Source organism: Brevibacterium casei CIP 102111, assembly GCF_900169275.1.
Taxonomy (GTDB): domain Bacteria; phylum Actinomycetota; class Actinomycetes; order Actinomycetales; family Brevibacteriaceae; genus Brevibacterium; species Brevibacterium casei.
In genome coordinates this window covers 57,672-111,917 of record NZ_FXZC01000008.1, presented here as the reverse complement: position 1 = coordinate 111,917, position 54,246 = coordinate 57,672, and the positions used below count along the sequence as shown (strand labels likewise).

Sequence of the window (54,246 nt, the reverse complement as noted above, 5' to 3'; positions counted from 1 at the left end):
AGACCTCCGCGGCTGGATCAAAGCATGGAACGAGAACCCGAAACCCTTCATCTGGACCAAGACCGCCGACGAGATTCTCACCTCCATCGGACGACTTCTACAACGAATCAACGGCGCGGGACACTAGCGTTTCCGCTGGCAGAGCGGGCAAGAATAGCTCGACCCGTTCATCAACTTCTCCCGCACGATCGGCGTCCCGCAGCGCCTGCAGGGCCGGCCGGCACGACCGTAGGCGTTCAGGCTGCGGGCAAAATACCCGCTGCTGCCGGCCACGTCGACATAGTGAGAATCGAACGAGGTGCCGCCCTGGGCGAGTGCAGCCGTCATGACGTCTCGCGCAGCCTCGATTACCGCCGAGATCCTGGACCTGCTCAACGACGCTGCCGGTGTCTCCCCGTGCACCTTGGCAGCCCACAGCGCCTCGTCGGCATAGATGTTCCCGATGCCTGACACCACCGTCTGATCCAGCAGTACGCGCTTTATGCCCGTGCGCTTACTCTTGATCACCGCAACTACCCCCGGCTGGTCGAACAGCGGATCGAAGGGATCCCTCGCGATATGGGCGATCGGCGACGGGAGCACTGCTCCGCCCTCGTCGTACATCAGATGCCCGAACGTGCGCTGGTCATCGAACCGCAGATCGTGGCCGCCGTCGGTGAAGGTGAACCGCGCGCGCTCGTGCGCACCGACTGCAGCATCGGGGGACGTGATGAGCATCTGCCCGCTCATCCCCAGGTGCGCGAGCAGCGCGTCGTCGCCGTCCAAGATCAGCCACAGGTACTTGCCGCGGCGGGCGGTCCCCGTGATCGTCGCACCGACCAACCGCGCAGCCAGATCATTCGGGCCACCCACATGACGGCGCGCCGAACGAGGATGCCGGACAACAGCCGAGGCGATCGCCCGTCCGCGGACATGTTCGTCGAGTCCCCGGCGCACGACCTCGACCTCAGGAAGTTCAGGCACGGGTAGCACCTCGCATGATCCGGGACCCGGAGTTACGGCGGTGCGCTACTGAACAGGTAGGACCGTCGAATTGCTTGCCCCGTGCCTGGTCAGACTGCGGTATAGGTGGTCTACGCCCGACCGGTGCCCGGCACAGCCAATCGCGACCTTTGTGTCTGCGACTTGCTTCGACCCGCTCTACGTCAATGTCGAAGCGGCCGGACTCCCCGTTGACGTTGACATAGAGCGAGTCGAAGCTCGTCCCGCCCACGGCCAGGGCATCGCCCATGACGGTCGTCGCCGATTCGAGGACGGCGGCCAGGCGGGAGCGCCGGGTCCGCGCCGGCAGTGCGAGCGGGTGGACTCCGGCCCGGAAGAGCGCTTCGTCGGCGTAGATGTTGCCGATCCCGCTGACGAGCGTCTGGTCGAGCAGGGCCGCCTTGATCGGGGTGCGCTTGCGCGCGAGCGCATCGACCGTGGCCTCGACGTCGAAGGCGTCCTCGAGCGGGTCGGGCGCGATGTGGATCGCCGAGGCGGGCACGAGCCGACCGTGGGAGGCGACGAGGCCCTGCACGCTGAGATGGCCGAAGATCCGCTGGTCGACGAACCTCAGGTCATAGGGTTCCTCACCGCGTTCGAGGCGGAGCACGGCACGCGTGTGCCGGTGCGTCTCATCGGCGGCGAGGTGGACGCGCAGCTGACCGCTCATGCCGAGGTGGATGAGCAGCCCGGCATCCCCGTCGAGGGTGAGCCACATGAACTTCCCGCGTCGCTCTGCCCCGGTGATGGACGCCCCGGTCACGCGTTCGGCGAACGCGGCGGCGGTGGCCTCGTCGATGCGACGCGCCGAGGTGGTCCCGAGGATGCGGGGGTCGACCACCTCGGCGGCGGTGACCCGGGCACCCGCGGTCCATTCGTCGACGCCGCGGCGGACGCTTTCGACCTCGGGGAGTTCGGGCACGGTGCCGGGTCCGACCTGCGCGTCAGCGCTGGTAGTCGGGGTAGAGCGTCCGGATGGCCTTGACGGCGACCTCGGCGGCGGCCGCCTCGGCGGACTTCTTCGACGATCCGTCTCCCGAACCCCAGCCGTTGTCGCCGAGGCGGGCGGTGGCGGTGAAGATCATTGCGTGGTCGGGGCCGGTCGAGGTGATCTCGTAGCTCACGGGGCCGAGTCCGAGGTCGGCGGCGGCCTCCTGGAGCGTCGTCTTGTAGTCCATGCCCGCGCCGAGGTTGACGGCGTCGGCGAGCATCCCGTCGATGAGGCGGTGGACGAACGCGAACGCGACCTCGCGGCCGGAGGAGACGAAGGTGGCGCCGATGAGGGCTTCGACGGTGTCGGCGAGGATCGAGTCCTTGTTCCGACCTCCCGTGAGCTCCTCGCCTTTGCCGAGCAGGATGTGCTGGCCGATGTCGTGGCGGCGGGCGATCTGAGCCAGCGCCCTCGTGTTGACGACGGCGGAGCGCATCTTCGCCAGCTGGCCCTCAGGCAGGTCCGGGTTGTCGTAGTAGAGCGACTCGGTGGCGACGAGCCCGAGCACGGAGTCGCCGAGGAACTCGAGGCGCTCGTTCGTCGGGATGCCGCCGGCCTCGAAGGCGAAAGAGCGGTGGGTGAGCGCTAGACGAAGAGTCTCGGGATCGATGTCGATCCCGAGACTCTTCTGCAGTTCTGCTGTGGTGTCAGTTTCCACAGGTCAGGCGTCAGCGACCTTGCGTCCCTTGTACTCAAGGAACAGCGGAGTGCCGGCTGCGTCTTCGACGACCTTGGCCTGGTGGGGGCGCGAGTACACAACGCGACCGTTCTCCACAGTCTTGACCAGGTTCGGAGCCTGAGCCTTCCACTGCGAACGACGGTGGCGGGTGTTGCTGCGCGACATCTTACGCTTGGGAACAGCCACGTCTAGCTCTCTTTCTTCTCATCCAACAAGTTCTTCAGCTGCGAGAACGGCGAATCGGATTCGCTGTCGTCCTCCTCGATGTCCTCACCGAGGGTGTAGGAGAACTCCTCGCTTCCGTCCTGGGAAGGACTGAAGGGCAGAGCCATCACGACTGCGTCTCTGATCGCGGGTTCGAGGTCGAGCTGATCGCGATTGATGACGTAGGAGTCCTCGTCGCCATCGGCCTGCTCATAGACGTACATCTCGTTGATGTCGACATCTATGGGCAGCTCGATCTCGTCGAGAGTCCTTGCATCCTCGCCGCGGGCCACGGTCGAGACCGTACCCGTCACGTAGATCCCCTCGGAAACGCTCTCGAACATGAGCTCGAGATTCATGGGCGTTCCTTCGGCGACCCCGATCACTTCGATCTTGAGATCCGCCGGAGCCGGCACCGTGGCATTGACACGTTCCCACTCACCCGGATGACCGAGCAATCCCATGGATCGGAGATCGTAGACGAACTCTGACCGCTTCTTCATGCTCTCTCCTCCGTATGCGAATGAGATGCCGCTCCTGCGTTCACACGCGACTCACCATTCTAATCAACGCGGGCCACCATTGCCAATCGTCGCCTCATCCCCGCCGAGGTGTTCCTCGTCACCCCTGACCCTCACCACTTCTCGTGGCTGTTGCGCCAGGTCACCCCTCCGGCGAGGAGGAGCAGCGCCCCGGAGATCGTGAAGACGATGCCGGAGCCCGCGACGATCGTGAGCACCGAGGCGAGCGAGGGGATCGCGACCTGGCTCAGCCGGTTGCCGGCCAGCCGGATCGAGAGCACCGCCGCCCGGTTCGCCGGATCCGACAGCGTCGAGACCCACGTCATCGTCAGCGGCTGGGTGAGCCCGAAGCAGAAGCCCGCGATCGCCAGGAGGATCGCCAGCGTCCACGTCTGAGTGAGGATCGGGATGAGGATAACGCAGATGCCCGCCGTCGCCGAGGCGGTCCACAGCAGCGAGAGACTCCCCCACCGGTTCGCGAGCATCCCGATGATCATCCGCGAGATCACCGAGGCGAAGGTCCGCAGGGCGAGCAGCCACGTCACCGTGGTCACGCTCAGCCCGTTCTCCTGCCCGATGAGCGGCAGGTATGCGGTCATGAGGTCGACGGCGGCCAGGGTCGCCATCGACGCGAGGATCGCCGGCTTCATCCCCCGGATCCGCAGCAGCGCCCACGGGGTGCGGACGGTTTCGGCCGCCTCGGCGCGGGAGACGTGAGGGGTCCGCCCGCGGAGCATGACGATAACGGCGGCGATGAGGGTGAGCGCCGAGAAAGCCGTCATGAACCACAGGGCGCCGACGATGTGCGGGGAGCCCCCGGTGGCGTCGGCGATCATTCCGGCCAGGGGCAGGCCGATCGTCTGCCCGATCGAGACGCCCAGGGTGAGGTGGCCGAACTTCGCCGTCAGCCGGGAAGCCGGGAAGCTCTGCGGGATGAGCGCCTGGGAGGCGACGGTCGTGAGCAGCTGCCCGAAACCGAGACTCATCGTCGCGACGAGGAGCACGCCGAGGTTGGGAGCGACGGCGGCGAGCGCGACGGGCGCGATCGAAAGGACGGTGCCGACCCAGAGCACCGCGGTCGCGTATCCGCGGTCGACGAGGCGGCCGACGAAGAGCGCGGTGAGCAGCGGGACGAGCGAATAGCACGCGGTCATGAGACCGAGGACGACTCCGGTCCCGCCGAGTTCGAGGGTGCGGTAGGAGATGAGGACGCGCACACCGTTGTACGTCGCGTGCGCGAGGACGGTGTGGATGACGAGGCCCGTGAACCAGGCCCGAGATGAGGAAGGAGTCGCGGCCATGCCTTACGTGTCGGCGCTCAGCGCCGCGAGCACGGGTTCGGGGACGAGGCCCGTGATGTCGCCGCCGTGCCTGTGCACCTCTTTGATGAGGGAGGAGGAGACGTGTTCGAACTCGGGGTTGCCGGGGACGAAGATCGTCTCGAGGTCGGTGAGGTGCTTGTTCATCAGCGCCATCGGCAGTTCGTAGGCGAAGTCCGTGCCCGAGCGCAGCCCCTTGACGACGGCAGGGGCACCGATCCTGGCGCAGTAGTCGACGAGGAGGCCACCGGGGACCACGTCGATCGAGATGTTCTCGGCATCCCGGGTGCGTTCGTCGGCGGCGAGCGAGGCGCGGATGAGATCGGCCCGGGTCTCGGGGTCGAAGCGGCCGGACTTCGAGGGATTGTGGACGACGGCGACGACGACCTCGTCGAAGAGCTTCGCCGCGCGCGCGATGATGTCGAGATGACCCATGGTGATCGGGTCATAGGATCCGGGACTGACGACCTTCATGGCCTCATCGTATCCCGCGGGGTGCGCTCGGCCCGGTCGGTCCGCTTGCCGAGCACTCGGCTGAAGCTATGGTGCAGCCATGAGTTGTTTCGACACTGGCTCCCGAGTGATGGTCGGCGGACTCTCCCGGCAGCGACTGCTTGCCGCACTCGATTCTGCGGAGGTGCGCCTGAACGACCACGCACGCGTGCTCATCGCCGGACCGGCATTCGACCGCCGTGACCCGGAACCCATCAGAGTGATCACGCGCAGCCTCTCGACCCTCGGGCTTACTTCCGGAGGCACCCTGCGCCAGATCTTCTCAACCGCAGAAAGCCGAGGGCTTCACCCCTGCCCACCCGACAGCGGTCCGTACCTGAGAATTGCTTGGCTCTCCCAACCGCAGTCGCATGACTCGGTCCAGTCGACCGGGCGCGCGCCGGCCGGGGCCGTGACGATCGCCTCGGAGCCGATCGACGAGACGTTTGCAACGCCCAAGGGGTTCTATCTTCGCCTCGTCGATGGCCAAGCATGGCTGCGCGCTTATCGATGTGACGAGGCGTTCGAGTTCTCAGCCGATGACGTCTTCGCATTCCGAGCCGATTGATATCGGTGTCCAGCGGCGTTCGAATCGGTCAGGACCCGGTCGGTCCGCTTGCCGTTCAGTCCGGGTGGCCCCGCTGCTCCTTGAGCGCCGACCAGCCGTGCCAGGCAGCGGCGGCGACGACCATGGCCCCGAAGAGGATGAGCGAGCTGAAGCTCTGAACCATCATTGCGAGCCGCGCCGACTCCCGTCCCCCCGCGGCGGCGAAGACCATCATGCCGCCGATCGAGAGGACGGCGGCGACGAGGCCGACGAGGGCCACCCACGCCACCCGCCGCTCATGCGAATGCTCCCACCGCAAGCGGGCGGCGAGGAGGCCGAGACCGAGGGCAGAGGCTGCCGCGGCTACCGCGAAGATCACCCCGAACCACGTGAGCACTCCCCCGTAGACGTGGACGAAGAACTCGGTGAGGACGACGACGAGGACCATGGCCACGAACACGGTGACGACCGCTTCGCGCACGAGCGCCCAATAGCGCGCGGCGAACGAGCGCCCGAGAGGATCCATGCCCAGATCGTATCGCCGGGCCCGTCACGCGATCCCGGTCGGGTCAGGACCCGGTGAACTGAGCCTTGTGCGCGCGCCGGTCCCGCACTGTCAACCACGCATTCCAGGAGAGGCCGGCGACGAGGACGGAGCCGAAGAAGTACAGAGACTGCACCGCATACGAGGTGACGACCATGTCAGCGGGGGTGCCGCCGAGCGGGGAGAGCGCCCAGACAGAGATGACCACGAGCACCACGGCCCCGGCACCGGCGATGAGGATGCGGACGGCCGACCACAGCCTCGGTCGCGGGGATTCCCTCCTCAGCAACAGAGCGACAGCGGCCGCCGCGACGGCGAAGGCGATGAGGTAGATGAGACCGAACCACGCAAGGATCGACAGCGGGGAAACGAAGATCTCGGCGGCCATGAAGACGAGGAGAACCCCGACCGCGCCCACGCCCATCAGCTCTCTGACATCGGCCCAGAAACTGGAACGGCGTGGCATCTCACCCATACGCTCACTCTCGCAAGCTCGCCCACTGGTCGTCAACACCGGTCCCCCGCCCCTCACCGCGGACGACGACGGCGTCGGGCTCGGAGGCGGGATTGTGGAGGCGGGCGACCGCCTCGGCGGAGATCCGGCCGATGATCGCCACCGCCTCGGGCTCGTCTCCGGCGGCGATCACCTCGGCGAGGCGACGGTGGATGTCGATGAGGTCGCACCTGACTTCGTAGCCGGCCGGATCGGACAGCGACAGGAGTCGCGTGTGGACCATCGAGGCCTTCATCATGGCCCGCAGCCGCGGCGACCCGGAGCACGCGACGATCGCATGGTGGAAGTCGAGGTCGGCGTCGCCGATGGTGCGGGCGGTGTTGTCCTCGATCGCCTTCTCGAGCGCGCTGAGCGCCTCGTCGATGAGCACGGTCGACCGTCTGCCCCGGATGATCATGCGCGCCGCCTGAACCTCGATGGCCTCGCGCACGGCGTAGACGTCGTCGATGTCGTCAGGTCCCATGCGCTTGACCCATGCGCCCCGGCCTGGAGCATGGCTGATGCTGCCCTCGCTGACGAGCCGCTGCAGCGCCTCACGCAGCGAGGGCCGGGAGACCCCGAGGAGTTCGGCCGTGCGGACCTCGCTGATCGACTGCCCGGGAAGCAGACTGCCCCGGTAGATTGCGTTGCGGATCTCCTCGGCGACGAGGTCGATCGTCGACGAGCGCACGACTCTGCGGAGCACGGGAAGTTCCGAGGTGTGCGGATCGCTCATGTCACGAGCATATAACGTTGTCTGACAGTGTGACATCACGACTGTAAGAGGATTGAATGGGGCGATGAGACGCACGTCACCCAGTGCGCCGATGCTCACCGAAAGGACCCGCAATGAAATCCCTGAAAGGACTCGCAGCCGCGACCTCGATCCTCGCGCTCACCTTCACCCTCGGTGCCTGCAGCGGAGGGGGCTCAGACAAGAGCACCCTCCAGCAGGCCATCGACGACGGGAAGATCACGGTCGGCTTCGCCGGTGAGGCCCCGTACAGCTTCGAGGAGGGCGGGGAGCTCCAGGGCGCGAGCGTCGCGCTCGCCAAGGAGGTCTTCAAGAACCTCGGGGTCGACAACGTCGAAGGCGTCAACACGGAGTTCGGCTCCCTCATCCCCGGGCTCAACGCCGAGCGCTTCGATGCGATCTCCGCGGGCATGTCGATCCTCCCCGACCGCTGTGAGCAGGCGGCCTTCGGCAACCCCGAGTTCATGTACACCACTGCCCTGATGACGAAGAAGGGCGAGAACGAGGGGATGAAGAACCTCGACGAAGTCAAGGAGAAGGGCCTCAAACTCGCGACCATGACCGGTGCCGTCGAATCCGACTACGCGGAATCGCTCGGCATCGATTCGCAGAAGGTCGGCACTCCGCAGGACGGCATGGACGCCGTAACCACTGGACGCGCCGACGCCTTCGCACTCACCGGCATCTCACTCAACTGGATGGCGAAGAACACGCCTGACGCCGATGTCGCGGTGAGCGAGTCGTTCGTCCAGGAGATCGACGGGGTCCCCCAGGTCGGCGCCGGTGCCACGGTCTTCCGCACCGACGACACCGAACTCCGCGACGCCTGGAACAAGGAGCTCGACAAGATCGTCGGCGATGAGAAGGCCTACCTCGACATCGTCGGCGACTACGGCTTCACGAAGGAGGAGCGGCCCGACGGGTCGATCACGACCGATCAGCTGTGCAAGGGCGAGCTGCCGACCGCTGACTCCTGAGTCGCAGCGCTTCCCGCACTCATGACCGACAAGCTCAGTGCGCTCCAGGGTTTCCTCCCACAGGTGTGGGAGGGAATCCAGGTCACGCTCATTCTCACCCTCGCCGGTGCCGCGGGTGCGCTGGTCATCGCGATCGTCCTCGGACTCGCAATGACCTCCTCGCACGCGTGGCTGCGGATCCCTGCCCGGATCATCGTCGAGTTCTTCCGTGGCACGTCCCTGCTCGTCCAGCTCTTCTGGCTCTTCTACGTCCTCCCCCTCTTCGGGCTGCAACTCGACCCGATGGTGTGCGGAATCGGTGCACTGGCCCTCAACTACGGTGCCTATTCCGCCGAGGTGGTCCGGTCCTCGATCGCGACCGTGCCCAAGGGCCAGTGGGAGGCGGCGATCGCGCTCAGTCTCTCCCCGGCCCGCCGGATGCTGCGCGTGATCTTCCCGCAGGCGTGGGCGCTGATGATCCCGTCGCTCGCGACCCTGTTCATCCAGCTGCTCAAGGGCACTGCCGTCGTCTCCTTCATCACGCTCTCCGACCTCACGGACAAGATCGGGCAGCTGCGCATGGCGACGAACGACACGTTCTTCGCCTACTCCGTCGGACTGCTCATCTACTTCGTCATCGCCTGGCTCATCCAGGAGTTCATGAACCTCCTCGAGCGCCGCGCGGTCAAGAGGCTGGGCAGACGCCGTCCCGGTTCGCGCAACGACCGTCGAAGGGCCCGGCGCGATGCCCGTGTCGGCTCGACCGAGGTGACCGGCCCGCGCACGGCCGCCGGTCAGTCCACGGGCAACGTCGGATACGGACAGCCGCTGTGATGTGGAACTGGGAGTTCGCCGCCGAGGCGCTGCCGATCCTGCTCCGCGGCTTCGTCAACACGCTCATCGCCACAGTCGTCGGCACGATCATCGCCGCGATTCTCGGCCTCATCCTCGCCGTCGCGATCCGCGGGCTGCCGCGATGGATCAACTGGGTCGTCCGGCTCTTCGTCGCGTTCGTCCGCAACACCCCGCTCGTCGTCCAGCTCGTCTTCGTCTACACCGCGTTCTCGGAGATCCCAGGGCTCGTCGACATCCCGGCGCTCGTCGTCGGCTCCGGGGTCATCGGCGTCCACTATGCGACGTACATGTCCGAGAGCTACCGTGCCGGCATCGACGCGGTGCCGCCGGGACAGCGGGAGGCGGCCATCGCCCTCTCCCTGCCTCCGGTGCGCACCTTCACCGCGGTCATCCTCCCGCAGGCGCTGCGGGCGACGATCCCCTCGCTCGGCAACTACGCGGTCGCGATGTTCAAGGACACCCCGTTCCTCTTCGCGCTCTCCGTCGTCGAACTCGTCACCTCGGCGCAGCAGTTCGGGGCGTCGAAGTTCGCGTACACGGAGGCGTTCACCCTGGCCGGACTCATCTTCCTCGCCGCCAGCTACCCCACCTCCCTCCTCATCCAACGATTGGAGCGGCGCCTTGCCACCTACTGAGAACACCCCGTCCCCGCACAACGACACCGCGCCGGCGATCGAGTTCAGGGACGTCGAGAAGCGGTTCGGGAAGACGACGGTGCTCGAGAACCTCAACTTCACCGTCGCTCCCGGTGAGCGGGTCACCCTCATCGGACCGAGCGGTTCGGGCAAGACGACGATCCTTCGGCTCGTCATGACGCTCGAGGAGCTCACGGGCGGATACATCTACATCGACGGCATGCCGCTGACCTTCGAGGAGAGGGACGGCAAGCGCGTCGAGCTGCCGAAGAAGACGACCCGGGAGATGACGACGCGCATCGGCATGGTCTTCCAGCAGTTCAACCTCTTCCCCAACATGACCGTGCTCGAGAACATCATCGAAGCCCCGATCCACGTGCTGGGGAAGTCGAAGGACGAGGCGATCACAGATGCCCGGTCGCTGCTCGACCGCGTCGGGCTGAGCGAGAAGGCCGACGAGCACCCGACCCGGCTCTCCGGCGGTCAGCAGCAGCGGGTGGCGATCGCCCGGGCGCTGGCGATGAGCCCGGAGATCCTCCTCCTCGACGAGGTCACCTCGGCCCTCGACCCCGAGCTCGTCGGCGACGTCCTCGCAGTGCTGCGCGACATCGCCGAGACCACGGACATCACGATGCTCCTCGTCACCCACGAGATGCAGTTCGCGCGGGAGGTATCCGACCGAGTGATGATGTTCGACAGCGGCCGCGTTCTCGAGGAGGGCCCGCCCGACCTCATCTTCAACGACCCGAGTCACGAACGCACGAGGTCGTTCCTCTCGAGCGTGCTCTGAGCTGCTTCGACGGTGCTCTGAGCGCTTCGACGGTGCTCTGAGCCGCTTCGACGCGGTGATCAGACAAAAACGCGGTCTGCTCACCGCGTATTTGTCGGATCACCGCGTCGATGGCGTGAAGTCGGGATTCACGCGTCCACGGGGGCACGCCGGCGCTCGGCTGCGAGGGCCGATCGCCGTCGCCGGTTCTGCACCATGAGCACGACGGCGATGATCACGCACGCGAGCGCGCCCGCGGTGAAGACGTCGGCGAGCCACGCCCAGTGGACGACGTACTGGTCGGAGAACTCCCACGGCCCGTCGTCGCCGGCGATCTCCCACGAGGTCTGCAGCGACTGGCTGCACGTGACTCCCGCGGGGAACTGCTGCATCCACGTCGTGAAGCCGGTGACCTCGAAGCCCGCCGGCGGTTCGGCGCAACCCTCTGCCCCGCTGCGATGGTCGACGATCTGATACTGCAGCCACAGGAGGACGCGCGACCCGACGAAGAGCACCGGCACGAGCAGCAGGTAGAGCCACGTCGAGCGCAGCCAGCTGCCGCCCCGCGTCATGAAACCGCCCCGCCGTCGCCCGCATCCTCCACGGCCGCATCCTCGTCGCCCGGGTCCTCGACGGCGAGCTGGACGAAGTGGAGGGCGGTCTCGCCGAAGGTCTTCGAACGGAAGACCTCGAGCCCGTCCGGCATCGTCGGCTCCGGGGCCCGGGAGGAGCGTTCGACAACGACGATCGACTCCTCGTCGAGGTGGCTGCGCAGGCGGCTGAGCACCTGGGTCACCGCGTCCTCGCCGAGCGGGTAGGGCGGGTCCATGAAGACGAGGTCGAAGACCCGGGACTCCGGATGGTCCGGGTCGGGGAGGTTCCCGAGGAACTGGAGGACGTCGCCGCTGCTCACCGACGCCGAATGCCCGATCCCGAGCTTGTCGGCGTTCGCTTCGATCGCCCTGGCCGAGGCGAGCGACGAGTCGACGAAGACGACCTGCGCGGCCCCGCGCGACATCGCTTCGAACCCGAGTCCCCCGGATCCGGCGAAGAGGTCGAGGACATTGGCGGCCTGGAGCACCCCGTAGCCTTCGAGCATCGAGAACAGCGACTCCTTGACGCGGTCCGAGGTGGGTCTCGTCCCGGTGCCGCCCGGTGTGACGAGCTTCGACCCCTTGTGCGCTCCTGCGATGATCCTCATCAGCTCCTCCTCTCAGCTCGCCTCGATGAAGTGGGCGTTGTCCGCGGGCAGCACCCGCTGCCGCAGCACCTGCAGGGCCGGCAGCAGTTCGAAGGTCGGATCGCGGTCGACGATGTGCTCGGCCTCGACCCGTGCCGCCTCGAGGATCTCCGTATCGCGGAGCACCGAGAGGTGCTTGAGCGAGGATCCGCCCCACTGCGAGGCGCCGAGCACATCGCCCTCTCCCCGGTTGTCGAGATCGTACTCGGCGAGGGCGAACCCGTCGAGGGTGCTCGCCACCGCCTGCAGGCGCTCGAAGCTCTCATCGGCCTCGGGACGCTCGGTGAGGAGGAAGCACATCGCCTCCGAGCCGTCACGGCCGACCCGGCCGCGCAGCTGGTGGAGCTGGGCGACGCCGAAGCGCTCCGCCTCGGCGACGAGCATGATCGTCGCCCGAGGCACGTCGACGCCGACCTCGATGACCGTCGTCGAGACGAGGATGTCGATGTCGCCGATGGTGAACGCGTGCATCACCCGGTCCTTCTCCTCCGTCGACATCCGCCCGTGGAGGAGGCCGAAGCTCAGCCCCTGGAGATGCGGGGACCGCTGGAGCTTCTCGATGAAGTCCTCGATGCTCTCCCGCTGACCGATGACGTCGCCGCTCTCGGGATCGACGATGTCGCTGCGTTCGATCCGGGGGAAGACTGCGAACGTCCCCCGTCCCGCCTCGGCAGCCTTCTGGACACGGGCGAGGGCCCGCGGCAGCCAGTCCTTGTGGTCCTCGATCGAGACGGCGAAGGTCGAGATGTGCTTGATCCCTGCGGGCATCTCCCCCAGCGTCGAGACGTCGAGGTCGGCGAAGACCGTCATCGCCACCGTCCGCGGGATCGGGGTCGCAGACATGACGAGTGTGTGGGGCACCGTGATCCCGCCCTTCGCGCGCAGGGCCTCGCGCTGCTCGACGCCGAACCGGTGCTGCTCGTCGACGACGATGAGGCCGAGGTTGTCGAACATCGTCGAGTCCGAGAGGAGTGCGTGCGTGCCGACGACGATGTCGATCTGCCCGGTCGCGAGGTCGAGGGCGAGCTGCTTGCGCTCCCTGGCCGGCATCGACCCGGTGAGGAGCGCCACCCGGACCTGGTCGTCACCGGAGAGCAGCGGGGAGAGGGCCATCTGGTCGCCGAGGAGCTTCTGGATCGACGCGAAGTGCTGGGAGGCGAGCACCTCGGTGGGGGCGAGCATCGCCGCCTGCGCCCCGGAGTCGACGGCCATGAGCATCGCCCGCAGCGCGACGACGGTCTTGCCGGAGCCGACGTCGCCGTGGAGGAGCCGGTGCATCGCCGTGGTCTTCGCGAGGTCCCCGGCTATCTCCTTGCCGACCCGGACCTGGGAGGAGGTGAGCGCGAACGGCAGGTCGGCGTCGAAGCGGCGGCTGCGCTCCCCGACCTCGAGCAGCGGGGTCGCGACGAACTTCTCGTACTCGGTGCGCCGGGAGACGATCTCGGTCTGCAGGGCCAGCGCTTCCTCCCACTTCCACCGCAGTCTCGCCCGCTCGGTCTCCTCAGTCGTCGACGGCCTGTGCATCGCGTTGAGTGCCTGCCGCAGGTCCGGCAGATCGTACTTCTCCCGCACATCGCGCGGCAGCGGATCGGCGAACTCGGCGGGGTCGGCGACGTCGAGGAGGACCTTGATCGCCTTCCACAGCCTCGTCTGCGCGATCCCCTGCACCCGCGGGTAGACGGGGAACGGCGAGTTGAGGTCCTCAGGCGTCCACTTCGTGTCGTGCTCGTCGCGGTTGAGCCACACCGGGGAGTTCAGCGTCAGCTGTCCCCGGAACTGCTCGACCTTGCCGGCGAAGACGACGACGAGTCCGGGGGTCAGCTGCGCGTCGAGCCATTTCTGGTTGAAGAACGCGATCTTCATCGACTGCCGCCCGTCGTGGACGATGACGTCGGTGATCGTGCCCTTGCGCTGCCGCATCCCGCGGGTCTCCACGGAGACCACCTCGGCCTGGATGATCGCCGTCTCCCCGAGCGGCAGGTCGCCGAGCGGCGTCTTCTCGCCGGGGACGAGGAAGCGCCGGGGGAAGAACCGGAAGAGCTCGCCCACCGAGGTGATCCCGCGCTTGCGCAGGGCACCGAGGTCGCGTTTGGAGAAGTAGTCCTCAAGTCGTGCGCTCATTCGACTCCCATGATGAGCAGGGTCGCCCGGTCCCGCGAGTCGATCTCCTGAAGGCGCACGTGCTCGTGGGACTTCGTGAGCCACCCGCGCAGGTGCGCGAGCACCTCGGTGTCGCAGCCGGGTCCGTGGACGACGGTGAGCAGCTCCCCACCGGCGCCGAGGAGGCGGTCGGCGAGCTTCTCGACGAGGTCCGACAGCTCCGTGCTCTGCGACTTCGCCTTCCCGTCGATGACGACCCGGTAGAACTGCGACGCCGAGGCGGCCGTCCGGTCGGACTCCACCGTGTCCTCCTCGACGACGGACAGCGCTCCCGTGGGCGGGTTGAGCGCAAGCTGTTCAGCGGAGACGATCGTGCCCACGCGCGTCCCGGCCGCCGCATCGGTCATGTCGGCGACGATCTCGACCGTCGGGGCGAACGGGTCGTAGACGGCGAGCGCCGAGAGCAGGGTCGCGACATTGCGCGAACGGATGAGGTGGGCGCCGTCCGTGCCGGTCAGAGCCGTGAGCGTCGTCGAGGAGGCGGGGACGACGATGACGTCGCGCTCCTCTGAGGCGATGACCTCGGCGACCGCCTCGGCGATGGGATTCGACTCACCCCGACCAGTACTCGGCACGCCCCGACCCGGCGCGGCGGCAGGGTCGGCTGCGGCGAGGGCTGCCGGGTCGAGGACCGTCGCCCCGTTGAGGGCGCAGTGGAGGAGGAGCCCGGTGCCGCCGACGAGGGCGACGAGCTTCGTCTCCCCCGCCTCCTCGTGGAGGCGCAGGTCCTCCATGTCGAGGCGGGCGATGCCGTAGTCGGTGAGAAGGTCGAGGGCCCGCGCGGCGCCGGTCTCGTCGGCGACGTGGACATGGACCTTGGGCCCGTTGAGGACGATCGAGGTTCCGCCGAGGCGATCGAGCGCCTCGGCGAGCCCCTCACCGGGAACGGTGCCGAGGGTGGCGACGATCTCGAGTTCCTCGGCCCGGGCCTCGTGGACGATGCGCGGGGTCTTCGCGACCTCCCCGAGCATCGATGCCTGGCCGGTGCGACCGGTGACGGTCGCGTAGAGGAGGTCGAAGAGTTCGACGATGCCGGTGGAGCCGGCATCGACGACGTCGGCCTCGCGGAGGACGGTGAGCTGCGCCGTCGTCTCCCGCAGCGCCTCACGGGAGCGCTGGCGCACCGCGGAGATGAGGTCGACGAGGGCGGCGCCGGCGTCGGCCTGTTCGCGGGCTTCGGTCGCCATCGCGTCGAGGACGGTGAGCATCGTCCCGTCGACGGGGCGGGCGACGGCCTGCCGGGCACGGTGGGAGGCGAGTTCGAGGGCGGAGGCGAGCGCCTCTGGGGTCGCGACGGTCACTCCCTCGAGGGCGTCGGCGACCCCCTCGAGGGCGACGGAGAGGATGAGTCCCGAGTTGCCGCGGGCCCCGCGCGCGGCCCCGGCGGCCATCGCGGTCACGACCTGGGGCAGCGTCACGGGACCGGAGAGCTCCTCGACGGCGAGGTAGGCCGCGCGCAGCGTGTGGTACATGTTCGTGCCGGTGTCGCCGTCGGGGACGGGAAAGACGTTGAGCTCGTCGATCTCCGCGCGCTCACGGCGGAGACGATCGACCGCTCGCCGCGCCCATCTGGCGGCCAGGCGACCGTTGAGCCCGATGGCCGGATTGGGTCCCACGTCCGTCACTTCCCGAAATGGCTGAAGCCGCTCGTCGGCACGGGGGCGCCGTCGAGGCTGACTCCGCTGCCGTCCTGCATCTCTCCGATTCTCCGCCAGCCTACCGGGTCACCCTGACTCACCGGTGCCGACGCGACGAAGCCGTGGTCCTCTCCCCCGTCGAGCACCCAGTGCAGGGCGAGCTCGTCGATACCCGCATCTGCCGTCTCCCCGCCGCGGGCGTCGAGGACGTAGCGGGCGGCGGGGCGCAGCGCAGCGATGAGGTCCTCGAGCGCGGCCCGGTCGATGTCCGCGCGGACCCCGGAGGCCTCCGCGATGCGTCCGAGGTCCGTGCTCAGTCCGTCGGAGACGTCGATCATCGCCGAGGCGGCCGGACGGTGGGCGATCGCCGCATAGTCCGGTTGCGGGGCGAGTTGGGTCCCGATGAGCCCGGCGAGGTCGTCCGGCAACTCGGGGTCGCTGCCGGCCCCGGCGAAGAGGAGGTCGAGTCCGGCCGCCGAGCGCCCGAGGGTGCCGGCGAGCCAGATCTCGTCACCCGGGCGGGCGCCCGCCCGGGTGACGGCCTCCCCGGGGGCGACCGTGCCGAGGGCGGTGATCGCGGTGACGATGAGACCCGACGAGGAGAGATCGCCGCCGATGATCGGCACTTGGGCGCCGAGTGCCCGACCTGCGCGCTCGGCCTCGGCGACGATCCCTGCGAAGAGCGCTTCGAGATCGGTCACGTCCGTGTCATCGGGCACAGCGAGGGAGGCGAGGAGGCCGTGGGGCCGGGCGCCCATCGCGCAGACGTCGGCGAGGTTCTGGGCGGCGGCCTTCGTGCCGAGGCGGGACCAGTCGAGCCAGTCGCGGGTGAAGTCCTCGTTCTCGACGAGCATGTCGGCCGTCGAGACGAGCCGGCCGGTGATCTTCGTCACGGCCGCGTCGTCGCCGGGGCCGACCTCCTCATGGGCCCCTGACCTGCGGTGGGCCAGGAGACGGCGGAGCACTTCGGATTCGCCGAGATCGGACAGTCGGGTCATGTCACCACCCTATCGGGCGATACGCTGGAACCATGCCTGCGAACTCCCGCCGACGCCTAAGCGCCACCTCGCCGCTCGTGCGTGCTGTCGCCGCTGTGACCATCGGCGTGCCCGTGCTCACGACGGTCCTGTCCGGCTGTGCGAAGACGGTCATCGTCGAACCCGCCGAGGATGCGGCGAACCCGAAGTGCGCGGACATTTTGCTCCGCCTGCCCGTCGAAGTGGGCGGCGAGCAGGAGCGCGACACCTCCTCGCAGGGGACGAAGGCGTGGGGCGACCCGAACGTCGCAGTGCTCCGCTGCGGCGTCACCCCTCCGGGTCCGACCACGGACAAGTGCGTGAGCGTGAGCGGGGTCGACTGGGTCTCCAAGGGAGGCGAAGAGGACGACACGTGGGTGTTCACGAGCTACGGCCGCACCCCGGCCGTCGAGGTCCTCGTCAACCGCAAGCTCGGCTCGGGCGCCGACGTCCTTGCCGGCATCTCGCCCGCGCTGCAGGCGTTCCCGCCCGAACGCGAATGCGTCGGTGCCGAGGACGTCGACGCTCCCCCGGAGGGCTAGTCAGCTCCGGCGGGCGTGGTCGGTGAGCGCGATGCCGATGAGTTCGCTGATGAGGCTCGGATAGTCGATCCCGGAGTTCGCCCACATGAACGGGTACGCCGAGGTGGGGGTGAAGCCGGGCAGCGTGTTGATCTCGTTGATGAGCACCTCACCCGAGTCCGTGACGAACGTGTCGACGCGGGCCAGCCCCGTGCAGTCGAAGAGCCGGAACACCGCCGCCGAGAGCTCGCGGATCCGTGCCGTCGTCGCATCGTCGACGTCCGCGGGGCACGTGAGCTTCGCATCGGCGAGGTCGAGGTACTTCGCTTCGAAGTCGTAGAAGTCGTGATCGCCGGAGACCTCGATCTCCCCGGGGTACGAGGTCCGCAGTTCGGCGTCGTCGAGGGATCCGAGCACGGCGCATTCGATCTCCCGGCCGATGACCTGGGGTTCGACGATGACCTTCGTGTCGTGCTCGTAGGCAGCGAGCAGCGCGGCCTCGAGCCCGGCGGGGTCGGCCACCCGGCTCACGCCCATCGACGATCCGGCTCGGGCCGGCTTGACGAAGACGGGGAAGCCGAGGGCTGCCACCCGGGCCTCCGCCTCGGCGCGGTCGGCCTCCCACATCGTCTCGGTGACCAGCTCCCACGGGCACGTGGGGATCTCCGCATGGGCGAGCAGGGACTTCGTGAAGTGCTTGTCCATGCTCGCAGCCGAGGCGAAGACGCCGGAGCCGACGAACGGGGTGTCGCTGAGCTCGAAGAGTCCCTGGAGGGTGCCGTCCTCTCCGTACTGGCCGTGGAGGACGGGGAAGAAGACGTCGACGGTCTCGAGCTCGGAGTAGACGCCGTCGGCGTCACGGTGGATGAGCGGGGCGCCTTCGGCGGAGACGCGCGGGATGATCTCGGTGCCGTCGTCGGTGACCTCGGGCATGTTCTCGGGGTCGAAGCGCATGCTCGCCCAGTCCTCGACGATGCGCCAGACACCGGACTTCGTGATCCCGATCGGCAGGACCCGGTACGCGTCGTCGTCGATGGCGCTGATCACCCCGGCGGCCGTGACGCAGCTGACGGAGTGTTCGCTCGACCGTCCTCCGAAGAGGACTGCGACGAAGGGCCGGTGATCGGTGTCTGACATATGTTTCCTTGCTCGGGGACTCTCATGTGTCCCCGCACGCTCTCACGTGCGGGGACGGGGGCGTGCAGGCTCAGCCGGCCTCATAGGTGCATTCGAGCCAGGCCCGGCCGATGCCCTTGAAGTACATGTTGAAGCCGGCGTAGGCCGGGCTCGCGCTCTCGTCGATGCCCAGCGGCTCGGAGAGTGCGGTGACGATGAAGTAGTACCGGTGCGGGCCGTGGCCCTCGGGAGGGGCGGCGCCGACGAAGCGCGGCTCGCCCGCGTCGTTCTTCAGCGTCACGGCACCGGCGGGCAGGAGGTCGGCCTCGGGGTTGCCGGCGTCGGTGGGCAGTTCGGTCACCGAGGCGTCGAGGTCGGTGACCGTCCAGTGCCAGAACCCCGACCCGGTCGGGGCGTCGGGGTCGTAGCAGGTGACGGCGAACGCCTTCGTCTCCTCGGGGAAGCCCGACCACGACAGCTGCGGGGACTTGTCCTCACCGCCGGGCACACCCATCGCTCCGGAGGCCTGCGCCGCCGGAAGCGGTGCCCCGTTCTCGATGTCGGTGCTGGTCAGGGTGAAGGTCGGCAGCTCGGGAAGGTTGTAGAACGGTGAGTTGACGCTCATGTCTGCTCCTTGGCTCGTGGGACTCGTGGGACGATTCCGGCTCACGCCGGCGGGCCTTCGTGCTTACGCTTCCGAGACAACAGCAATCCCGCGAGTTCGTCAACCTGCAGGTGACCGGCGAGCACCGCGCTCACCGCCTCGGTGATCGGCAGGTCGACGCCGTATCGCTCCCCGAGGGCGAGGACCGCGGGTGAGGACTTCACCCCTTCGGCCGTCTGCTCGGTGTGCGCGATCGTCTCCTCGAGGCTCATCCCCTCGCCGAGGTGGCGCCCGAACGTGCGATTGCGCGAGAGCGGGGAGGCGCATGTGGCGACGAGGTCGCCGAGCCCGGCGAGACCGGAGAGCGTGTGCGGCTGGGCTCCCATCGCCGCGGCGAGACGGGAGGTCTCGGCGAGGCCGCGGGTGATGATCGAGGCCTTCGAGTTGTCGCCGAGGCGCTGCCCGTCGGCGATGCCGACGGCGAGAGCGATGACGTTCTTCACCGCCCCGCCCATCTCGACGCCGACGACGTCGGTGTTCGTGTACGGCCGGAAGTACGCGTTCGCGCTGATCTCGGCGACCACCTCGGCGGTGGCGGCATCGGAGGAGGCGACGACGGTCGCAGTCGGCTGGCGTTCGGCGATCTCCCGGGCGAGGTTGGGCCCGGAGACGACGGCGATCCGTCCGGGATCGACCTCGGCGACCTCGGCGATGACCTCCGACATCCGCTTGCCCGTCTCGACCTCGATGCCCTTCATCAGGCTGACCAGGCGGACGTCGGGACGCAGGTGCGCCTTCCACCGGCTGAGGTTCTCCCGCAGGGTCTGCGCGGGCACGGCGAGGATGACGACGTCGGCGTCGGTGACGGCGGCGATGTCATCGGTGGTGGCGGTGATCGTCTCCGGCAGCTCACGGTCGCCGAGGTAGCGGGAGTTCGTGTGCGCCGTGTTGATCTCCTCGACGGTCTCCTCCCGGCGTGCCCAGAGCGCGACCGGGAAGCCTGCGTCGGCGATGACGGCGGCATACGTCGTCCCCCACGATCCTGCGCCGAGCACGGCGATCTTGTCTGCGCTCATGAGCCGGCCTCCTCGGTGCGGAACCTCTCGGGCAGCTCACGGCCGGAGAGATCGGCGACCATGCCTGCGATGGTGTTCGTCAGCCTCGTCGTCAGCGTCGCCATCGAGCTCCTCTCCCCCCGGTGCTCCCAGAGGTCGGTGTAGTCCAGCGGTTCGCCGAAGCGGACGACGCTGGTGTGCGTGAGCGGGCGCGGGCGGGGAATGAGCCGACCGCGGGGTTTGACGGTCTCGAGCCCCCAGTGCGCGGCGGGGACGATCGGCGCCCCCGTCTCGAGGGCGAGCCGGGCCGTGCCGGACTTGAAGCGCTCGGGCCAGAAGTGCTCGTCCTTCGTCAGCGTCCCCTCGGGGTAGATGACGACGGTCTCGCCCTTCTGCAGGGCCTCCTTCGCGTATTCGAGGGAGTCCCCCGCCTGCGCCGAGGCGCGCAGCACCGGGATCTGGCCGAGTCCCTTGAGGATGACGCCGAGGGGCCCGGAGAAGAGCGTCGACTTCGCGAGGAAGTGCGGGAGCCGGCCGCTGCGCCACACGGCGAGTCCGACGAGGATCGGGTCGAGGTGGTTGGCGTGGTAAGCGGCGACGATCGTGCCCTGACCCACCGGCAGCGCCTGGGCGTTCTCGATGCGCATCTTCGAGGTCAGGCGGAAGAGCCCGTAGGCCGCCGAGGCGACACCGAAGGCGACCCGGCGCTGCGAGGCGACGTCCTTGGGTTCGAACGAGACGATGTGCTCACCGGGCTGCCTGCTCGCGCCCCTGCCGCCGTTCGCGCCCCTGCCCGTGCCGGCATCCCTGCCGGTGCCGCTCATGCCGAGACCTCCGCACCGAGGCCCTGGAGTTTGTCGAGGAAGTTCTCGTACCCGCGGTTGATGAGCTCGATCCCGTGGACCTCGCTCCGGCCCTGGGCGGCGAGGGCGGCGATGAGATGGCTGAAGCCGCCGCGCAGGTCGGGGACGTCGATGCGGGTGCCCTTGAGCTCGGTCGGTCCGGACACGACGGCCGAATGCGCGTAGTTCCGCCGCCCGAACCGGCACGGGGTGCCGCCGAGGCATTCGCGGTAGAGCTGGATCTTCGCCCCCATCTCGACGAGGGCGTGGGTGAAGCCGAAACGGTTCTCATAGACGGTCTCGTGGATGATCGACAGTCCCTCGGCCTGGGTCATGGCGACGACGAGCGGCTGCTGCCAGTCGGTCATGAAGCCGGGGTGGACGTCGGTCTCGAGGGCGAACGAGGAGAGCCGGCCGCCGGGGTGGCGGAAGCGGATGCCGGTCTCATCGACCTCGAATTCGCCGCCGATCTTGCGGAAGACGTTGAGGAACGTGATCATCTCCGGCTGCGAGGCGCCCTCGACGACGATGTCACCGCCGGTGGCGAGTGCGGCAGAGGCCCACGAGGCGGTCTCGTTGCGGTCGGGCAGTGCCCGGTGGATGTACCCGTGGAGGGAGTCGACCCCTTCGATGCGCACGACTCGGTCGGTGTCGACGGTGATGATCGCGCCCATCTTCTGCAGCAGCGCGATGAGGTCCATGATCTCCGGTTCGATCGCCGCTCCCCGCAGCTCGGTGATGCCCTCGGCACGCACGGCCGTGAGCAGGACCTGTTCGGTCGCTCCGACCGAGGGGTACGGGAGTTCGACCTTCGTGCCCTGGAGGCGGCGCTTCGTCGAGAGCATGATGCCCCCGGCGGTCTTGTCCACCTCGGCGCCGAACTGCCGGAGCACGTCGAGGTGGAAGTTGATGGGGCGGTCGCCGATGTGGCATCCGCCGAGGTCGGGGATGAACGCCTGCCCGAGGCTGTGGAGGAGGGGTCCGCAGAAGAGGATGGGGATCCGGGAGGATCCGGCGTGGGCGTCGATGTCGACGATCGAGCCCTGGGCGACCTCGGAGGGGTCGAGGTGCAGCTCGCCGTCAGGCTGGTCCCCGTCGGGGGCCTGGCTCACCCGCACCCCGTGGAGTTCGAGGAGACCGGTGACGATCTCGACGTCGCGGATCTGCGGGACTCCGCGGAGGACGGACGGGGTCTCTCCGAGCAGGGAGGCGACCATCGCCTTGGGCACCAGGTTCTTCGCGCCCCTGACCCGCACGGTTCCCCCGAGCGGATTTCCGCCGCGGACTTCGAGCATGTTCCTCCCTCTGATCGTCGAACAGCGCACTCGTCGGCACCGCCTCGGGAGGCCGTCCCGAGTCGATTCCGGACTCGTCCAAGACTAGCGCAGACGACGCCCCGACCCGGAGTCGGCGGATCAGACCCGCGCAGGCAGGGTGCGGGGTTTGTGAGCGGGCCGCCCGGCCTCGTACGCCGCGATCTCGTCCTCTTTCGCCAAGGTCAGGCTGATGTCGTCGTGGCCCTCGAGGAGACGCCAGCGCGTGTAGTCGTCGATCTGGAAGGGCACCGTGAGCGAGTCGCATGTCACGGTCCTCGACTCGAGGTCGACGGTGATCGAGGTGCCCGGATGGTTCTCGAGGATCTTCCAGATGAGTTCGATGTCGTCCTGCTCGAGCTGGGCGGCGAGCAGGCCCTCCTTACCGGAGTTGCCGCGGAAGATGTCGCCGAAGCGCGAGGAGAGGACGACGCGGAACCCGTAATCCTTGAGCGCCCACACGGCGTGCTCACGGGAGGAGCCGGTGCCGAAGTCGGGGCCTGCGACGAGGACGGAGCCGGATGCGAAGTCGGGGTCGTTGAGGACGAAGTCCTCGGCCGTGCGCCAGCGGGAGAAGAGGGCGTCTTCGAAGCCGGTGCGGGTGACCCGCTTGAGGAACTTCGCGGGGATGATCTGGTCGGTGTCGACGTTCGACCGGCGCAGGGGCACGCCGATGCCGGTGTGGGTGGTGAAGGCTTCCATGGCTGCTCCTTACGCGTTCGCCGAGGTGGGGGTGAGGGGGATCGTCGGGCGCTCCGGGATCCAGTCCACCGGTTCGGCGTCCCGGGGCAGGTCGGCGACGTCCCCGGGCGAGGACAGGGTGCCGCGGACCGCGGTCGCTGCGGCGACGAGCGGGGAGACGAGATGGGTGCGTCCGCCCTTGCCCTGCCGGCCCTCGAAGTTGCGGTTCGACGTCGAAGCGCACCGCTCCCCCTCGGCGAGCTGGTCGGGGTTCATCCCCAGGCACATCGAGCAGCCGGCGAAGCGCCATTCGGCACCGAAGTCCTTGAAGATCACGTCGAGGCCCTCGGCTTCGGCCTGGAGGCGGACCTTCGCGGATCCGGGGACGACCATGAAGCGGACGTTCTCGGCCTTCCGCCGGCCCCGGACCACCTCGGCGGCGGCACGGAGATCCTCGATCCGGGAGTTCGTGCACGATCCGAGGAAGACGGTGTCGACCTCGATCTCACGCAGCGGGGTGCCCGGGGTCAGTCCCATGTAGGCGAGCGCGTTCGCGGCGGCGACCTTGTCGTTCTCATCGGCGAAGTCGTCCGGGGAGGGCACCGCGGCCGACAGCGGCAGGCCCTGGCCGGGGTTCGTCCCCCATGTGACGAAGGGTTCGATGTCGGCGGCTTCGAGGACCACCTCGGCGTCGAAGGTCGCGCCCTCATCGGTGTAGAGGGTCTTCCAGTACTCCACGGCGGCGTCCCAGTCCTCGCCCTCGGGGGCGTGGGGGCGGCCCTTGACGTAGTCGAATGTCGTCTCGTCGGGGGCGACCATGCCCGCGCGGGCGCCGGCCTCGATGGACATGTTGCAGATCGTCATCCGCGCCTCCATCGACAGGGAGCGGATCGCCGAGCCGCGGTACTCGAGCACGTAGCCCTGTCCGCCGCCGGTGCCGATCTTCGCGATGATCGCGAGGATGATGTCCTTGGCCGTCGAGCCCTCGGGCAGCTCACCGTCGACGGTGATCGACATCGTCTTGAACGGCTTGAGGCTGAGCGTCTGGGTGGCGAGGACGTGTTCGACCTCGGAGGTGCCGATGCCGAAGGCGAGCGCCCCGAACGCTCCGTGAGTCGAGGTGTGCGAGTCGCCGCAGACGACGGTCGTGCCCGGCTGGGTGAGCCCGAGCTGGGGGCCGACGACGTGGACGATGCCCTGATCGGCGTCGCCGAGGCTGTGGAGCCGGATCCCGAACTCCTCGGCGTTCTTCCGCAGGGTCTCGATCTGCGTGCGCGAGGTCGGTTCGGCGATCGGCTTGTCGATGTCCCACGTGGGCGTGTTGTGGTCCTCGGTGGCGATCGTGAGGTCGGGGCGGCGCACGGGGCGCCCGGCGAGTCGGAGTCCGTCGAAGGCCTGCGGGCTGGTCACCTCATGGACGAGGTGGAGGTCGATGTAGATGAGGTCCGGCGCTCCGTCCTCCCCCTCGGAGACGACGTGATCGGCCCAGACCTTCTCGGCCAATGTGCGTGGCATGGTTCCTCCCGCCGGTACGGAGATCCTCCGTACGCGTTGTGCTTCTTCTCGGCGTCCGAGTGCGGTCGCCTGGGGCATCCGATCGGCTCGCCGGATGCTCACCGATGGGTGTGGACAGGAATCTACTCGCCCGTATCGCATTCCGAACTTGCATCTCGCTCAATGAGACGCGCACAATGGTGTCTATGACAAGCAATGGTAGCGGCGTCGGCGTCATCGACAAGGCCGCAATGGTTCTCTCCGCCCTCGAGGCCGGACCTGCGTCTCTGGCCGAGCTCGTCTCGCTCACCGGACTCGCTCGACCGACCGCCCACCGTCTCGCCGTCGCCCTCGAGTTCCACCGCATCGTCGGCCGTGACCTCCAGGGACGCTTCGTCCTCGGTCCGCGACTGGCCGAGCTCTCGTCTGCCGCCGGCGAGGATCGCCTCCTCGCCGCCGCCGGACCGGTGCTCGGGCAGCTACTCGACCAGACCGGCGAATCGGCACAGCTCTTCCGTCGCCAGGGCGATCTGCGCCTATGCGTGGCCGCGGCCGAACGCCCCGTAGGTCTGCGCGACTCGGTGCCGATCGGGGCGACCCTGAGCATGCGGGCCGGGTCCGCTGCCCAGGTGCTGCTGGCCTGGGAGGAGCCCGACCGCCTCCACACCGGCCTGCGCGGCGCCCGGTTCTCCGCAACCATGCTCTCCGGTGTCCGCCGCCGAGGCTGGGCACAGTCGATCGCCGAACGCGAACGCGGCGTCGCCTCCGTCTCCGCCCCCGTGCGGGGTCCGAGCAACCGGGTCGTCGCCGCGGTCTCGATCTCCGGACCCGTAGACCGCCTCACCCGCCAGCCGGGCCGGCTCCACGCGAAGGCCGTCGTCGACGCCGCCCGGGCGCTCACCGAGGCCCTCGTCCGAGGCTGACGATACTCGGGAGCCGCATGACCGACCTCATCGACCTCGCCTATGGGACAAGCACTGCTGTCGTCTCCCCGGTCGGCGCGAGCCTGCGCGACTATACGGTTGCGGGACGACCTGTCGTCGTCGAGACGGGCACCTCCGACGGCGCGGTGCTCGCGCCGTGGCCCAACCGCATCGCCGACGGACGCTACGAGTTCGACGGCACAGTCCACCAGCTTCCGATCACCGAGCCGGCACGGAACACCGCTCTGCACGGGCTGGTCATCGACGTCGAATGGGACGTCGTCGAGGCGACGGAGACTTCGGTGACGCTCACGACGCACCTCTCCCCTTCACCCGGGTACCCGTTCCGATTCCTTCTCACCGTCCGCTACGACCTCGGCGAGGAGGGGCTGCGGGTCCACGCGCGTGCTGAGAACATCGGCACCGAAGCAGCTCCGTTCGGCTTCGGCTTCCACCCGTGGTTCCACCCGGGAGGCGAGTACGTCGACGCCGCGCAGCTGGTCATTCCCGCCGGAACCTGGCTCGTCCCCGATGAGCGCCTCATCCCCGTGGAATCGCGCCCGTTCGACGACGGTTCGGAGGTCCCTCTCGACCACGATGCGGAGATGTCCGATTGCCTTACGTGCAAGGACTTCCGTGCCCTGCGCAGCGTGGACGGGACGCAACTCGACGATGCGTTCGGTCAGCCGCGCAGCGACGAGGACGGCCGGTCGCGGGCGCGGCTCAGGGGTGCCGACGGTCGGGAGACGGTCATCGACGTCGACTCGGGATTCCGCAACTGGCAGGTCTACACGGGCGATGAGCTCGACGGCGGTCTCGCCCGCCGCGCACTCGCGATCGAGCCGATGACCTGTCCACCGAATGCCTTCGCGACCGGAGACGACGTCGATGTCGTCGAGCCCGGCGGAACACTCGCGGTCAAGTGGGGCATCCGGCTGATCTGATCCCGGCGCCTCTCCCGGTCAGCTCCCTTTCGACCTGCTCCGCTTGAATGGAACCTGTGTGTTCGCGTCGATGATCAGCACGCTGTGACGGACAGCCAGCGGCCGGTGAGGATGCCCTGATAGATTGCGAAGACGCAGGTGGGCGGCGTCACATCGTCCATCGGGCAATCAGCATCGCCGAGAGAGAGGTCGACTATGACGACATCCCCGCAGGACCCGAACCAGGACCCCAACCGCCCCGACACCCCGTCCTCCCAGCCGCAGGGCGATTCGCGGCAGCAGCAGGGCGATTCGCGGCAGCAGCAGGGCGATTCGCTCTCGTCGCGGGGCGATTCGCCGTCGTCGCAGGGCGGGCCTGACCGCAGCCACGATCCGGCGGCCGCCTCATCGAACGAATCGGTACTGCCGACCGGCAGTCAGCCGCCGCAGCAGTACGGCAGTCAGCCGCAGGCCGGCAGCCCGTACGACGGCAACCCGTACGACGGCTACGCACAATCCAGCGGCTACGGCCAGTCGGACGGCTACGCACAGTCCGGCGGCTACGGCCAGTCGGCCAGCTACGGCCAGTCGGGCGGATACGGAGCACCCGGCCCCTACGGTCAGGCGGGGACGCACGGTCAGCATCAGCACTACGGTCAGGCCGCGCCCTACGGTCACGAGGCCGGCTACGGTCAGCCCGGTCAGCCCTCGGAGCCGGGATTCCTCAAGTCGCTCTTCGACTTCCGCTTCGAGAACTTCGTCGCCGTGCGCTGGGCCGGGATCATCTACCTGCTCGCCATCATCGTCGCAGGACTGTGGTGGTTGGGAGCGATCCTCTCGGCGATCGCGATCGGAGCCGCGGCGAACACCCCGACGATGTTCAACCCTGAGCCCTCGTTCAATGCGTGGCCGCTCGTCCTCACGATCGTCTTCGGCTGGATCGGGCCGGCCCTGTGGGTGATCTTCGTCCGTCTCGTCCTCGAGCTCATCGTCGCAGGCGTCAAGACCGCCGAGCACACGAAGCGCATCGCCGACTCATCCGGTCGGTGACCGCAGAAATAGAGTGAGCCCCGCACCGATGGATCGGTGCGGGGCTCAACCGTACCCCCGAGCAGATTCGAACTGCCGTTACCGCCTTGAGAGGGCGGCGTCCTAGGCCACTAGACGACGGGGGCCGATGAACAGATCCTCAGATCGCTCTGAAGCTGTCCGCTGGGGTACCAGGACTTGAACCTAGACTAAGTGAACCAGAATCACTCGTGCTGCCAATTACACCATACCCCACTGCTATGCGGGACTTCCCTGGAGGAATTCCCCTCAGCAACGAGATATAACTCTACACAGGCCCCTCCCCCGCCGCCAAATCCAAACCGTGTGACCTTCTTAACACCGCCGAGGCGGAGAGAGAGGACCGCCTCACTCACGCCCTCGCGAGCGCGATGAGTCGGTCGAGGACCCGGTAGCCGTCGGCGCGCAGGCCGTTGTGCTCGTACTCGTTCGTCACCCACGGGCGCACGCCGTCCATGAGCTCGGCCGTGGCCAGAGAGTACTCGGCAGGGACGTAGGCGTCCTCGAAGTACACCGCAGCGGCCCCGCGCACGGTCGAGGCCCGCAGCGCATCGACGTCGTAGAGCTTCGGCCACTCATAGGCGGCGACGACCTCGGCCACCTCGGCGAACGGTGCGAGCTCCGGGTCCTCGGCGAAGGACTCCGGGCCGGCATGCTCACCGGCGAGCAGCGTCGGATCTGCGCGCACCTCCTCGGACATCGCCCGCCTCGCCGCCCAGTTCGTCACGGTCCCATCGGCCCAGCACGATTCGTGGACGACCGCGTACAGCGGGTTGCGTCCCGAGAACGGCAGGGCGCCCGCGAGATCGTGGCGCAGACCGGACGAGTCCGGATCGAGGTCGAGGAGGTAGTGGAGGGCCTCAGGTCCGTCGGAGGCGCCGAGGTGGTGCCCGAGGAGGCGCACCCGCTCGGTCGTCGCCCGTGCCCCGCCGGGCAGCGCGATGCCGCCGTCGGCTTCGGCGAGGTCCATGAGCGCGGCCATCCGGTCGCGATCGCCGGGGAAGTTCCGATAGTGCTGCTCGGACTTGCGCATCATCTGCGCCCACGTCGCCCGATAGACGTCGACGGGATCGACCCCGATTGCGGGCAGCCCGCCTGTGAAGTAGGCCTCGGTGAGCGACTCCGAGCGCGCGGAGACGTAGCGCAGAGCGGTGAAACCGCCGAAGGACTGCCCGAGCACCGACCAGCGGTCGACGCCGAGCTCACGGCGCAGCGCCTCGGCGTCCTCGACGATCGAGTCAGCCCGGTAGCACGCGAGCACCTCGGCGATGGCCTCGGGATCGTCGCCGGCGACGTCGAGACCGGTGATCCGGCCCTCGACCGAGCCGATCGGACTCGACTGTCCGGTGCCCCGCTGGTCGAGCATGACCACCTGGAAGTCCTCGAGCGCCCGGGCCAGCCACGAGCCCTGCCCCACCGGAGTCGTCGGGCGAGGCACCTCGAAGCCGGGTCCGCCCTGGAGGAAGACGAGGTAGGGCTTGGAGCTCTCGGCCTCATCGGCGACGATCCGGGCGAAGACCTCGATCTTCGCAGAGGCGGCCGCGGAGTCCGCGTCGAGCCGACCGAAGTGGTCGAGCGGGACGTCGATGGTCACGTCGCGGAGATGAAGGCCCCCGCGCTGCCATGGGTGGACGTTCACAGCTGCGCCGCCAGCGCACGCAGACGGGCGAGCGAGGACTCCTTGCCGAGGATCTCGAGTGACTCGAACAGCGGCGGGGAGACGCGGCGCCCGGAGACGGCGACGCGCAGCGGGCCGTAGGCCAGGCGCGGCTTGATCTCCATCTCGTTGACGAGCTTCTCCTCGAGCACGGCCTGGAGCCTCTCCGTCCTCCAGTCCTCGAGTCCCTCGAGGACCTCGATCGAGGCGGCGAGCACCTGGGGGGCGGAGTCCTTGAGGGTCTTGAGCCCGTCCTCGGACATCGTCAGCTCGGCATCGGGGGTGAAGAGGAAGGCGAGGAGGTCGGGCGCCTCGCCGAGGAGGTTCATCCGGGTCTGGACGAGCGGTGCCGCCTGGTCGAGGATCGCCAGCTGAGCATCCGTCGGTTCGCCCGGGAGCACCTCGGCGGCCTGGAGGTAGGGGATGAGGCGGTCACGGAAGTCGTCCGGGGCGAGCATTCGGATGTGGTCGGCGTTGATCGCCGTCGCCTTCTTGATGTCGAAGCGCGCCGGGTTGGGCAGGACGTCGTGGATGTCGAAGGCCTGGGTGAACTCGTCGACGGTGAACACGTCGCGGTCAGGCCCGATCGACCAGCCGAGCAGCCCGAGGTAGTTGATGAGGCCTTCGGGGATGAAGCCGTGCTCGCGGTGGAGGAAGAGGTTCGACTCGGGGTCGCGCTTGGACAGCTTCTTGTTCCCCTGGCCCATGACGTAGGGCAGGTGGCCGAACTCGGGAGTCGCCTCGGCGATGCCGATGTCCTTGAGGGCTTCGTAGAGGACGATCTGGCGCGGGGTCGAGGAGAGGAGGTCCTCGCCGCGGAGCACATGGGTGATGCCCATGAGCGCATCGTCGACGGGGTTGACGAGCGTGTAGAGGGGCTGGCCGTTCGCGCGGACGACGACGAAGTCGGGGATCGTGCCGGCCTTGAATGTGATCTCGCCGCGGACGAGGTCGGTGAAGGTGATGTCGGCATCGGGCATGCGCACGCGCCACACGGGCTCACGGCCCTCGGCCCGGAACGCGGCGATCTGCTCGTCGGTGAGGTCGCGGTCGAAGCCGTCGTAGCCGAGCTTGGGGTCGCGGCCGGCGGCGGTGTGGCGGGCTTCGACCTCTTCGTTCGTCGAATAGGACTCGTAGATGTGTCCGGCGTCCTTGAGCTTCTCGATGACGCCTGCGTAGATGTCACCGCGCTCTGACTGCCGGTAGGGGCCGTCGGGTCCGCCGACCTCGATGCCCTCGTCCCAGTCGAGCCCGAGCCACTTCATCGCCTCGACGACCTGGGAGAAGCTCTCCTCGGAGTCGCGGGCGGCGTCGGTGTCCTCGATGCGGAAGACGAAGGTGCCGCCGGTGTGCTTGGCGTAGGCCCAGTTGAACAGGGCAGTGCGGACCATGCCGACGTGCGGCGTGCCGGTGGGCGAGGGACAGAAGCGGACTTTGACGGTCATGTGGTGATCGGCTCCAAGGAGTGGTGGTTTGTGTAGTTTTCGTGCAGGGGCGAGCAGGTTCGGCTCAGGCGTCCATGACGGGGTTGGAGAGCACTCCGAGACCGTCGATGGCGATGTCGACGCGGTCGCCGGCGACGATCCGACCGACCCCGGCGGGCGTGCCGGTGAGGATGACGTCGCCGGGCAGCAGCGTGATCGTCTCGGAGAGGTGCTCGATGATCGTCGGGATGTCGAAGATGAAGTCCGCGGTCGTCCCGTCCTGCTTGAGGTCACCATTGACCCACGAACGGATGCTCAGGTCGTCGACGTCGAGGTCGGTCTCGATCCACGGGCCCAGCGGGCACGAGGTGTCGAAGCCCTTGGCCCGGGTCCACTGCGTGTCCGACTTCTGCAGGTCACGCAGGGTGACATCGTTCGCCGAGGTGTATCCGAGGACGTGGTCGAGTGCGTTCTCCGCCTTCACGCCCTTCGACACGCGTCCGATGATGACGGCGAGCTCGGCCTCGTAGGAGACGTATTCACTGATCGCGGGCAGGCGGATGGGGTCGCCGGGTCCCATGACCGAGGTGTTCGGCTTGAAGAACGTCACCGGGGTCACCGGCACCTCGTTGCCGAGTTCGGCGGCGTGGTCGGCGAAGTTCCGGCCGACGCCGATGACCTTCGACCGGGGCAGGATCGGCGAGAGGAGGCGGACGTCGTCGAACTTCAGCCGCTCCCCCGTCGACTGCGCGGGAGCGAAGAAGGGGTCGGAGTCGAGGACGGCGAGGCTGAGACCCGTGGTGTCCCACTGCCCGTTCTCGATCGGCGGAACCTCGCCTTCGACGACTCCGTAGGCGGGTTCGTCCTTGTGCACAAATCTCGCAATACGCATGATGCCCAGTCTAGACGCCGAGTTCGCTTCGCTCGGGTCGCGGTATCGTGACGGCATGACGAGCGTGCGGATCATCGGCAGCGGAATCGCCGGGGCGACCCTGGCCGCCGCGCTCGACCGGCCCGAGTGGACGGTGACCGTCCACGAACGCGATCCGCAGGCGAGAGCCCTGGACACGGCGTTCGCCCTCTTTCCCTCCGCCATGACCGCCCTGCGCAGGGCAGGCCTGAGCACTGCGGTCGAAAAGTCGGGCGTCCGCGTCGACGAGGCGACGATCCGCAGCGCCGACGGTCGCCTCCTCGCCCGGCCGCCCCGCCTCGGCGCGCTGATGATCGGCCGCGCACAGCTCCACTCCCTCCTCACCGCCGCCCGACCGGCCTCGACACCCCTGCTCACCGGGGAGGTAGCCGACCCGACGACGCTTGCGGCCGATGTCCTCGTCGGCGCCGACGGTGCCCGCAGCAGGGTTCGATCCGGAACCTGGGGAGGCCGAACTGCGCCTCGACGCCCTCCGCTCACGGTCATCCGCGGAGTCATCGACGCCGACCTCTCCGCCGGCGCCGTCACCGAGTACTGGGGCGATCGGATGCTCTTCGGCATCACCCCGTTGCCGGGGAACCGGACCAACTGGTTCACCGCCTTCCCCGAACGCCGGTTTGCGACCACGGCGGCAGGGCTCGACCATCTCCTCAGGGCGGCGCGGGTCTTCCCCTCCCCGGTCACCGCGGTCGTGGAGGCCGCAAGGACCGGGCAGACCGTGATCAGCGGCATCCACGTGTCTCGTCCCCTGCGGTCCTTCGTCCGCGGCCGGACCGTGCTCATCGGCGACTCCGCCCACGCGATGCAGCCGAACCTCGGCCGTGGGGCGTGCGAGTCGATCTGCGATGCCGTCGCCCTCGCGGAACTCCTCAACGCCGACGAACCGGCGTCGGCGCTCGCACGCTACTCTCGCCGCCGCGTGGTGACTCCGCAGGTCATCCGCTCGGGCGCGAGCGTCGCCTCGGGAGTGGCGTTGGCCGGTGGACCGGTCGGACGCGTCCGTGACCGTGTCCTCTCAGCCCTCGCGCGGCCGGGCACTGCACCCTGAGAGACTGGGGGCATGGACTCCTTCGACCTCAGGACGATCGGCGCCGACCTCCCGGCGGCTGAGCTCATCGATCGTCTTCCCGTCGAGGTGGCCGACCCCTTCCCGCGCCTCGTCGTCGAAGCCCCGCCCGGCACCGGCAAGACGACCCTCGTGCCCCCGCTCATCGCCGAGCATCTGCGCACCACCGCCGGACCCGACTCCGGCCGCATCGTCGTCACCCAGCCGCGACGGATGGCGGCCCGCGCTGCGCCGAGGCGGCTCGCGCACCTGACGGGGACCCGCCTCGGCGAGGACATCGGCTTCACGGTGCGCGGGGAGTCCACGGTCTCGGCACGCACCCGGATCGAGTTCGTCACCACGGGAGTGCTGCTGCGGCGGATGCTCGCCGACCCCGAGCTGCGCGGCGTCTCCGCGGTCATCCTCGACGAGATCCACGAACGCCACCTCGACACCGACCTCGTCTTCGCCATGGGCAGGGAACTCGTCGAGCTCCGTGACGACCTCAGCCTCGTCGTCATGTCCGCGACCCTCGACGCCCGGGACTGGGCGAGGCGCCTGGGCAGCCCGGATGCCCCGGCACCGGTCCTCTCCGTCGCCGCGCAGACGCATCCGCTCGACGTCCGGTGGGCACCGGCTCCCGAACGCCCCCTCGACGCCCGTGGGGTGAGCCGGGCCTTCCTCGACCACCTCGCCCGCACGACTGTCCGTGCCCTCGACGAGTCAGCAGGCGGCGACGTCCTCGTCTTCGCCCCGGGAGCTCGGGAGGTCGACGAGGTGGCCGACCGGATCCGCGGGCAGCTGTCCGGATCCGCGGCGTCCCTCGGTTCCGGGATGCCTGCCGTGAGCGTCCACACGCTCACCGGCCGCACCTCGTCGGCCGACCAGGACGCGATCCTCCGGCCCCGGAGCCCCGACGACAGTGAGCGCCGGGTCATCGTCACCACCTCGGTGGCGGAATCGGCGCTCACGGTGCCCGGCGTGAGCATCGTCGTCGATTCGGGGCTCGCCCGTGGTCCCCGCCTCGATACCAAGCGGCGGATGTCGGGGCTCGTGACGACCCGGGAATCGAAGGCTTCCGGTGTCCAGCGCTCGGGTCGCGCCGCCCGCCTCGGCCCCGGCGTCGTCTACCGGTGCCTGTCCGAGGCCGACTGGGCCTCCCTGCCCGAGCACACCCCGCCGGAGATCGCGACCGCCGACCTCACCTCGGCGGTCCTCGACCTCGCCTCCTGGGGCGGTGACACCGAGCTGCTGCCCGACCCGATGCCGCAGCACGCGTGGGCCCTGGCCGTGGACAACCTCGTCGGCCTCGGTGCCGTCGAGGTCGACACCAGTGATAGGACGCCCCCGGAGGCGCGGCGCGCCGACCTGCACGTCACCGACCTCGGGCGGGCGATCGCCCGGGTGCCGGCGTCCGTGTGGGCGGCACGCGGACTCCTCGACGGGGCGGCGATGCTCGGGGCCCGGGCCGCCGCCGAGGCGGTCGCCGCCGTCGAATCCGACCGCCGCTCCCCCGGCGCCGACCTCACCGCGGTGCTGCGCGACCTCCGTGCCTCCCGCGACCGGCGCTTCACCCAGGACGTTGACCGGTTCACACGCATCGTCGGCGAGTACAGCGGCGGCGGCACGGCAGGTGAGCGCCTGCGACCGGAGGACCTCGGGCTCGTCGTCGCCCTCGCCTTCCCCCACCAGATCGCCCGAGCGCGCAGCGGTGCCGATGCCGAGTATCTGCTCGCCTCCGGCACGGCAGCCGCGTTGCCGAGGAACTCTCCGCTCATGGGCAGCCCGTGGCTGGCGATCGCCGAGGTGGGTCTGGCAGGCGGGCGGCCGACGATCCGCTCGGCCGTCCCCATCGACGCGGACACGGCCGAACTCGCCGGGGCGGGACTGCTCGCCACGGAGGAGTCGGCAACGTTCTCAGACGGGAAGGTGCGTGCGGTCCGGCGGACCCGCCTCGGCGGGATCGAGCTGACGTCGACGCCGATCACGGCGTGCCCGGAGCTCGCGCGGGAGGCGATCGCCCGCTCGATCGAGGACAGGGGTGCGCGGGAGGTGCTGCGGCCGAGTCCCGCCTTCGACCAGCTGCGGGCACGGCTCGGGCTGCTCCGCCACGTCATCGGGCAGCCGTGGCCGGACGTGCGGTGGTCGCATCTCGCGCACACACTGCCCGACTGGTGTCCGGCGGCACTCGACCGCATGGCGCGCGGCGCGGACCCGGGCGCCGTCGACCTCATCGGTGCGCTGCGCACGCTCCTGCCCTGGCCGGAGGCGGCCCGTCTCGACGAACTCGCCCCGGAGTCGATCGAGGTGCCCAGCGGTTCGCGGGTGCGCCTCGACTACCCCGATCCGGACGACGTCGGCGACGACGACTCCCCGCATGGGCCGGTCCTCGCCGTCAAACTCCAAGAGGTCTTCGGGTGGACCGAGGTCCCGCGCGTCATCGACGGTCGGGTGCCCGTCGTCCTCCACCTCCTCTCCCCCCGCACGCCGGCCGCTGGCGGTGACGAGCGACCTCACATCGTTCTGGGAGGGCGCGTACCCGCACGTGCGGGCGGAGAACCGCGGCCGCTATCCCAAGCACCCGTGGCCCGAGGATCCGCTCAGCGCTCCCGCGATGCGCGGAACGAAGCGGTCTGGGACAATGGAACGGTGACTCAGGCTCTCCCCTCCGCACCGCCGGCCCCCGCAGCTGACGCTGTCGTCGGGCCCGGTTCGCGGTTGTCGGCTCCCGCGTGGCGGACGTTGCGCGAGGAGCACGAAGCGCAGGTCGCCGCCCGCACCGATGCGCACGTCACCCGCCGGATGGCCGGGGAGAAGCACCCCGTCGAGGACTTCCTCTTCACGTACTACCCGTTCAAGGCCGGTCAGCTCGCGAAGTGGAATCCCGGAGCCGGGGTCCTCCTCGAGCTCGAGACCTCAGGCGACCGCGAGTACGTCGACCGTCGGTGGTATCGCACGGACGGCACCGTCGCCGAGGTGGACCTCGAGTCCTGGAGAGCCGACCGAGGCGAGGGGGCTCGGTTCATCGCCGCGCTTCTGTCCGCCACCCTCGATCGCGAAGCGAACCTCGGGTGCTTCGGCCTCCACGAATGGGCGATGGTCTATCGGATGAGCGAGGACGAACGCCGCCATCAGCAGGTGCCGCTGCGGCTGAGCTCCGCGGAGACCGACGCCGTCGTCGAACGCCACCGCATCCAGTGCTCCCACCACGATGCGTTCCGCTTCTTCACCGCCGCTGCCAGGCCGCGCAACACACTCCAGCCGACGCGTGCGGGCATGGTCGGCGACGAACAGCCGGGCTGCCTCCATGCGGGCATGGACCTCTACAAGTGGGCGATGAAGATCGGGCCGATCGCCCCGTCGCCGCTCGTCCTCGACTGCTTCGATCTCGCCCTCGACATCCGCACTCTCGACATGGAGGCCTCCCCCTACGATCTGCGCGGCTGGGGCTACGGAGTCGTCGCGATCGAGACCGCGGCCGGTAAGGCGGAGTACATGGAGCGCCAGCAGGCCTTCAGCCGCCGTGCGCAGGCGCTGCGCCGACGCCTCCTCGACGCGCTGGCCGCCGGCGGCATCAGCTGAGGCCGGACCCCATGGCCTGGGGCCGACGGACAACGCCTGGGGCCGGACGCCACTGACGCGGCTTTGCCCCGAGGGCTATCATCGGCGGCATGCGCGCCATCGTCTACGACCGCTTCTCCACACCGCCGCAGCTTGCCGACATCCCTGCACCGACGGCTCCCGACCATGGCGTCGTCATCGACGTCGACGCCACAGGCGTCTGCCGCAGCGATCATCATGCCTGGTCAGGACACGATGAGACGGTGAGTCTGCCGCACGTGCCCGGGCATGAGCTCGTCGGGCGGATCGCCTCGGCGGGGCCGGCGGTCGAGGGATTCCACCTCGGTGAGCGGGTGACGGTGCCGTTCGTGTGCGGGTGCGGGACGTGCCGGTGGTGCCGCTCCGGCAACGCCCACGTGTGCCCGAACCAGACGCAGCCGGGCTTCACGCACTTCGGGTCGTGGGCGGATCAGGTCGTCATCCATCACGCCGACGCCAATCTCGTCGCCGTGCCCGAGGAGCTGCCGGACTCCGCACTCGTCGGGCTCGGGTGCCGCTTCGCCACGGCCTTCCACGGACTGCGGGTCCGCGCCGAGCTGCAGGTCGGTGAGACCGTGGCCGTGTTCGGCTGCGGCGGGGTAGGTCTCTCGACGATCATGATCGCCCGCGCGATCGGGGCACAGGTCATCGCGGTCGACATCAGCGATGCCGCCCTCGACCGGGCCCGGGACCTCGGAGCGAGCCGGACGGTCAGCGCACGCGGAGTGGGACCCGGGGAACTCGCCGAGGCTGTCGTCCGGGCCGCCGAGTCTGTCGAGCCGGCTGCCGACCGTCCGGGCGGGGTCGCCGTGACCGTCGATGCCTTGGGACGGCAGGACACGATCACCTCGGCGATCGCTTCCCTCGGCCCATTGGGCAGGCATGTGCAGATCGGGCTGCTCGACGGCGAGCCCGTCATCGACGTGCCCCGCGTCATCGCGCTCGAGCTGAGCATCCTCGGCTCCCACGGCATGGCCGCCGCCGGCTACCCCGAGCTCGTCGCCCTCGTCGCCTCCGGCGATCTGCGGCCGCAGGATCTCGTCACCACGACGATCGGTCTCGACCAGGCACCGCAGGCGATGCTCGATATGGATGAGGCCGGTGCGACGACGGCTGGGATGACGATCATCGACCTCGGTCTCGGCCGCTGACCAGCGGCTCACGCCAACCGGCCGAGCTCACTCCATGACCGCGAGCACGACCGAATGGTCCTGACCGGGCCAGCGTCCGAGCAGGAGACCGGATTCGGTGCCCTCGAGCGGCGAGTCGAGTGTGAGCTCGGTGATGAGGTCGACGTCGCCGGCACCGGCCAGCGGGCCCGTGCCGTGGACGTGGGCGACGTCGGTGATCTCCTCGACGCGCTCGCCCGCGTCGTCGACGAGGTACTGCTTCGCCGAGGTGCCCGCGGTGGCGATCGTCGCGTCAAGGCGGCGCCGGAACAGGGGATCGCCCATGCCCGCGTACACCCAGCGCGTGCCGAGGACCGAATGCTCCATCGTCGTGATGAGGGCATCGGCGGCACCGTCGAGGGGCTCACCGCGGTACGTCAGCGGCACCTGGAACGTGCGACCGCCGCTCGAGACGATGTGGACCTCGAGCCCGACCTCACCGGCGGGGTCGTCGAACCGATAGGCGGTGACCTTCTGCAGCGGCTCACGCTCGAGGTCGAGGTCGGACGCCCAGTCCTGCGCGGCCACCCACTCCGTGATGACCTCGAGTTTGCCGGGGCTGAGCTCGGCGTCGAAGATGTCAGCCATGGTGTGCCCTTTCGTGGGTCGCGAGGGTGCGGGGCCGGCGGTGCGGTGGTCAGGCCTTGCGTGTGCCGGGGATCCACTCCCCGTCGACGATCTCGTAGTCGGAGAAGATCGCCGGAGCCTCGGTCTGCATGATCTCGCCGATCTTGTTGAACACGAGGCGGATCTCCTCCTCGGCGCCCTTCGCGGTGCGCATCTCGATGACGTGGCGCAGGGAGCGGAGGTTCGCGGTGTAGACGATGCCGGTGGCCAGGCCTTCGGGGGCGAAGCGGCGCATGAACGAGGTCATGTGCTTCTTGTGCGCGAACTTCGTGCCCTCTTCGTCGAGGCCGAAGTGCTCGGCCATCCACTTCTGATGCTCTTCGAGGGTGTCGAGGACGGCGAGCGAGCGCTCCATGAGCTCGGGATCCTCACGGGCCCAGTCGGGGAACCAGAACGGGATGTCGGCGAGGCGGACGTAGCGCAGGGACTCCTGCGAGAACGCCGAGCCGGCACGGTGACGGATGAGCTCGTGGGTGAGGACACGGGAGACGTTGTGGAGGACGAACGTGAAGTTCGCATGCTCGAGCACCGACCCGTGCTGGGAGGAGATGACGTTGCCGAGATAGGACGCCGAATCGGTGCGCACACGGGAGACATTCGGATTGAGGCCCGGCTCCCACGAGCGGTAGCACATGCGTCCGGAGAACTCGAGGAGGTCCTCGGCGTCCGGGGACTCCGCTGCTTCGACCCTGTCCGCCCACGAGGTGCCCCCGACTTCGTCGAGGTACGTCCTCATCGCCTCCCAATCGATGCTGGGCTTGGCGAGCAGTTCAACGGACGGTTCGACCTGGCGCATGTCTCTCCTTGGAGGTTCGGGACGCTGTGGTTCCCAATCCTACAGAGTGTCGGGGTCAGCGAGGACGGGGTGCTCACGCTTACGGGCGCCGGGCCCGGTCTGCCGGTCGCTCAGGCCTCCGGGCCGTCCTGATCCCGCCCGATCTCCGTCCGATTCCTCCGATAGAGGACGGTGACCAGGATCGCTCCGCCGCCGAAGAAGACGACCCCGACAGCGGCGACGACGGTGAGCGCCGTCGGCGCCACGATCGTCGACTCGATCGCCATCCCCGCAACGGCGAGGGCGACGATCACCGCGCACGCGACGGCGAAGGCCGAGCTGCCGGCGATCGCGAGCAGCAGACTCGAGCGCAGGCTCATCGACGGCAGCCGCATGAATCCGGCGAGCAGGCATCCACCGAAGAAGAGGACGACGAGGATGGCGACGAGCTCGCCGGTCAGGAGCATGCCCATACCGATGAGGACGAACATCGCGGAGACGACGATGAGGAGGATCGCGCTGCGTCGTTCGCTGCGGATGCGCCGTTCCTCACGACTGAGCCTGGCCATGGTTCGCCTCCCTGAGTCCTCGCGCCCAGCATAGCGGCACCGGCGACCTGCGGTCGGCGCTCTCGTCGCCTCAGGCGAGCAGCGTCGACTCGAGCGGAGTCTCCGTCTCACCCTCGACGAGGTGGACGCAAGCGACGGGATCTTCGGTGACCACCGAGGTGAGCGCACCGTCGGTGAAGACGGCGGCAGCACCGTCGTCGAGTCCGAATCCCGGGTCCGACAGGGTCCCGTCGGCGATCCACGTCCGGAACGTCTCGGCCCGACCCTCTTCGCCGTGATGGTGCGGGCAGGCGCTGCCGGGGAGGAAGCCGAGGCCGTCCCGGAGCGGTGCGAGGGGCCCGAAGGAGTCAGTCGACGAGGTCTCGAACCAGCAGTTCGCGCCCGCGCTGATGCCGGCGAGGATCGTGCCGGTGGCCGCGGCTCGCCGCAGAACGTCGTCGACGCCGTGCGTGCGCCACAGAGCGAGGAGGTTGACCGTCGATCCTCCGCCGACGTAGACGAGGTCCATCTCCGCGAGCATCTCCGGCTCCCGGTATCCCCAGGGGCTCTGTCCGAAGAGGGAGAGCACATGCGTCTGGGCGCGACCGGTGAAGGCGGCCTCGAAGCGCTCGATGTAGTCGCGGCTGTCGCCGGAGGCGGTCGGGACGAAGCACACGCGCGGCAGTGCCGGACTGTGAGGCTGAGCCGCTGCCACCCGACGACCCGCGCGGTCGAGCAGCCAGTCGTCGATGGCTGACTCTCCGGTCTCCGACATCGAGAAGCCGCCTCCGCCGAGGGTGACGATCGTGCCGCGGAACGCCCCGATCACGGAACCCGGTGCGTCCATGCCTCAGTGCCGAACTTCTCCGCGACGAGCTTGCGGGCGCGGTCGAGCTCGGCTTCGGTGTAGAGGTCCTCAGTGGCACCGTAGCGGTCGATGAACGTCGTCGCCATGGTCTCGATGATGTCGGTGCGGGTCTCACCGGTCTGGCTGCGCAGCGGGTCGACGCGCTTCTTCGCACTCGCAACGCCTTTGTCGGAGATCTTCGCCTGACCGATGCGGAGGATCTCGACCATCTTGTCGGCATCGATGTCGTAGCTCATCGTCGCGTGGTGGAGCAGCGTGCCGTTGCGCAGGCGCTTCTGCGCGGCCCCGCCGATCTTGCCCTCGGTCGAGGAGATGTCGTTGATCGGTTTGTAGAAGGCCTCGACCCCGAGGCTGCGCAGAGCCGCGAGCACCCATTGGTCGAGGAAGACGTAGGACTCCTGGTAGTCGAGGCCGGCGACAAGCGACGGCGGGACGAACATCGAATACGTGATGCAGTTGCCGCCCTCCATGAACATCGCTCCCCCACCGGAGATGCGGCGGACGACCTCGACGCCGTACTTCTCGACGCCTTCGGGGCGGATCTCGTTGACGTAGGACTGGAACGCGCCGATGACGGTGGCGGTGTCGTCCCATTCCCAGAACCGCAGGGTGGGCCGGCGCCTGCCCGCGGAGACCTCTTCGAGGAGCACCTGGTCGAGGGCGACGTTGAGCTGCGTGGGCAGGACTTCGCCGCGGATGATCTGCCAGTCGAAGTCGGTGAAGTCCGCGGCCGATCCGAGGGCCCGACGCACTGCTGTGGCGACATCTGCGGTGGAGAACCCGTGCATGGCGAGTTCGGAGCCGTACGTCGCAAGCGCTGCGTCGAGGCGTTCGCGCAGCTGCGCATTGTCGGCGGTGACGTCGGCGCCGACGAGGGCCGGTGCGAGATCGAAGTAGGCGTCCTCGGGTTCGAGGAAGAAGTCGCCGGAGATCGTGGCCCCGGTGATGGTCTGTCCGTCGGTCTCGACGTCGGCGACGACGAGTTTGCCGCCGATGACCTTGTACTCCGCGTGGAAGCGCTGCGTCTCATTCGTCATGGCTCCACGCTACGCCGCCGCACAGGCCCCTGCCAGTGAGTCCCCTCACCTCTGCAGGGGCCTGCGCGACCCCGGTTCACTCCCCCGTCAGCGCGTTCCAGAGGAATCGGTAGCTCAGCGCCCGCACGAACGCGGCCTGCTTGTTGTCCGAGGCCGCCGCGTGGCCGCCTTCGGTGTCTTCGAAGAACCACACGTCAGGGATCCCCATCGCCTGCATGCGCGCCGCCATCTTCCGTGCCTGCACGGGTCCCACCCGATCATCGGAGGTCGCGGTCCAGAAGAGGACGGGCGGGTAGTCGACGCTGCGGTCGAGAAGGTGGTAGGGCGAGAAGTGCTGGATGAAGGCCCAGTCCGCGGGGTCGTCGGGATCGCCGTATTCGGCCTTCCATGAGTACCCGGCGCTGAGCTTGGTGTACCGGCGCATGTCGAGCAGCGGAACCCCGCAGGAGACCGCGCCGAAGAGCTCGGGGTACTGGGTGAGCATGTTGCCGACGAGGAGACCGCCGTTCGATCCGCCCGCGCAGCCGAGGTCCTCGGTCCGGGTCACGCCCCGGTCGATGAGATCCCTCGCGACGGCGGAATAGTCCTCGTAGGCGCGCATCCGGTTCTCTCGCATCGCCGAGGTGTGCCACTGCGGTCCGTACTCGCCGCCGCCGCGGATGTTGGCGAGCACGTAGACTCCCCGGCGGCCTGCGGGGATGTCGTGGCCGCGCCCTGCGCCGCGGCCCTGTGTCTCCCGCGCGAGCCAGCCGAGGCCGACGATGGGCGAGTAGACGGGCGTGCGGCTGACCTCGAATCCGCCGTAGCCGTCGAGGAGCGTCGGGTTGTTGCCGTCGAGCACCAGACCCGACTCGGCGATCTGGAAGTAAGGAACCTGCGTGCCGTCGGCGCTCGTCGCGAAGTGCTGCTCGACGGTGAGGCCGTCTGAGTCGAAGAGCGCAGGCGAGGACTTGATCACCTCAGGCGCCGACGCCTGAGCGCCGGCTGCGTCGCCAAGGCTGCCGTAGGAGAGCGTCGAGGGGGTGAGGAAGCCGGTGCTCACGAGCCAGTAGTCGTTGGCGGTGGCGTCATCGTCGGGGTCGACGGGGGCGAAGCTGACCATATGGTTCGCCTCGACGCCGGGGAGCGGCGCGGAAGCGAAGTCGTCGCTCGGGTCGAGGACGACGAGCTCGGACTGGACGTCTCGGAGCAGTTCGAGGACGAGCCGGTCGCGAGTCCACGACCACGACGCCAACGCGGTGTGGGCGTCAGGGGTGAAGATCAGCCGAGGCCGGATGGTGCCGGCCTTGACCTCGGCGGTCGGGGCCGCGGCGAGTCCGCCGGCGGGAACGACGACCGTGCCTGCGTCCCAGTCCGACTGCGGTCGGAAGAGGACGAAGTCGTCGTCGATTCCGACGGAGACGTCGGTGGGGACGTCGACGGGGATCCAGGCGTCCTCCCACGACGAGGCGGTCCTCGGCAGGGCGTGGTCCGGTCCGCGGAGATCGTCGAGGTCGATGAAGCTCGCCCGGGAATTGAAGAAGTCGATGGCATCGACGGTGACCGCGCGGTCGACATTGCGGCCGCCGACGTCGGAGCCGACGTAGATCGCGACGTGGTCACGGGGCACCTCGGCGACGATGGGTGCCTCGTCGATGCTCTGTCCTCGGGTGAGTGCCCGCGCCTGCCGGGGGTAGGAGGAGGTCGACAGGGAATCGGATCCGGTGTCGGTCGCGACGAGGATCGTATCGGCGTCGAGCCACGCGAAGCGGGACTTCGCCGTGGGGAGGTCGAAGCCGTCGTCGACGAACTGCTTCGTCTCGAGGTCGAACTCGCGGACGCGGTGGGCATCGCCGCCGTCCGGGGAGAGTGAGATGAGCGCGCGTGTGTGGTCCGGTCGCTTCACCGACGCTCCCGACCACACCCAGGGGGTGTCCTCGGCGCGGGCGAGTTCATCGACGTCGAGAAGGATCTCCCAGTCGGGGTCGTCTGTGGTGTAGCTGTCCCACGTGGTGCGGCGCCACAGGCCCTTGGGGTGGTCCTTGTCGCGCCAGAAGTTGTAGAGGTGCCCGCCGCGCTTGGTGACCATCGGGATGCGGTCGTCGGAGTCGAGCGCCGTGAGGATCTCAGCGGACATGCGGTCGAAGAGATCGTCGCGGAAGCGGGCGAGGGTCGTCTCATTCTCCTCGCGGACCCAGTCGAGAGGGTCATCTCCGTGGATGTCCTCGAGCCAGAGGAAGTCGTCGTCGAGGTCAGGGGTCTGGTCGTGGGCTTCTGTCAATGAGCTGCTCATGGTCCCATCTTGCCAGGTCAGGCGGTGACGTGCGTCTCAGAACGTCATCATTGCGGCGGACGGAACATGACGAGGCCGGGCTCGCCGTTGGGGGCCTGCGGCCCGTGTCCGATGGCGGTGAAGCCGAGGCTTCCGTAGAGGCGGCGAGCCGGGCTGTCGATATCGTCGGTCTGGAGCCAGCAGCCGTAGCCGGAGATTCCGCGCAGCCAGGACTCGAGGGTGCGTCGCCCGAGCCCGGCGGCCCGGAGGCGGGGATCCCTGGCGAGGAGGTTGAGGGCGAACGTCCATTCGAGGACGGGCGCGGCGTCGCCGAGGGACTCCCTGAGCTCGTAGGCCCACTCGTAGTCCTGTTCCGCCCAGGCCCAGAAGTGACCGTACGCGATGGCGCGGAGACGGCCGTCCTCGGCCGAGCGGGCGAGGGCGGCGAGCACCTGCCCCTTCCGCACGGAGGCCTCGTAGACGTCGGCGAAGAGAAGCGCGTACTTCCGGTCCTCGTTGAGCGGGGGTTCGGCCGCAGCCGCACCGTAGAGGTCACCGACCTCGGACGGCGGCGGCAGCACACCGTGTACACCGGCAGCCGACTCGACGGGCGTCCACCGGTCTCCGAGGCCACCGGGAAGACCCCAGACGAGTTCGACCGGTTGGATCACATCCGCCGTCTTCGCTGAATCGGCGCCGGAACGGTCATTCATATGACCAGCTTAACGACTTGAGTAGTCGTGCCACTGAACGGAAGGAGAATTCGGGCCGTGGAAAACCTCACGGTATCCCGAGATCCTTCGGCACAGTGGTTCTCGATCACGATTCTTCAGAACGGTCCGAGGTGCCCGATCACAGAGCTGCTCTGGCGACGAGGTCGTTCCGCAGTCGCCTCTCGCACGGGCTGTCCTCACGCACTGACCCCGCGGAGTCGAGCAGTTGACGGCGGGTCGGGCGCGTGCCCGTCCGAGACGCCAGCCCGACCAGCGACGGTCCTAGCCGAGGTGGTCCGACCTGAGGCGGTCCGACCGGCGACGGATCGATGAGGACTCGTTCGTCCTTCGGCACCGCCGCAGTCTCCGCGAGGATGACGATCGTCCTGGGCGGCGAGCCCGGACCACGAGCCTGACCCTCCTCCTGCGCCGTTCCGGGCGATCGCGGTCTGGCGTCGATCGGGCAGGTGGATCTGGCGTCGATCGGGCGGGTGGATACGGTGTAGCGGTGACCGGTCGGCGTCGTCACCGACAGCTCGGTGGCCGAGGTTCGATGGCGCCACCCGGGCAGTTCTTTGATGTAGTTGCAGGCAGCGCACAGGCCGGAGGCGTTGTCCCAACTCGTCGCGCCTCCCGCGGCGACGGGAGTCGCGTGGTCCACGTGCTTGATGGTCGCCTCGCACCACGGTGTGCGGCACACGTCGTCGCGGACGGTGATCATCCGTCGCAGCAGACCGGAGAACTCCCGCCGGCTCGATTCCATGGCGACGAGCTGACCGTCGGTCGGTCTCGCATACATTCTGCGCAGGAACACCGCGCCCGGGTCGTCGGCGATGAGGGATCGCGCCGCGCCGGCGGGGATCGGCCCGAAGCCGGGAAGCCATGCGGGCTCGTCACCGTCGTCGAACAGTGTCTCGTCATTCATCACGACGAGGACTTCGAGCGGGATCGCGTCCGCGCTGTCCTGCCCGGTGACGCGCTCAACGAGCAGGTCGGCCATCGTCTGACTCTGCGTGCACCCGCCCGAGGCGCCGGTGCCGACTCGAGCGGCGGCGGCCTTGGAGAGGTTGGCGTATGCGGCGACCGCCTCCGGCATCGGGAGGAAGGCGGTGAGGTAGGCCATGTTGCCGGGCGCCGGGCGCACGCTCACGCACCGCTCCTCCTTGCAGTGGTCGAGGTGCCGCACCGCTGCGACCTGGTCGAGCTTCTGAGCCAGCGCGCGGACTTCGCTGCCGAGCCGGCGTACCCCCACCTCGGCGAGCCGGTCGGCCATCCTCTCATCGACCTGCTGCCGCTTATCCCGCGGCAGCCATGCGGTCTCGGTCGCGACGAGGCGAGCCTTCTCCTCGGAGATCTCACCCTGTCTGAGAGCCGCGTATGTGTGCGGGAGGTCCATGAGCAGCGTGCGGGAGAACCCGACGAACCTGCTGCCCCGGGCGCGGGAGAACTTGCGGGCGAGCCCGATCTCGGCGCCGACTCCACGTCCCTGCCGGTCGCTGGGCACCCCGTCCTCGGCTTCGCGGTTGCGCCGGTGCATGTCGAAGGTCAGGGTCTCGCGGGCCTGTGCCGCCGCCGCTGCGGAGGTGAGCTCCTCCAGGGCCGTGATGCGGTCGATCGCCTCACGTTCGGTCCGTGCGGGAGGCAGGGCGGACAGCGTCTCGCGCCAGCGGACGATGTCCGCGATGACGTCTGAAACCGACTCTGCTTCCATGCTCAGTACCCTAGACCGCGGCACTGACACGAGACTCGCCGTGAACGTTCTTCCTGGTCAAGGCCCATTTCGTCCGATGACTGCCGGTCGGTCCGATCGCTGCCGACTCTGCCGGGCCGCGGCTGCTCCGGCCGCAGGCGTGCCGGGCTGGTAACGCCACGTGCGACGATGCCTGCCGGGGTCGGCGACCGTCGACGTCTGCCTCAGGTGAGCTTCTCCCCTGTCGTCTCCCTGGCGAGGAGCGCCATGAGCGCGACGGCGACGACGACGAGGACACCGGTGAGTGCGAAGGTCGTCACGAGCCCGAGGACCGGCCACATGTAGGCACCGAAGACGAGCGGCGCGATGCCGGTGGCGATCCGCGAGGCCGCCGACGCCCACCCGAAACCGGACCCGCGCAGGCGGGTCGGGTAGAGCTCGGAGACGTAGGTGTAGAGCGTGGGGATCGCGATCTGGATGACGAAACCGAACCCGATGACGCTCGCCTTCGCTGCGAAGCTCAGCTCCGATCCCGATGCTTCGATGAAGACGGCGACGCCGACGAGGAGCACCGCGGAGACGATCGCACTGACACCGAGCACCCATTTGCGCCCCAGGCGTTCGACGAGGAGCGCCGAGACGACGACGCCGAGGATGCCGACCGCGGTCATCGACCCTGTGACGAGGAACGCCGCCTGGTCGCCGAGCCCTTGCCGCTTGAGGATCCCCGGCAGCCATGTCAGTGCCGCGTAGTAGACAAGGAGGACGGAGACGAAGAGGGCCCACGACACCAGCGTCGTCTTCGCCGAGTACTGCCACAGCTGTGCGAGCTGTCCCGTGGCGGCCCGCAGCCGACCGTTGACGGAGGTGATGATTCCAGCGGAGGACTCAACGGTGTCCTGTCTCCCCTCGCCGAGGCTGTCGGTCGGCAGCGGTCCCGCATCGCCGGGTGCGTCGTGCGTCCAGGCCGGCACGTCGGCGCCGGTGCGCTCGACGAGGCGCGCGATGACCGCGTCCGCCTCGGCATAGCGGCCGACGGAGGCGAGATAGAGAGGCGATTCGGGGATCCCGAACCGGACGGCGACGGTGAGCAGTGCGGGGATGATCATGACGAGCATGATCAGCCGCCAGTCCCCCATCGTCAGCAGCCAGGCGGAGACGAACGCGCACAGGGACGCACCGATCGGCCACCACCCGTCCATCGCGGTGAGCACGCGGCCGCGATGACGCTTCGGCGTAAATTCACCGACGAGTGCGTAGTCGACCGGGATGCAGCCGCCCAAGCCGAAGCCGGCAAGGAAGCGGAAGACGATGAACCACCCGAACTCGGGAGAGAACGCTCCGGCGACGGTGAAGATCGAGAAGACGAGCAGCGTGAGGGTGAACGCCTTCTTGCGCCCGATGACATCGGCGATGCCTCCCCAGACGAACGCGCCGAGAGCCATGCCGATGAGGTTGGCGGTGGCGATCCACGCCGCCTGCCCCACACTGAGGTCCCAATGGTCGCTGAGCAGCGGGATGAGGAACCCGTTGAGGGCGACGTCCCACGCGTCGAACATGAAGCCGAGGCCGCCGATGATGAAGATGGTGCCCTGCGTGCGCCACTTCCACGGCAGGTTCGCGATGACGTCGGAGGCCGTGGGAACGGAGGTCGAAGACGGTGCAGTCACGGGGACACAGTACAACGTTTAGCGCACGGACGCGCAAAACACTCAGCAGGTGCGCGCCGGGGGCGGGCGCACGCGCAAGAGGCAGGCACCCGCGCCGGGGACGGGCTCCCACGCCCGGTGGCGGACACCCGCGCCCGGAGGCCGACACCCGCGCCCGGAGGCGGGCACGGACGCCAGAAAGGTGGATCCGGTTCGAAGAACGAGACGATTTCGAACCGGATCCACCTTTCGGGGCCGGCACACAGGCGGCTCAGGCGGCTCGCACGCAAGCTGCTCGCGCCGCGCACACCGTCAAGCCGCACAGGCCGTTCAGACCGCACGGGCCACACAGGCCACGCGAAACCGCTGGCGCGGCAACACCGCCTCAGGCCAGGCGGACGAGCCAGTTGTGCTTGTCCTCGACGCGGCCGTACTGGATGTCGAGGAGTGCCTTGCGCAAGGCCATCGTCTTCTCGCCCGGGGTGTCTCCGTGGTCGATGGTGAAGTCGTCGCTGACGAGCTTGCTGATCGGGGTGATGACCGCGGCGGTGCCGCACGCGAAGGCCTCGACGATGTCACCGTTCTCCGCACCTTCGCGCCATTCGTCGACGGTGAGCTGTCGTTCGACCGGCTCGAGGCCGAGTTCGGGGGCGAGGTCGAGCAGCGAACGGCGGGTCACCCCGTCGAGGATGGTGTCGCTGAGGGCCGGCGTGAGCAGCTGCCCGTCCTTGGTCACGAGCATGAGGTTCATGCCGCCGAGCTCGTCGATGTACTTGTGCTCCTCGGCGTCGGTGAAGAGCACCTGCTGGCAGCCCTTCTCCGCGGCCTCCTTCTGCGCGAGCAGCGAGGACGCGTAGTTCCCGCCGCACTTGGCGAAGCCGGTGCCGCCGGAGCCGGCGCGGTTGAGCTTCTTCGACAGCCAGATCGACACGGGCTTGATGCCGCCGGCGAAATACGGTCCGGCCGGCGAGGCGATGACGTAGTAGTCGACCTCGTGGCTGGCCCGCACTCCGAGGAACCGCTCCGAGGCGATCATGAACGGGCGCAGGTAGAGGCTCGACTCGTCGGCGTCGGTGCCCGGCGTCGGCACCCACTTCTCGTCGGTCGAGACGAGGGCCTTGAGCGAGTTGATGAAGTCCTCTTCGCTCAGCTGGGGCAGGGCGAGCCGTTCGGCCGAACGGTTGATGCGCGCGGCATTGCGGTCGGGCCGGAACGTCCACACCGAGCCGTCAGCGTGACGATAGGCCTTGAGCCCCTCGAAGATCTCCTGCGCGTAGTGGAAGACCGCTGCCGCCGGATCGAGCACGAGCGGACCGTACGGCTTGACCTCGTGCGCCTGCCACCCGTCATCGTTCGTGTAGCGGATGTGCGCCATGTGGTCGGTGAAGTACTGCCCGAACCCGGGATCCTTCTTGATGTCCTCGCGCACCAGCTCGGGCTGCGGCTGGATGTTCCTGAGGATGGCGAATTCAGTCATCAGAGCTCTTTCGACGTGTGTGAGGCCTACCACGTCTCAGGGTAGTCCATCGGTCCGGCATCCTCGCATCGGGGTGGGATCCCCGCCGAGGCGACCGGCCCCTCAGCCCAGGCGCGCGGCGATCGCGTCGCCCACCTCGGCGGTGGTCCGCTGCGTCCCGTCGCGTTCGGCGAGGTCGGCCTCGACGGCCGCTTCGATGGCCTTGGCCACGGTCTCGAGGCCGAGGTGGGAGGCCATGAGCGCGCCGGAGAGGATCGAGGCGGTCGGGTCGGCGATCTGCTGACCGGCGATGTCGGGGGCCGAACCGTGGATCGGCTCGAAGAGACTCGGGGCCGTGCCTTCGACGTTGAGGTTGCCCGAGGCGGCCAGCCCGATGCCTCCGGTGACGGCGGCGGCGAGGTCGGTGAGGATGTCGCCGAAGAGGTTGTCGGTGACGATGACGTCGTAGCGCTGCGGGTCGGTGACCATGTAGATCGTGCACGCGTCCGTGTGCTCGTAGTTGACCGCGACCTTGGGGAACTCCTCGCCGACCTTCTCCACGACCCGTCGCCACAGGTGGCCGGCGTGGACCATGACGTTGTGCTTGTGGACGTACGTGAGCTTCTTCCGCCGCGACTGTGCGCGCGCGAAGGCGTCGCGGACGGCGCGCTCGACGCCGTACCACGTGTTCACCGAGACCTCGGTGGCGACCTCATGCGGGGTGTCCGTGCGGACCGAGCCGCCCATGCCCGTGTACGAGCCCTCCGTGCCCTCGCGGACGACGACGAAGTCGATCTCGGGGCGCGCGGCCAGGGGCGACTCGACGCCGGCGTAGAGCTTCGAGGGCCGGAGGTTGACGGCGTGGCCGAGGCCGAAGCGCATCTTGAGGATGACCCCGCGCTCGAGCACCCCGGAGGGGACGCTGGGGTCGCCGCATGCGCCGAAGAAGATCGCGTCGTGGCCCCGCAGGGATTCGAGGTCCTCGTCGGTGAGCGTCTCGCCTGTGGCATGCCAGCGCTTCGCGCCGACCTCGTAGTCGGTGAGCTCGAGTTCGACCGGTTCGCCCGAGACCTCGATCGCACGCTGGAGGACCTTGAGCCCTTCGGGGACGACCTCGGTGCCGATTCCGTCGCCGGGCATGACCGCAATTGAGAACTTCATGCCGCCACCCTAAGGCGCATCTCATGATGCAACTACCGTGTCCCATCATGCGGACGAGGCGGCAAGTGGGCTCGTCTCCAGCCGGGTGTCAGCCTCGCCAGACCGCTGACGTGGACAATTTCACGTCCCAATCTTCGCACACGGCTACAATTCCACCCTGCAAGGCACGAAGATGGAACTGGCAGAACCACCGAGTCCCGAGAGAAAGTCGATCCTTGACTGAAACGATCCGCAACCGCCGCGCCGCCTCCCTCCCCGCCAAGCTCTCCCGCTCGTGGCTGCTCGTCAACGCGGCGAAGGAGGAGATCTTCGCTCCGGCGCAGGCCTCGGAGGCCGACTCGGTGATCTTCGACCTCGAGGCCTCCGTGGCCGAGGACAAGAAGCTCGATGCCCGCGACAACGTCGTCCGCGCGCTCGAGTCGGGGATGTCGGCGTGGGTGCGCATCAACAAGATGGAGTCGGAGTTCTGGGACGACGACCTCGCCGCCGTCGCCACCCTGCCGGGTCTGCGCGGAGTCATGCTCCCGGAGACCGAACGCCCCGAACAGGTCTCCTACACCGCGATGCGCGCGAAGGCCGGCCTGCCCGTCATCGCCCTCCTCGAGTCCGCCCGCGGAGTCGAGAACGCGACGAAGATCGCCGAGGCACCCGGCACCTTCCGCCTCGCCTTCGGCACGAACGACTTCCGCAAGGACACCGGCTTCTCCGGCGATCCCATGGCGCTCGCCTACGCCCGTTCGCGCCTGACCATTGCTTCGCGCATGGGCGGGCTGCCCGGTGCCATCGACGGCCCCTCGGCCGCCGACGCGAGCGACGAGCAGGTGCGCGCGGACGCCGACGTCACCCACCAGATGGGCATGACCGGCAAGCTCGTGCTCGCTCTCGATCAGGTCAACGCCCTCAATGAGGCGATGAGCCCGAGCGAGGACGAGCGCGCGTGGGCCCGGCAGATGCTCGCGGCGGCCGAGGGCGGATCCGAGATCACCGACGGCTCCTACCTGCCCCGTCTCGCCCGCGCGAAGAAGATCGCCTCGCTCGCGGACACCTACGGTCTCTGGAACGCCTGATCCGCCCGCCCGCAGACTCCGCCCACCCCATCGTCCGCATCCCCCGCTGGGCTCTGTGGGCGACGGTTCCCGCGCTCTTCGCGGTCCTCGCCTTCGGGCTCTGGCTGCGGCTGAGCATCGTCGGGCCGACCGTTCTCGACACGTGGTGGGCGCAGCTCGTCAAGGTCCCCGTCGACTCCGTGCCGTACTGGATCTGCGTCACCCTCGCCGAGGTGGGAGGGGCGACGGGCGCCGTCGTCTGCACAGGCGTGGCCGCTGGGATCCTCGTCCTGCTGCGCCGACTGCGCGCAGCCGCTGTCATCGTCACGACGATGCTGCTCGGCGTCGGACTGTCCGAGGCCATCAAGGCGGTCGTCGAACGGCTGCGCCCCGGCGATCAGCTCTACAACTCCCTTGGTTTCTCCTACCCGTCCGGGCATTCGATGGGCGCTGCCGCCCTGGCGCTCAGTCTCGCCCTCATCATCGCCCACGCACGTTCCAGCCGGGGCCCGGACTCGACCCGTCTGCGCTTCCACTGGTCGATGGTCCTCGTCCCCGTCTGGATCCTCGCGATGATGTGGTCGCGCACAGCACTCCAGGTCCACTGGCTCACCGACACGATCGCCGGTGCCCTGCTCGGCCTCTCGGCGGCGCTGCTCGCCGACGCGTTCTGGATCTGGGTGGCCCTGCGCACCCGCTCACCGCTGCTCGCGAGGTAGCCTCCCGCGCTGCGCCCGCCACGCGCGGAATCCGCCGAATTCGCGACACCCGCGGCATCCTCGCCGATACAACTCCGGCCCCGTCAGAGTTCTGACGGGGCCGGCGTCGTGAGGACGGGCGTCGGGCTCAGGCGCGGTCGAACCGTGCGCCCTCGGGCTTCGAGGGCAGGAGCATGAGGACGAGCACGATGAGGGTTCCGACGAACGGAACGAGCAGGAGGAAGGCCATCGGTCCTGCCATGTTCGCGTCGTGGAGGCGACGGACGACGACGGCGAGGAAGGGGACGATGACGGCGAGGACGACGACGATGAGGAGCGCGAGGCCGACGAAGATGAGGATCGCGGCCGGCGGGTGGTTGACGATCCCCGGAGCGGTCTCGACCGTCACCGCCTCACCCGTAGTGGGGTCGACGCCAAGCTCGGTGACCTTGGGGTTCGCCGCCGCCCAGGACGCGCCGATGCTCAGACCGATCATCATGATCACGTTGGGGATGAGCGAGAGCACGGCGACGAGGAGGTAGGCCCACCAGAATTCGCTGCGGGAGGCACGGCCGGTGAAGACCGTGTACTTCTTGAAGAAGCGGCGCACCGCCTGCGGGAAGGAGGCTCCCGGCAGCGGCTGGGAGAGATCGGTGCGGCCGGATGCGGCCTGCGGGGAGACGGCGGCCGGGGCGCCTCCGTCAGCGGGCAGAGGGGACTGCGGTGTTTCGGTCATGGGTTCCTTCGTGGTGTGAACGCCGACGGCGCTGTCACCGAGGAGGCGAGACATCACCGGACCGGCGATGGTCGCTGCACGGATCGGCTGATCCTCGTGCAGCGACCATCATAGCGGTCCTCAGTCCTCCTCGAGGGAGACCGCGGAGAACGCCGAGGCATTGACGGCCCCGGCCACGGCGCGCACGACCTCTTCGGGCACGGCCGTGTCGACGGCCATGACGGAGAGCGCCTCGCTGCCCTCGGCCGAGGGTGAGACCTGCATGCCCGCGATGTTGATCTCGTTGGCTCCGAGAGCGAGGCCGAGCTGGCCGATGATGCCGGGGCGGTCCTCGTAGCGGAAGATGAGGAGGTTGTCGGTGAGCTCGATCTCGAGGTCGTAGCCGTCGACCTCGGTGAGCTTCTGGACGAGCTTCGGCCCGGTCACGGTGCCGGCGACCGTGATCCGCTGACCGTCCCCGGTCGTCGCCGTCAGGCGGGTGACGTTGCGGAAGGACTCGCAGTAGGGGTCGGTGACGAGTTCGACGCCGATCCCGCGCTCCTCGGCGAGCAGCGGGGCGTTGACGTAGGAGACCTGGTCGGACACGACGTCCTTGAACAGACCCTTGAGCGCGGAGAGCTTGAGGACGGAGACGTCCTTGTCCGCGATCTCCCCGTTGACCTCGACCTTGAAGTGAGTGACCGAGGACTCGGCGAGGGCGTTGACGACGCGTCCGAGCCGCTCGGCGAGCGGGATGCCGGGACGGACGTCCTCGTGGATCGCACCGCCGGCGACGTTGACGGCGTCGGGGACGAGCTCACCGGCGAGCGCCTTGCGCACGGACTTCGCGACCGCGACCCCGGCCTTCTCCTGGGCCTCGGCCGTCGAGGCGCCGAGGTGCGGGGTGACGTTGACGGCGTCGAGCTCCATGAGCGCCGAGTGCTCGGGGGGTTCGACGTTCCACACGTCGATGCCGGCGCCTCCGACGGTCCCGGCGGCGACCGCCTCGGCGAGGGCGTCCTCATCGATGATGCCGCCGCGGGCGACGTTGACGAAGCGGGCACCGGGCTTGGCCTGGGCGAACTGCTCGGCCCCGATCATCCCGATGGTCTCCGGGGTCTTGGGCATGTGGACGGTGACGAAGTCGGAGACGGCGAGGAGCCCGGGCAGGTCGACGACCTCGACGCCCATCTGGGCGGCGCGGGCCTGCGTGATGTAGGGGTCGTAGCCGACGAGGCGCATGCCGAAGGCCTTCGCGCGCTCGGCGACGAGCCCGCCGATGCGCCCGAGGCCGACGATGCCGAGCGTCTTCTCGTAGAGTTCGACGCCGGTGAACGTCGAGCGCTTCCACTCCCCCGCCTTGAGCGAGGTGTTGCCCGCACCGAAGTACCGCGCCGAGGCGAGGATGTGGGCCATCGTCAGCTCGGCGGCGGAGATGATGTTCGAGGTGGGGGCGTTGACGACCATGACACCCGCCGAGGTGGCGGCCGGGACGTCGACATTGTCGAGTCCGACCCCGGCGCGGGCGATGACCTTGAGCCTCTTCGCCGCCGCGATCGCCTCGGCGTCGACCTGCGTGGCCGAGCGGACGAGGATCGCGTCGGCATCGACGATGGAGTCCAGGAGCTGGGAGCGGTCGGCGCCGTCCGTGTGACGGATCTCGAAGTCACCCCCGAGCGCGTCGATGGTGGCCGGTGACAGGTTTTCGGCGATGAGCACGATGGGCTTGGGCACGAACAGACTCCTTAGGGTTCCGGGACGGGCCCATCCTAGGTGAGTCCGGGAAAGCGTTCACGAGATCTCAGATTCTGGGAAAGTCCTCAGAACCCGTTCGGCGAGTACGGCATCCGCCC

General features: G+C 68.8%; 53 protein-coding genes, 2 tRNA genes and 2 pseudogenes (1 of these 57 cut by a window edge). 16 read left to right on the top strand and 41 right to left on the bottom strand.

Annotation, left to right across the window (positions count from 1 at the left end):
• A pseudogene (locus BC102111_RS18095) lies at window positions 1-127 on the top strand (IS630 family transposase); the annotation flags it as partial.
• Here the strand turns inward: BC102111_RS18095 and mutM (BC102111_RS15965) are convergent.
• From mutM (BC102111_RS15965) to coaD, 7 genes are all read right to left on the bottom strand, one after another.
• Complete coding sequence (mutM, locus tag BC102111_RS15965; protein WP_040341752.1) at window positions 124-963, bottom strand: bifunctional DNA-formamidopyrimidine glycosylase/DNA-(apurinic or apyrimidinic site) lyase; 840 nt, start codon at window positions 961-963, stop codon at window positions 124-126. The pseudogene BC102111_RS18095 and the gene mutM (BC102111_RS15965) sit on opposite strands and share 4 nt — an antisense overlap.
• Window positions 956-1,903: a bifunctional DNA-formamidopyrimidine glycosylase/DNA-(apurinic or apyrimidinic site) lyase gene (mutM, locus tag BC102111_RS15960; protein WP_101624822.1), complete on the bottom strand. Its 948-nt coding sequence runs from the start codon at window positions 1,901-1,903 to the stop codon at window positions 956-958. The genes mutM (BC102111_RS15965) and mutM (BC102111_RS15960) overlap by 8 nt, the downstream gene beginning before the upstream one ends.
• Window positions 1,904-1,925: 22 nt before the next feature.
• The gene (rnc, locus tag BC102111_RS15955) at window positions 1,926-2,630 is read right to left on the bottom strand and encodes a ribonuclease III (RefSeq protein WP_101624821.1); all 705 of its coding nucleotides are present in this window, start codon (window positions 2,628-2,630) and stop codon (window positions 1,926-1,928) included.
• 3 nt (window positions 2,631-2,633) lie between these two features.
• Window positions 2,634-2,837: a 50S ribosomal protein L32 gene (gene rpmF / locus BC102111_RS15950; RefSeq protein WP_063249041.1), complete on the bottom strand. Its 204-nt coding sequence runs from the start codon at window positions 2,835-2,837 to the stop codon at window positions 2,634-2,636.
• Window positions 2,838-2,839: 2 nt separating this feature from the next.
• Window positions 2,840-3,358, bottom strand: coding sequence for a YceD family protein (locus tag BC102111_RS15945; protein ID WP_009378265.1), 519 nt, complete (start codon window positions 3,356-3,358; stop codon window positions 2,840-2,842).
• 131 nt (window positions 3,359-3,489) lie between these two features.
• Complete coding sequence (locus tag BC102111_RS15940; RefSeq protein WP_063249042.1) at window positions 3,490-4,677, bottom strand: MFS transporter; 1,188 nt, start codon at window positions 4,675-4,677, stop codon at window positions 3,490-3,492.
• A 3-nt stretch (window positions 4,678-4,680) separates the two neighbouring features.
• Window positions 4,681-5,169 carry a pantetheine-phosphate adenylyltransferase gene (gene coaD / locus BC102111_RS15935; RefSeq protein WP_095375931.1) on the bottom strand — a complete coding sequence of 163 codons (489 nt, stop codon included), beginning with the start codon at window positions 5,167-5,169 and terminating at the stop codon, window positions 4,681-4,683.
• Window positions 5,170-5,248: 79 nt separating this feature from the next.
• Here coaD and BC102111_RS15930 point away from each other — a divergent pair, with 79 nt between their 5' ends.
• A complete protein-coding gene (locus tag BC102111_RS15930) occupies window positions 5,249-5,755 on the top strand; it encodes a hypothetical protein (RefSeq protein WP_009378258.1) in 507 nt (168 codons plus the stop codon).
• 55 nt (window positions 5,756-5,810) lie between these two features.
• On the opposite strand, the gene BC102111_RS15925 is transcribed toward BC102111_RS15930, so the two are convergent.
• Genes BC102111_RS15925 through BC102111_RS15915 form a run of 3 tightly spaced genes read right to left on the bottom strand, consistent with a single transcriptional unit; the run spans window position 5,811 to window position 7,507 of the window.
• Window positions 5,811-6,260, bottom strand: a complete 450-nt coding sequence (locus BC102111_RS15925) for a hypothetical protein (protein WP_101624820.1) — start codon at window positions 6,258-6,260, stop codon at window positions 5,811-5,813.
• A 43-nt stretch (window positions 6,261-6,303) separates the two neighbouring features.
• Window positions 6,304-6,753, bottom strand: a complete 450-nt coding sequence (locus tag BC102111_RS15920; protein WP_137825212.1) for a hypothetical protein — start codon at window positions 6,751-6,753, stop codon at window positions 6,304-6,306.
• Between the two features lie 4 nt (window positions 6,754-6,757).
• Window positions 6,758-7,507 (bottom strand): GntR family transcriptional regulator, encoded by a 750-nt coding sequence (locus tag BC102111_RS15915; RefSeq protein WP_095375933.1) that lies wholly within the window; start codon window positions 7,505-7,507, stop codon window positions 6,758-6,760.
• A gap of 113 nt (window positions 7,508-7,620) precedes the next feature.
• Between BC102111_RS15915 and BC102111_RS15910 the strand changes: the two genes are divergently transcribed.
• Genes BC102111_RS15910 through ehuA form a run of 4 tightly spaced genes read left to right on the top strand, consistent with a single transcriptional unit; the run spans window position 7,621 to window position 10,761 of the window.
• Window positions 7,621-8,502, top strand: a complete 882-nt coding sequence (locus tag BC102111_RS15910) for a transporter substrate-binding domain-containing protein (RefSeq protein ID WP_009378249.1) — start codon at window positions 7,621-7,623, stop codon at window positions 8,500-8,502.
• A 21-nt stretch (window positions 8,503-8,523) separates the two neighbouring features.
• Window positions 8,524-9,315 carry an ectoine/hydroxyectoine ABC transporter permease subunit EhuC gene (gene ehuC / locus BC102111_RS15905; RefSeq protein WP_009378247.1) on the top strand — a complete coding sequence of 264 codons (792 nt, stop codon included), beginning with the start codon at window positions 8,524-8,526 and terminating at the stop codon, window positions 9,313-9,315.
• Window positions 9,315-9,971, top strand: a complete 657-nt coding sequence (gene ehuD / locus BC102111_RS15900; RefSeq protein WP_009378245.1) for an ectoine/hydroxyectoine ABC transporter permease subunit EhuD — start codon at window positions 9,315-9,317, stop codon at window positions 9,969-9,971. Before ehuC ends, ehuD begins: the two co-directional genes overlap by 1 nt.
• The gene (gene ehuA / locus BC102111_RS15895; protein ID WP_040341749.1) at window positions 9,958-10,761 is read left to right on the top strand and encodes an ectoine/hydroxyectoine ABC transporter ATP-binding protein EhuA; all 804 of its coding nucleotides are present in this window, start codon (window positions 9,958-9,960) and stop codon (window positions 10,759-10,761) included. Before ehuD ends, ehuA begins: the two co-directional genes overlap by 14 nt.
• A gap of 128 nt (window positions 10,762-10,889) precedes the next feature.
• On the opposite strand, the gene BC102111_RS15890 is transcribed toward ehuA, so the two are convergent.
• The 5 genes from BC102111_RS15890 to thiL are packed head-to-tail and all read right to left on the bottom strand — an operon-like array spanning window position 10,890 to window position 16,775.
• Window positions 10,890-11,312: a hypothetical protein gene (locus BC102111_RS15890; protein WP_063249048.1), complete on the bottom strand. Its 423-nt coding sequence runs from the start codon at window positions 11,310-11,312 to the stop codon at window positions 10,890-10,892.
• Window positions 11,309-11,941, bottom strand: coding sequence for a 16S rRNA (guanine(966)-N(2))-methyltransferase RsmD (gene rsmD / locus BC102111_RS15885; RefSeq protein WP_101624818.1), 633 nt, complete (start codon window positions 11,939-11,941; stop codon window positions 11,309-11,311). Before rsmD ends, BC102111_RS15890 begins: the two co-directional genes overlap by 4 nt.
• A 12-nt stretch (window positions 11,942-11,953) precedes the next feature.
• A complete protein-coding gene (locus tag BC102111_RS15880; protein WP_101624817.1) occupies window positions 11,954-14,101 on the bottom strand; it encodes an ATP-dependent DNA helicase RecG in 2,148 nt (715 codons plus the stop codon).
• Window positions 14,098-15,756 carry a DAK2 domain-containing protein gene (locus BC102111_RS15875; protein ID WP_100227464.1) on the bottom strand — a complete coding sequence of 553 codons (1,659 nt, stop codon included), beginning with the start codon at window positions 15,754-15,756 and terminating at the stop codon, window positions 14,098-14,100. The genes BC102111_RS15880 and BC102111_RS15875 overlap by 4 nt, the downstream gene beginning before the upstream one ends.
• A 5-nt stretch (window positions 15,757-15,761) precedes the next feature.
• Window positions 15,762-16,775 (bottom strand): thiamine-phosphate kinase, encoded by a 1,014-nt coding sequence (thiL, locus tag BC102111_RS15870; protein ID WP_009378239.1) that lies wholly within the window; start codon window positions 16,773-16,775, stop codon window positions 15,762-15,764.
• A 32-nt stretch (window positions 16,776-16,807) separates the two neighbouring features.
• On the opposite strand from thiL, the gene BC102111_RS15865 reads away from it, so the two are divergent.
• The gene (locus BC102111_RS15865) at window positions 16,808-17,335 is read left to right on the top strand and encodes a DUF3515 domain-containing protein (protein WP_081590999.1); all 528 of its coding nucleotides are present in this window, start codon (window positions 16,808-16,810) and stop codon (window positions 17,333-17,335) included.
• Here BC102111_RS15865 and BC102111_RS15860 read toward each other — a convergent pair whose 3' ends face one another.
• From BC102111_RS15860 to leuC, 7 genes are all read right to left on the bottom strand, one after another.
• Window positions 17,336-18,451, bottom strand: a complete 1,116-nt coding sequence (locus tag BC102111_RS15860) for a D-alanine--D-alanine ligase family protein (RefSeq protein ID WP_063249052.1) — start codon at window positions 18,449-18,451, stop codon at window positions 17,336-17,338.
• Window positions 18,452-18,521: 70 nt separating this feature from the next.
• Complete coding sequence (locus tag BC102111_RS15855) at window positions 18,522-19,055, bottom strand: YbhB/YbcL family Raf kinase inhibitor-like protein (RefSeq protein ID WP_009378233.1); 534 nt, start codon at window positions 19,053-19,055, stop codon at window positions 18,522-18,524.
• Window positions 19,056-19,096: 41 nt separating this feature from the next.
• Window positions 19,097-20,110: an NAD(P)H-dependent glycerol-3-phosphate dehydrogenase gene (locus tag BC102111_RS15850; protein WP_009378231.1), complete on the bottom strand. Its 1,014-nt coding sequence runs from the start codon at window positions 20,108-20,110 to the stop codon at window positions 19,097-19,099.
• A complete protein-coding gene (locus BC102111_RS15845) occupies window positions 20,107-20,913 on the bottom strand; it encodes a lysophospholipid acyltransferase family protein (RefSeq protein WP_009378228.1) in 807 nt (268 codons plus the stop codon). Before BC102111_RS15845 ends, BC102111_RS15850 begins: the two co-directional genes overlap by 4 nt.
• Window positions 20,910-22,226: a UDP-N-acetylglucosamine 1-carboxyvinyltransferase gene (murA, locus tag BC102111_RS15840; protein WP_009378226.1), complete on the bottom strand. Its 1,317-nt coding sequence runs from the start codon at window positions 22,224-22,226 to the stop codon at window positions 20,910-20,912. Before murA ends, BC102111_RS15845 begins: the two co-directional genes overlap by 4 nt.
• A gap of 120 nt (window positions 22,227-22,346) precedes the next feature.
• On the bottom strand, window positions 22,347-22,946 hold the full coding sequence (gene leuD, locus BC102111_RS15835) for a 3-isopropylmalate dehydratase small subunit (RefSeq protein ID WP_063249053.1): 600 nt from the start codon (window positions 22,944-22,946) through the stop codon (window positions 22,347-22,349).
• Between the two features lie 9 nt (window positions 22,947-22,955).
• Window positions 22,956-24,440 (bottom strand): 3-isopropylmalate dehydratase large subunit, encoded by a 1,485-nt coding sequence (gene leuC / locus BC102111_RS15830; RefSeq protein WP_101624816.1) that lies wholly within the window; start codon window positions 24,438-24,440, stop codon window positions 22,956-22,958.
• A gap of 185 nt (window positions 24,441-24,625) precedes the next feature.
• On the opposite strand from leuC, the gene BC102111_RS15825 reads away from it, so the two are divergent.
• From BC102111_RS15825 to BC102111_RS15815, 3 genes are all read left to right on the top strand, one after another.
• Window positions 24,626-25,342 (top strand): IclR family transcriptional regulator, encoded by a 717-nt coding sequence (locus BC102111_RS15825; protein WP_101624815.1) that lies wholly within the window; start codon window positions 24,626-24,628, stop codon window positions 25,340-25,342.
• A gap of 17 nt (window positions 25,343-25,359) precedes the next feature.
• The gene (locus tag BC102111_RS15820) at window positions 25,360-26,286 is read left to right on the top strand and encodes an aldose 1-epimerase family protein (protein ID WP_101624814.1); all 927 of its coding nucleotides are present in this window, start codon (window positions 25,360-25,362) and stop codon (window positions 26,284-26,286) included.
• Window positions 26,287-26,481: 195 nt separating this feature from the next.
• Window positions 26,482-27,315, top strand: a complete 834-nt coding sequence (locus BC102111_RS15815; RefSeq protein ID WP_101624813.1) for a DUF4282 domain-containing protein — start codon at window positions 26,482-26,484, stop codon at window positions 27,313-27,315.
• Window positions 27,316-27,367: 52 nt separating this feature from the next.
• Here the strand turns inward: BC102111_RS15815 and BC102111_RS15810 are convergent.
• The 5 genes from BC102111_RS15810 to BC102111_RS15790 form a co-directional block, all read right to left on the bottom strand.
• Window positions 27,368-27,440: transfer RNA gene (locus BC102111_RS15810), tRNA-Glu, on the bottom strand.
• 37 nt (window positions 27,441-27,477) lie between these two features.
• A tRNA-Gln gene (locus BC102111_RS15805) sits at window positions 27,478-27,549 on the bottom strand.
• Window positions 27,550-27,685: 136 nt separating this feature from the next.
• Window positions 27,686-28,927, bottom strand: coding sequence for an alpha/beta fold hydrolase (locus tag BC102111_RS15800; protein WP_101624812.1), 1,242 nt, complete (start codon window positions 28,925-28,927; stop codon window positions 27,686-27,688).
• Window positions 28,928-28,968: 41 nt separating this feature from the next.
• Complete coding sequence (gene gltX, locus BC102111_RS15795) at window positions 28,969-30,435, bottom strand: glutamate--tRNA ligase (RefSeq protein WP_101624811.1); 1,467 nt, start codon at window positions 30,433-30,435, stop codon at window positions 28,969-28,971.
• 64 nt (window positions 30,436-30,499) lie between these two features.
• A complete protein-coding gene (locus tag BC102111_RS15790) occupies window positions 30,500-31,306 on the bottom strand; it encodes a fumarylacetoacetate hydrolase family protein (protein WP_101624810.1) in 807 nt (268 codons plus the stop codon).
• A gap of 55 nt (window positions 31,307-31,361) precedes the next feature.
• Here BC102111_RS15790 and BC102111_RS15785 point away from each other — a divergent pair, with 55 nt between their 5' ends.
• From BC102111_RS15785 to BC102111_RS15770, 4 genes and pseudogenes are all read left to right on the top strand, one after another.
• The gene (locus tag BC102111_RS15785; RefSeq protein WP_180960665.1) at window positions 31,362-32,393 is read left to right on the top strand and encodes an FAD-dependent monooxygenase; all 1,032 of its coding nucleotides are present in this window, start codon (window positions 31,362-31,364) and stop codon (window positions 32,391-32,393) included.
• 12 nt (window positions 32,394-32,405) lie between these two features.
• Window positions 32,406-35,043, top strand: a pseudogene (hrpB, locus tag BC102111_RS15780) (ATP-dependent helicase HrpB).
• Entirely contained in the window at window positions 35,040-35,972 is a 933-nt protein-coding gene (locus BC102111_RS18240; protein ID WP_146001443.1) for a 3-methyladenine DNA glycosylase, read from the top strand. The pseudogene hrpB and the gene BC102111_RS18240 overlap by 4 nt, the downstream one beginning before the upstream one ends.
• 89 nt (window positions 35,973-36,061) lie before the next feature.
• The gene (locus tag BC102111_RS15770; RefSeq protein ID WP_101624807.1) at window positions 36,062-37,141 is read left to right on the top strand and encodes an alcohol dehydrogenase catalytic domain-containing protein; all 1,080 of its coding nucleotides are present in this window, start codon (window positions 36,062-36,064) and stop codon (window positions 37,139-37,141) included.
• 27 nt (window positions 37,142-37,168) lie between these two features.
• Here BC102111_RS15770 and BC102111_RS15765 read toward each other — a convergent pair whose 3' ends face one another.
• The 11 genes from BC102111_RS15765 to BC102111_RS15715 form a co-directional block, all read right to left on the bottom strand.
• Window positions 37,169-37,747, bottom strand: a complete 579-nt coding sequence (locus BC102111_RS15765) for a maltokinase N-terminal cap-like domain-containing protein (RefSeq protein WP_101624806.1) — start codon at window positions 37,745-37,747, stop codon at window positions 37,169-37,171.
• Window positions 37,748-37,796: 49 nt separating this feature from the next.
• The gene (gene thyX / locus BC102111_RS15760; protein WP_009378195.1) at window positions 37,797-38,582 is read right to left on the bottom strand and encodes an FAD-dependent thymidylate synthase; all 786 of its coding nucleotides are present in this window, start codon (window positions 38,580-38,582) and stop codon (window positions 37,797-37,799) included.
• Between the two features lie 110 nt (window positions 38,583-38,692).
• Window positions 38,693-39,130, bottom strand: coding sequence for a hypothetical protein (locus BC102111_RS15755; protein ID WP_063249068.1), 438 nt, complete (start codon window positions 39,128-39,130; stop codon window positions 38,693-38,695).
• Window positions 39,131-39,200: 70 nt separating this feature from the next.
• Entirely contained in the window at window positions 39,201-39,956 is a 756-nt protein-coding gene (locus tag BC102111_RS15750) for a Type 1 glutamine amidotransferase-like domain-containing protein (protein ID WP_063249069.1), read from the bottom strand.
• Complete coding sequence (lplB, locus tag BC102111_RS15745) at window positions 39,935-41,014, bottom strand: lipoate-protein ligase small subunit (protein WP_063249070.1); 1,080 nt, start codon at window positions 41,012-41,014, stop codon at window positions 39,935-39,937. Before lplB ends, BC102111_RS15750 begins: the two co-directional genes overlap by 22 nt.
• 76 nt (window positions 41,015-41,090) lie before the next feature.
• A complete protein-coding gene (locus BC102111_RS15740) occupies window positions 41,091-43,286 on the bottom strand; it encodes a prolyl oligopeptidase family serine peptidase (RefSeq protein ID WP_063249071.1) in 2,196 nt (731 codons plus the stop codon).
• Between the two features lie 47 nt (window positions 43,287-43,333).
• Window positions 43,334-43,978 (bottom strand): N-acetyltransferase, encoded by a 645-nt coding sequence (locus BC102111_RS15735; protein WP_063249072.1) that lies wholly within the window; start codon window positions 43,976-43,978, stop codon window positions 43,334-43,336.
• 139 nt (window positions 43,979-44,117) lie between these two features.
• The gene (locus BC102111_RS15730; protein ID WP_063249073.1) at window positions 44,118-45,689 is read right to left on the bottom strand and encodes an HNH endonuclease; all 1,572 of its coding nucleotides are present in this window, start codon (window positions 45,687-45,689) and stop codon (window positions 44,118-44,120) included.
• Window positions 45,690-45,892: 203 nt separating this feature from the next.
• Window positions 45,893-47,338 (bottom strand): MFS transporter, encoded by a 1,446-nt coding sequence (locus BC102111_RS15725; RefSeq protein WP_063249074.1) that lies wholly within the window; start codon window positions 47,336-47,338, stop codon window positions 45,893-45,895.
• 364 nt (window positions 47,339-47,702) lie between these two features.
• Window positions 47,703-48,794 (bottom strand): branched-chain amino acid aminotransferase, encoded by a 1,092-nt coding sequence (locus BC102111_RS15720; RefSeq protein ID WP_095375953.1) that lies wholly within the window; start codon window positions 48,792-48,794, stop codon window positions 47,703-47,705.
• A gap of 102 nt (window positions 48,795-48,896) precedes the next feature.
• A complete protein-coding gene (locus BC102111_RS15715) occupies window positions 48,897-49,934 on the bottom strand; it encodes a 3-isopropylmalate dehydrogenase (protein WP_101624805.1) in 1,038 nt (345 codons plus the stop codon).
• Window positions 49,935-50,149: 215 nt separating this feature from the next.
• Here BC102111_RS15715 and BC102111_RS15710 point away from each other — a divergent pair, with 215 nt between their 5' ends.
• Both BC102111_RS15710 and BC102111_RS17845 read left to right on the top strand, forming a co-directional pair.
• Entirely contained in the window at window positions 50,150-51,001 is an 852-nt protein-coding gene (locus BC102111_RS15710; protein WP_009378173.1) for an HpcH/HpaI aldolase/citrate lyase family protein, read from the top strand.
• Between the two features lie 179 nt (window positions 51,002-51,180).
• Entirely contained in the window at window positions 51,181-51,699 is a 519-nt protein-coding gene (locus tag BC102111_RS17845; RefSeq protein WP_063249077.1) for a phosphatase PAP2 family protein, read from the top strand.
• A 127-nt stretch (window positions 51,700-51,826) separates the two neighbouring features.
• On the opposite strand, the gene BC102111_RS15700 is transcribed toward BC102111_RS17845, so the two are convergent.
• The 3 genes from BC102111_RS15700 to BC102111_RS15690 form a co-directional block, all read right to left on the bottom strand.
• Entirely contained in the window at window positions 51,827-52,414 is a 588-nt protein-coding gene (locus BC102111_RS15700) for a DUF805 domain-containing protein (protein ID WP_082834870.1), read from the bottom strand.
• A gap of 120 nt (window positions 52,415-52,534) precedes the next feature.
• Window positions 52,535-54,127, bottom strand: a complete 1,593-nt coding sequence (gene serA, locus BC102111_RS15695) for a phosphoglycerate dehydrogenase (protein WP_063249079.1) — start codon at window positions 54,125-54,127, stop codon at window positions 52,535-52,537.
• An 86-nt stretch (window positions 54,128-54,213) separates the two neighbouring features.
• Window positions 54,214-54,246: the 3' portion of a GNAT family N-acetyltransferase gene (locus BC102111_RS15690; RefSeq protein WP_063249080.1), read on the bottom strand. Its footprint extends 1,260 nt past the window's final position; 33 of the gene's 1,293 nt are visible here — the last part of the coding sequence; its start codon lies off the right edge, out of view; the stop codon is at window positions 54,214-54,216.

Coding starts and splice junctions, on each gene's coding strand:
- thyX (WP_009378195.1), bottom strand. CDS start 38,582: ATGCGCCAGGTCGAACCGTCCGTTGAACTGCTCGCCAAGCCCAGCATC.
- BC102111_RS15770 (WP_101624807.1), top strand. CDS start 36,062: ATGCGCGCCATCGTCTACGACCGCTTCTCCACACCGCCGCAGCTTGCC.
- BC102111_RS15755 (WP_063249068.1), bottom strand. CDS start 39,130: ATGGCCAGGCTCAGTCGTGAGGAACGGCGCATCCGCAGCGAACGACGC.
- murA (WP_009378226.1), bottom strand. CDS start 22,226: ATGCTCGAAGTCCGCGGCGGAAATCCGCTCGGGGGAACCGTGCGGGTC.
- BC102111_RS15815 (WP_101624813.1), top strand. CDS start 26,482: ATGACGACATCCCCGCAGGACCCGAACCAGGACCCCAACCGCCCCGAC.
- BC102111_RS15740 (WP_063249071.1), bottom strand. CDS start 43,286: ATGAGCAGCTCATTGACAGAAGCCCACGACCAGACCCCTGACCTCGAC.
- BC102111_RS15715 (WP_101624805.1), bottom strand. CDS start 49,934: ATGAAGTTCTCAATTGCGGTCATGCCCGGCGACGGAATCGGCACCGAG.
- ehuC (WP_009378247.1), top strand. CDS start 8,524: ATGACCGACAAGCTCAGTGCGCTCCAGGGTTTCCTCCCACAGGTGTGG.
- BC102111_RS15865 (WP_081590999.1), top strand. CDS start 16,808: ATGCCTGCGAACTCCCGCCGACGCCTAAGCGCCACCTCGCCGCTCGTG.
- BC102111_RS15750 (WP_063249069.1), bottom strand. CDS start 39,956: ATGGACGCACCGGGTTCCGTGATCGGGGCGTTCCGCGGCACGATCGTC.
- BC102111_RS15945 (WP_009378265.1), bottom strand. CDS start 3,358: ATGAAGAAGCGGTCAGAGTTCGTCTACGATCTCCGATCCATGGGATTG.
- BC102111_RS15860 (WP_063249052.1), bottom strand. CDS start 18,451: ATGTCAGACACCGATCACCGGCCCTTCGTCGCAGTCCTCTTCGGAGGA.
- BC102111_RS15825 (WP_101624815.1), top strand. CDS start 24,626: ATGACAAGCAATGGTAGCGGCGTCGGCGTCATCGACAAGGCCGCAATG.
- lplB (WP_063249070.1), bottom strand. CDS start 41,014: ATGACGAATGAGACGCAGCGCTTCCACGCGGAGTACAAGGTCATCGGC.
- BC102111_RS15930 (WP_009378258.1), top strand. CDS start 5,249: ATGAGTTGTTTCGACACTGGCTCCCGAGTGATGGTCGGCGGACTCTCC.
- BC102111_RS15880 (WP_101624817.1), bottom strand. CDS start 14,101: ATGAGCGCACGACTTGAGGACTACTTCTCCAAACGCGACCTCGGTGCC.
- BC102111_RS15720 (WP_095375953.1), bottom strand. CDS start 48,794: ATGACTGAATTCGCCATCCTCAGGAACATCCAGCCGCAGCCCGAGCTG.
- BC102111_RS15785 (WP_180960665.1), top strand. CDS start 31,362: ATGACGAGCGTGCGGATCATCGGCAGCGGAATCGCCGGGGCGACCCTG.
- BC102111_RS15735 (WP_063249072.1), bottom strand. CDS start 43,978: ATGAATGACCGTTCCGGCGCCGATTCAGCGAAGACGGCGGATGTGATC.
- leuD (WP_063249053.1), bottom strand. CDS start 22,946: ATGGAAGCCTTCACCACCCACACCGGCATCGGCGTGCCCCTGCGCCGG.
- BC102111_RS15915 (WP_095375933.1), bottom strand. CDS start 7,507: ATGAGCGATCCGCACACCTCGGAACTTCCCGTGCTCCGCAGAGTCGTG.
- thiL (WP_009378239.1), bottom strand. CDS start 16,775: ATGACCCGACTGTCCGATCTCGGCGAATCCGAAGTGCTCCGCCGTCTC.
- BC102111_RS15850 (WP_009378231.1), bottom strand. CDS start 20,110: ATGAGCGCAGACAAGATCGCCGTGCTCGGCGCAGGATCGTGGGGGACG.
- gltX (WP_101624811.1), bottom strand. CDS start 30,435: ATGACCGTCAAAGTCCGCTTCTGTCCCTCGCCCACCGGCACGCCGCAC.
- BC102111_RS15940 (WP_063249042.1), bottom strand. CDS start 4,677: ATGGCCGCGACTCCTTCCTCATCTCGGGCCTGGTTCACGGGCCTCGTC.
- leuC (WP_101624816.1), bottom strand. CDS start 24,440: ATGCCACGCACATTGGCCGAGAAGGTCTGGGCCGATCACGTCGTCTCC.
- rsmD (WP_101624818.1), bottom strand. CDS start 11,941: ATGAGGATCATCGCAGGAGCGCACAAGGGGTCGAAGCTCGTCACACCG.
- BC102111_RS15820 (WP_101624814.1), top strand. CDS start 25,360: ATGACCGACCTCATCGACCTCGCCTATGGGACAAGCACTGCTGTCGTC.
- BC102111_RS15925 (WP_101624820.1), bottom strand. CDS start 6,260: ATGGATCCTCTCGGGCGCTCGTTCGCCGCGCGCTATTGGGCGCTCGTG.
- BC102111_RS15730 (WP_063249073.1), bottom strand. CDS start 45,689: ATGGAAGCAGAGTCGGTTTCAGACGTCATCGCGGACATCGTCCGCTGG.
- coaD (WP_095375931.1), bottom strand. CDS start 5,169: ATGAAGGTCGTCAGTCCCGGATCCTATGACCCGATCACCATGGGTCAT.
- BC102111_RS15765 (WP_101624806.1), bottom strand. CDS start 37,747: ATGGCTGACATCTTCGACGCCGAGCTCAGCCCCGGCAAACTCGAGGTC.
- BC102111_RS15790 (WP_101624810.1), bottom strand. CDS start 31,306: ATGCGTATTGCGAGATTTGTGCACAAGGACGAACCCGCCTACGGAGTC.
- ehuD (WP_009378245.1), top strand. CDS start 9,315: ATGTGGAACTGGGAGTTCGCCGCCGAGGCGCTGCCGATCCTGCTCCGC.
- BC102111_RS15920 (WP_137825212.1), bottom strand. CDS start 6,753: ATGGGTGAGATGCCACGCCGTTCCAGTTTCTGGGCCGATGTCAGAGAG.
- BC102111_RS15855 (WP_009378233.1), bottom strand. CDS start 19,055: ATGAGCGTCAACTCACCGTTCTACAACCTTCCCGAGCTGCCGACCTTC.
- BC102111_RS15910 (WP_009378249.1), top strand. CDS start 7,621: ATGAAATCCCTGAAAGGACTCGCAGCCGCGACCTCGATCCTCGCGCTC.
- BC102111_RS15845 (WP_009378228.1), bottom strand. CDS start 20,913: ATGAGCGGCACCGGCAGGGATGCCGGCACGGGCAGGGGCGCGAACGGC.
- BC102111_RS15700 (WP_082834870.1), bottom strand. CDS start 52,414: ATGACCGAAACACCGCAGTCCCCTCTGCCCGCTGACGGAGGCGCCCCG.
- BC102111_RS15890 (WP_063249048.1), bottom strand. CDS start 11,312: ATGACGCGGGGCGGCAGCTGGCTGCGCTCGACGTGGCTCTACCTGCTG.